Below are 57,671 nucleotides of genomic sequence, written 5' to 3'. Positions count from 1 at the left end.
CCACTGGCAGACGGCCGCCGTACTGCTCGGCGCCTGGTCGGCCGGTCTCGAACTGTCGATCCGCGACTGGGCGGGGGCCGGCCTGTCCCCCGCCGGTGACCCCCTCGACGTGACCTTCGTGGAACACCGCCGGATCGGCAACTGGCTGGACGAGGTTCCCACCGGCCGGCATCAGTTCGTGCTCGGCCTGGCCCCGCACGGCGCCGCGACCGGCGACGTGCCCAAGGGCTACCGCGACTACACCACCGCGCTGCGCCCCTACCTCGGCGCCCATCCGCCGCGCCACGAGATCGACGAGCTGCGCCCGGCGGTCGTCGACGGCACGACCTATCAGGAGTACGCGCGGACGGCGGCCGACGTTGCCGAGCAGCACGGCATCGGTCCGGGCGACCGTGTGCTGGTCGACACGGCCCTCCAGGAGCATCCGTTGATCTGGCTGCTGGCCCCGCTGTCGGCCGGCGCGTCGATCGTCCTCTGCGCCAACCTCGACGCGTCCCGCCTCGAGCAGCGGATCGACAAGGAAGGCGTCACGGTCGTCCTCCGGTGATTCCGCCGGGTCTTCCCGGGCAGCTCCTCCCAGCCAGCTCGTCCCAGGCAGCTCGTCCCAGGCAGCTCGTCCCAGGCAGCTTGGATCCGGCAGCTCGTCCCAGGCAGCTCGTCCCAGGCAGCTTGGATCCGGGCAGCTCGTCCCAGGCAGCTCGTCCCAGGCAGCTTGGATCCGGGCAGGTCTCCGAGCCGGCCGAGCCCGGGGTCGTGCCCGTCGAGCGGATCTCCGGTACCGGCCGATGAGCTTGTCCACTGCGGACGATCACCTCATGGAGATCGATGCATCCTGCCGGTAGCCTGCCGCGCATGGAGGTCTTCGATCAACTCGCCGAGCAGTACCAGGGCGAACACAGTCACAATCCCTTCCAGGCCGCGCTGATCGAACGGATCGCCGCGCTGCTCCCGTCCGGGGCCGGGGTGCTCGACCTCGGCTGCGGCACGGGCGTCCCGACCGCGAAATTGCTGACCGAGTCGGATCACCGGGTGGTCGGCGTCGACATCTCCGAAGGGATGCTGCGGCTGGCCCGTGAGCAGGTGCCGGCGGCCGAGTTCGTGCACGCCGACTTCAAGGAACTGGCCGACGAGTTCGGCCGCTTCGGGGCGGTGACCGCGTTCTTCTCGCTGCTGATGCTGAGCAAGGCCGACATCGAGCGCACCCTCAAGAAGACCTACGGATGGCTGGAGCCGCAGGGCTACCTCGGCATCGGCATGGTCAACTTCGACGGCGACAGCCTGCCGTTCGACTTCATGGGCGTGCCGGTGACCGTTTCCGGCTACCTGGAGGGAGACTTGGCCGCCGTCCTCGAGGCGCACGGCTTCACCGTGGTCAGCATCGAGACGGTCACGTTCACCCCGGCCGACGGACCGGAGGAGAGCCAAATCTTCGCCCTCGCCCAAAAGCCCGCCTGACCCCCGTCCCGGCACCGGCGCGGCTCAGTGCCGGGCGATCCGGTGCCGGCGCGTTCCGGTGCCGAGCGATCCGGTGCCGGCGCGTTCCGGCGCCGGCACGCTGCATTGCCGGCGCGGTTGGTGCCGGCACGCTCCAATGCTGGCGCGCTGCAGCGCCGACGCGGCTGGGTGCCGGTCGCAGTCGTGTCGCCGTGAATGCGGTGGCCCTCGGCTCAGTCGTCGAAGGTGACGGTCACCTTCGACGACGCCGGGGTCGCCTGGCAGGTCAGGACGAACCCGGCCGCCACCTCGGCCGGCTCCAGCGCGAAGTTGCGCCGCATGGTCACCTCGCCCTCGACCACCCGGGCCCGGCACGTGCCGCACACCCCGCCCTTGCACGCGAACGGCAGGTCCGGCCGCGAGCGCTGGGCGCCGTCGAGCACCGTGCTGCCCTCGGCGACGGTCACGGTCGTCGACCGGCCGTCGAGCAGCACCGTCACCTCGCTGCCTTCGGTCAACCCCGTCTCCCGTACGGGCTCGGGCGGCACCTCGTCGACCCAGAACAGCTCACGGTGGATCCGCTCGGGTGCCACCCCCGCCTCGGCGAGCACCTCGGTGGCGTCGACGACCATCCCGTACGGTCCGCACAGCCACCAGTGGTCGACCCCGGTCAGGTCGAGCAGCCGGGGCAGCAACGCGCGCAGTTTCTCGCCGTCGAGCCGGCCGCTCAGCAGGTCGACCTCGCGCGCCTCGCGGGACAGCAGGTGCACCAGCTCGACCCGCGACGGGTGCCTGTCCTTCAGATCGGCGAGCTCCTCGGCGAACATCACGGTGTCGGCCCGCCGGTTGCCGTAGAGAACGGCCACCTCCGCCTTCGGGTTGCGCAGCAGCGACGTCGCGATCGACAGCACAGGCGTGATGCCCGAGCCCGCCGCGATCATCACGTGCCGCCCGCCGGCCTCGAGATCGGGCGTGAACGTGCCCGACGGCGGCGCGACCTCGACCGCGTCGCCCACCCGCAGCTCGTGCACCAGCCAGCCGGAGACCACACCGCCCGGCACCTCGCGCACGCCGATCCGCGGCCGGGCGCCGGCGGGAGCGCAGATCGAATAGGACCGCCGCTCGTCCCGCTCGTCACCCGGGCGTCGAACGGTGAGCGACTGTCCCGGCCGGAAGGCGTAGAACTCGGCCAGGTCCTCCGGCACGTCGAAGGTCACGGCGACCGCGTCGGGGCAGAGCCGCTCGACCTCGGCCACGCGCAACGCGTTGAAGTCCCGCACGTCAGATCTCCTTCACGTGCTCGAAGGGCTCCCGGCAGGCCGGGCACCGCCGCAGCTCCCGGCAGGCGGTCGCCCCGAACGCGGCCAGCCGCTCGGTCGACTCCTCCCCGCAGCGCGGGCAGGCGACCCGCTCATCACGCACGCCGAGCACCAGCGGCACCGGCCCGGCGGCCCGGCGCGGAGCCGGCCCGGGCGGCGCGATGCCGGCCGCGAACAGCTTGGCCTTGCCCGACTCGGTGATCCAGTCGGTGGTCCAGGCCGGGGCCAGCAGCGTCCGCACCCGCGCCCGCGCGTAGCCGGCGGTGCGCAGCGCCCGCACCAGGTCGGCCTGAATTGCCTCCATGGCCGGGCACCCGGAGTAGGTCGGCGTGATCGTCACCTCGACGCCGTCGTCGGTCTCCCGCACGTCACGCAGGATCCCCAGCTCGGCCAGCGTGACCATGGGCAGCTCGGGGTCGGTCACCGTCGCCGCCACCTCGGCCGCGCTCACCACACACCGCCCGGCGTGGCGCGGGCCAGCCCCTGCAGCTCGGCCAGGATCGCGGCCAGCTCATCGCCGTGACGGCCGTCGCGGCCCCCGGTTCCCCCGCCCGCCGACACGGCGCCGCTCGCCGGCGAAGTCGCGCCCACCGGCACGATTCCGCCCGCCTCCGCTGTGTCGGCGGCCGGCATGTCCAGCGTGGCCGCGCGGAGCACCTCGGTCAGGACGGTGTCGAACTCGGGGCGCAGCGAGGCCGGGTCGACGGCCACGCCGGCGGCGGCCAGGCGCACTTCGACGTCGTGCGGCGTGAACAACTCGCCGAGCAACGGCCAGACCGCGTCGACCGCGTCCTGCATGCGCCGGTGCGACAGCTCGGTGCCGTCACCGAGGCGCACCGCCCAGCCGGCCGCGTACTCCCGGTGATAGGCGACCTCCTTGACCCCCTTGGCGCCGATCGCCGCCAGCACCGGGTCGCGGCTGGTCGCCAGCCGGTCGAGCAGCGCCAGCCGCCACGTCGAGAAGACGAGCAACCGCGCGATCAGCTGACCGAAGTCGGTGTCGTCGCGCTCGACGAGCCGCACATGCCGGAAGTCCGCCGGGTCGCGCAGGTAGGCCAGGTCGTCCTCGTCGCGGCCGGTGCCCTCGGCCTCCCCGGCCCGGGTCAGCAGGAGCCGGGCCTGGCCGAGCAGGTCGAGGCCGATGTTCGCGATCGCCATCTCGTCCTCGAGCTCGGGCGCGCGGGTCACCCACTGCTGGAGCCGGTGCGACAGGATCAGCGCGTCGTCCCCGATCATCAGGCAGTACGCCGCCAGGTCGGCGCCGTCGACACCGTCGGGAAGGGCGGTGGGCACCCCGGCGAGCGGGTCGGCGAACCCCGTGCCGTACGCCCAGCGGGCATCGTCGTCGTGATCGGTGAGGGCCTGATAGGCGTCGTCGAAGGACATGGCGGCCTCAGATGTGCGGAACCGAGTCGGGAATGGCGTAGTGCGTCGGGTGCCGGTAGACCTTGTCGCCGCTGGGCGCGAAGAAGGCGTCCTTGTCGTCCGGACCCGAGGCCACGACGTCGTCGGAGCGCACCACCCAGATGCTGACGCCCTCGTTGCGCCGCGTGTAGAGGTCGCGGGCGTGGTGCAGGGCCATCTCGTGGTCCGCCGCCCGCAGCGACCCCACGTGCACGTGGTTGAGACCCCGCTTGGCCCGGACGAACACCTCGAACAGCGGCCACTCGTGCTTGATCTCGCCGCTCACGCGGGCACCCCCTGTCGCTTGGCCGCGTGGGCCGCGGCCGCCTCACGGACCCAGGCGCCGTCCTCGTCGGCCCGGCGCCGGTGCGCGAGGCGCTCCGCGTTCATCGGCCCGTCGCCGGAGATCACCCGCTTGAGCTCGGTCCAGTCGATCTCACCGAAGTCGTGGTGCCCGCGGTCGGCGTTCCAGCGCAGGTCCGGGTCGGGCAGGGTGACGCCGAGGGCCTCGGCCTGGGGCACGCTCATGTCCACGAAACGCTGCCGCAGCTCGTCGTTGGTGTGGCGCTTGATCTTCCAGGCCATCGACTGGGCCGTGTTCGGCGATTCCGCGTCGGGCGGGCCGAACATCATCAGAGACGGCCACCACCAGCGGTCGACCGCGTCCTGCACCATCTCGCGCTGAGCCTCGGTGCCGCGCATCATCGTCATCAGCAGCTCGTAACCCTGCCGCTGGTGGAACGACTCCTCCTTGCAGATGCGGATCATCGCCCGCGCGTACGGCCCGAACGAGCTCCGGCAGAGCGGCACCTGATTGCAGATCGCCGCGCCGTCGACGAGCCACCCGATCACGCCGACGTCGGCGAACGTCAGCGTCGGGTAGTTGAAGATCGAGGAGTACTTCTGGCGGCCCTCGATGAGCCGGCGGGTCAGGTCGCCCCGGTCGGCGCCGAGTGTCTCGGCCGCCGAGTAGAGGTAGAGCCCGTGGCCGGCCTCGTCCTGCACCTTGGCCAGCAGGATCGCCTTGCGCCGGAGCGACGGCGCCCGCGTGATCCAGGCGCCCTCCGGCTGCATGCCGATGATCTCGGAGTGCGCGTGCTGGGCGATCTGCCGGATCATCGTCTTGCGGTAGCCATCGGGCATCCAGTCGCGCGGCTCGACGCGCTGGTCCTTCTCGATCGTCGTGGTGAAGACCCGCTCCGCCTCGGCGGGGATCCGGTCGCTCATGACGCCTCCCAGGTGTAGAAGCCCTGTCCGGCCTTGCGGCCCACCTCGCCGCGGGCCACCTTGTCACGCAGCAGCCGGGGCGGGGCGAACCGCTCCCCCAGCTCGCGGTGCAGATGGTCGGCGATGGCCAGACGCACGTCGAGGCCGACCAGGTCGGTGGAGCGCAGCGGGCCCATCGGATGCCGATAGCCCAGTTCCATGGCGCGGTCGATCGCGGCCGCGTCGGCCACGCCCTCCTCGAGCATGCGGATGGCCTCTAGGCCGAGCAGCACGCCGAGCCGGCTGGTGGCGAACCCGGGCGAGTCCCGGACGAGGACCTCGCTCTTGCCCAGCCCGGCCACCCAGGCCCGGGCGGTCTCGCGAACGGCGTCGCCGGTCTGCGGGCCGGTCACGATCTCGACGAGCTTGCTGGCCGGCACCGGGTTGAAGAAGTGCAGGCCGACGAACCGCTCGGGCCGCCGCAGCCCTTCGGCCAGTCCGGTGATCGACAACGAGCTCGTGTTGCTGGCCAGCACGGCGCCGTCGCCGACGGCCCGCTCGGCCGCGGCCAGCACGCTGACCTTGAGGGTTGCTTCCTCGGGTACGGCCTCGACGACCAGGTCGGTGTCGGCGCTCAGCCCCGCGGCGTCGTCGACGAGCACCAGCCGCTCGAGCACCAGATCGGCCGACTCGGCGAGCGCCCCCTTCTCGGCCGCGCGGAGCAGACCCATCGCCACCCGGTCACGAGCCGCCGCGGCGGCCGCCGGGTCACGCTCGACGAGGCAGACCACCGAGCCAGCGACGGCGAAGACCTGGGCTATGCCGGCCCCCATCCGCCCGCCCCCGATGACCGCGACCAGTTTCGGCACGGCCGGCGTCGGCGCGCTCACGAGCCACCCCCGCCGGCCAGAGCCGAGCCCTGACCGACCACGGCTTGCCGGGCGCTCATGAGCGGCCACCGGCGAGGAAGGCGTCCATGCGTACGCGCTTGTCCTCGGACTCGAACAGGATCGCCTGGGCCAGGTCGTCGGTGAGCGGGTGACCGCCGCCGTCGGTGACCAGCTTGGTCAGGCGCAGGGCGAGCACTCCCGACCGAGCCATCCGGTCGAGCAGCCCATGAGCGCGCTTCAGCACCTCGCCGGCCGGCACGATCTCGGCGACCAGACCGAACCGCAGCGCGTCGTCGGCGTCGAGCCGGCGCCCGGCCAGCAGCACCTGTTTGGCGACGGACGCGCCGACCAGCTCGCGCAGCCGCCAGCAGGCCCCGGCGGCAGCGAGGATGCCGAGTCCGGGCTCCGGGTTGCCGAACACGGCGGCCGGCGTGGCCAGGCGTACGTCGCACGCGTAGGCCAACTCGGCGCCCCCACCCAGGGCGTAACCGTCGACCGCGGCCACGGTGGGCAGCGGCAGCCGGGCGATCCGGTCGAACAGCCGGCTGTTGATGCCCCGCAGCGCCTGCTCTCGGCCGCGCTCACGGAGTTCGCCGATGTCGGCGCCGGCCGCGAACGTGCCGTCCGCACCGGTGATCAGCAACAGCCGGGGTTGCTCCTCGAGCGCGGCGCACACGTCGTGCAGCTCCGCGACCATCGCCGCGTTGATCGCGTTGCGAGCCTCGGGACGGCGCAGCGTGACCACGACGCGGTCGTCGAGCTCCTCGACCGTGAGCGTGTTCACGACCGGCTCGCGTCGGGTCGGATCCGCGCCGAGCGGCCACGCGGGCGCGCCGCCGGGCGCCGGGCGCTCATGGGCGCTCCACCAGCATCGCGACGCCCTGACCGACGCCGACGCAGAGGGTGGCGAGGGCGCGACGGGCGTTCTCCCGCTCCATGCGGCCCAGCAGGGTCACCGTGAGGCGGGCGCCGGAGCAGCCCAGCGGGTGGCCCAGCGCGATCGCGCCGCCGTCGGCGTTGACCCGCTCCTCGTCCAGCTTGAGCCGCCGGATCACGGCCAGCGACTGCACCGCGAACGCCTCGTTCAGCTCGACCGCGTCGAGGTCGCCGGCGCCCCACCCGGCCCGGGCCAGCGCCTTCTCGGTGGCGGGCACCGGGCCGAGCCCCATGATCTGGGGCGGGACACCGGCGCTGGCCGCCGTGACGATGCGGGCGCGCGGGGTCAGCCCGTACCTCTCGACCGCTTCCTTGCTCGCGACGACCAGGGCAGCGGCGCCGTCGCTGAGCGGGGACGAAGAAGCAGCCGTGACCACGCCGCCGGAGCGGAAGACCGGCCGCAGGCCGCCCAGCTTTTCCAGGGTGGACCCGCGGCGCGGGATCTCGTCGGTGGTCACCTCGCCCACCGGCACGATCTCGCCGTCGAAGCGTCCGCCGTCGATCGCCGCGATCGCCCGCTCGTGGCTGCGCAACGCGAACGCGTCGCTCTCGGCCCGGGTGATGCCGTCGAGCGCGGCGATCTCCTCGGCGGTCTCGCCCATGCTGAGCGTGACCCGCCGGTCTTCCGGGCCGGTGCCGGCCGACTTGTCGTGCTCCTTGAACAGGGGATTGGTGAAGCGCCAGCCCAGCGACGTGTCGACGACCTCGCCGGGACGCGCCCACGGGGTGCCGGGTTTCTGCATCACCCAGGGCGCCCGGGTCATCGACTCGACGCCGCCGGCCACGACGAGGTCGGCCTCGCCGGCGCGGATCTGGTTGGCCGCCGACACGATCGCCGTGAGGCCGCTGGCGCACAGCCGGTTGACCGTGTAGCCCGGGACGGTGTCGGGCAGGCCGGAGAGCAGCACGGCCATGCGGGCGACGTTGCGGTTGTCCTCGCCCGCCTGGTTGGCCGCGCCGAGGATCACCTCGTCGATCGCCTCGGCGGGCACGCCGGCCCGGCCGACCGCCTCACGGACGACGAGCCCGGCGAGGTCGTCGGGACGGATGCCGGCGAGCGCCCCGCCGTACTTGCCCTGGGGGGTGCGGACGCCGCCGACGAGGTAGGCCTCGGCCATGGTGAACCTCCGGAGCTCAGACGTGGTGACGGGACTGGAGGGTGAAGAACCGGCCGGTGACGAAGTAGTCGTCGGTCAGCGAGGCGGTCGCGGCCGGGTTGGCGCCGGAGCCGTGCAGATCGCTGAACGCGGCGGTCTGGTTGACGAAGACCCCGCCGGTGAGGTTCTCGGCCAGGTGCACGCCCGCGTCGAGCGCGGCCTCGCGCGCGGCTGCGAGAACCTCGGGGCTCGTCGAGTGGACCAGAGCGGTGAGCGCGCCGTGGGCCCGGACGGTCTCGACCAGGATGCGCAGGCTGTGCTCGGTCGAATCGGTGGCGATGACGAAGGAGACCGGGCCGAACCACTCCCGGGTGTACGCCTTCTCGTCGGCGGCGTCGAGCCGGACGACGACCGGCGTGCGGATCGTGGCGCCCGGATGGTGCTCGTCGGTCACGGCGGTGGTCGGGTGGATGACGCTGGCCGCGTTGTCGGCCTCGGTGAGCCGGGCCAGGACGCTGTCGTTGGCGATCGCGCCGAGCGTGCCGGCGGCACGGGCCGGGTCGCCGAGCAGCTTGTCGAGCGCGGCGGAGAGGTCGGCGCCGAACTCGTCGGCGCTGCGGTGCCCGGCGTCGGTCTCGATGCCGGCCAGCGGGACCAGGATGTTCTGCGGGGTGGTGCACATCTGGCCGCTGTAGAGGGAGAGCGAGAACGCCAGGTTGCGCAGCAGACCCTTGTAGTCGTCCGTGGAGTCGACGACGACCGTGTTGAGACCGGCCTTCTCGGTGTAGACGACGGCCTGGCGCGCGTTCGCCTCCAGCCAGTTGCCGAACTCGCTCGAACCGGTGAAGTCGACGATGCGGACGTCGGGGTGGGTGGCCAGCGTGGCGGCGACACCGTCGCCCGGCTCCTCGGCGGCCAGGGTCACCAGGTCGGGGCCCTGGCCGGCCTCGGCGAGCACCTCGCGGCAGATCTGCACGGTGATGGCCAGCGGCAGGACGGCGCCCGGGTGCGGCTTGACGATCACCGGGTTGCCGGTCACCAGGCTGGCGAACAGACCGGGATAGCTGTTCCAGGTCGGGAACGTGGTGCAGCCGATCACGAGGCCGACGCCGCGGCCCACGACCGTGCTCGTCTTGGCCAGGCGCAGGGCGTCACCGCCCCGCTGCGGCTTGCTCCACTCGGAGGTGGCCGGGATGCGGGTGGTGGCGGCCAGCGCGTAGGCCACGGCCTCGAGCGCGCGGTCCTGAGCGTGCGGCCCACCGGCCTGGAAGGCCATCACGAACGCCTGGCCGGTGGTGTGCTGCACCGCGTGGGCCAGCTCGAAGGAGCGGGCGTTGATGCGCTTGATGATCTCGACGGCGACGCCGGCGCGACCCTGCGGACCGACCGCGCGCCAGGCCGGGGTGGCGGCGCGAGCAGCGGCGACCAGGGCGAGGGGATCAGCCTTGGGATAACTGACGCCCAGCTCGAGACCCCAGGGGGATCGCTCGGTGGAGACGGTGCCGACGGCGCCGGGCACCTCGATCGGGAACGGCCGGCCCAGCAGCGCCTGGAACGCGCGCTCGCCGTCGGGGGCGGCCTGCTCGCCGTAGACCGACTTGCTCGGCGACTCGGGGAAGGCCGACCAGTAGTCGCGGGCGGTCGTCGCCCGGACAGCCTGGTCGAGCAGCTCGGCATGCGTCTCGTAGAACCCGGCGGGGGTGGTCATCCTGCGCTCCCTTGCGCTCGCGTGCCATTATTATCTACCGTCCGGTCGGTCGGTAATCAAGCCCCGGGAGAGACAATGGCACCTCCACAGGAGCGCCGCCCCCGAGAAAGCCGCGCGGGAGAACCCCGCCGGCGCGGGCGTCCCGGGCATGACCAGGATGCCGTGCTGGCCGCCGCCGTGCGGCTGTTCAACGAGCGCGGCTACGACTACACCAGCATGTTCGACATCGCCGTGGCCCTCGGAATCACCAAATCGAGCGTGTACCACCACATCAGCGGCAAGGAACAGCTCCTTCAGATGGCGATGGACCGGGCACTCGACGGCCTCTTCGAGGCGGCCGACGAGGTGCGGGCCCTCGACGTACCGGCCCTGGAAAGGCTCGTGCAGTTGATCCGCCGCAGCGTGATCGTGCTGTCCGACCGGTTCGAGTACGTCACCGTCCTGCTGCGCGTGCGCGGCAACACCGAGGTCGAGCAGCACGCGCTCGACCGGCGGCGCGAGTTCGACATCCTGGTCACCGAGCTGGTCAAGCAGGCCCAGGCGGAGGGCGGCGTACGCCCCGATGTCGATCCGGCCACGGCCGCCCGCCTGCTCCTCGGCATGGTCAACTCGCTCACCGAGTGGTATCGCCCTCGCCCCGGCGGCGCCGAGTCGATCGCCGACGCCGTGACCACGCTGGCCTTCGAGGGTCTGCGGGCCCACCCGCAGGACTGATCACAACATCTCCCCAAGGCGTTCACCAACGGGGCACGCCCGGTTGCGTGTCCGCCCCGATTGGCTAGCGTGATCGCCGATGAAGCGAAGCCTGGCCGCCGTCGCGGTCGCGATCACCCTGGCCGGCTCGGTGAGCTCGTGCACCACCGACGACGCACCCGAGGCGGCCCCCGCGCCCTCCTCCGGCGCGCCCGTTCCCAGCGACGTCCCGTCGGCCGTCCCGCCGTCCGCCGTCCCGTCGGCCGGGCCGTCCTCGGCACCGCCGGCCGACTGCGTCAGCACGACTCTCGAGGGCCTGGACCTGCCCGAGCGGGTCGGTCAGCTGCTCATGATCGGCGCCGCGGTGAACGCGCCCAGCGGTCTCGGCGACACCGTCCGCCGCTATCACCTGGGCGGCGTCTTCCTGCGCGGCCGCAGCACCCACCGCGCCGCCCAGCTCAAGTCGGACGTCGCCGCGCTGCAGAGGAACGCGGCCCTGCCGATGCTGGTGGCCGTCGACCAGGAGGGCGGCAGCGTGCAGACGCTCAAGGGCCCGGACTTCCCGAGGCTGGCGTCGGCCTACCGGCTCGGCGCGGGCCCGGCCGCGACGCTGCGCGACACCACTCGTGACAGCGCCCGTCGCCTCAAAGGCATCGGTGTGAATCTCAACCTCGCGCCGGTGGCCGACACGGTGCCCACGAACATCGGCACCGGCAACCCGCCGATCGGGGCCTTCCGCCGCGAGTTCGGCTCCGACCCGGCCCGTGTCGCCGCGGCCATCCGCACGGTCGTGCCCGCGTCGCAGGACGCCGGGGTCCTCACCACCTTGAAGCACTTCCCGGGCCTGGGCCGTGTCCGGGTCAACACCGACGTCTCCACCGGCGCCACCGACACTGTCGCCACGGTCGACGACCCGTATCTGGCCCCGTTCAAGGCCGGGATCACGTCCGGCTCGGCCGCCGTGATGATCTCGTCGGCCCGCTATCCGAAGATCGATCCCAGCGCGGTCGCCGCCTTCTCCAAGCCGGTGATCACCGGTCTGCTGCGCGAGAGGATCGGGTTCCGCGGCCTGGTGGTCTCCGACGACCTGGGCGCCGCGCGGGCGGTCACCGCCTACCCACCCGCTCAGCGAGCCGTACGCTTCGTCGCCGCCGGCGGCGACCTGGTGCTCACGATCGTGCCTTCCGACGCCGCCCCCATGGCCGGCGCCCTCATCGACAAGGCCGAAACTGATCAGTCGTTCCGCGCCCGCGTCGACGACGCCGCCCGCCACGTCCTGCAGGCCAAGGCCCAAGCGGGCCTGCTCCGCTGCCGCTGACCCCCTCCCAGACGGGTCCCCCCGGTGACCGGCCGGGCGACGACACCCTCGAGAGTCGTCGGGAGCCGCCCGGCCGGCCCGGTGAGTCACTCCGCCTTGCGCAGCCCGAACGTCAGCCCGATCGACTCGTCGGTGAACTCGCGGGCGTCGGGCCACGTCGCCGCGCCGGACTCGTAGGACGTGGCGAGGACCTCGTCGGCGACCAGACCCGCGTGCTCGGTCATCGCCCGCGCCGTCTCGCCCTCGGCCGACCAGCGCAGCTCGATGCGGTCGGACACCTCGAGGCCGCTGGCCTTGCGGGCCTCCTGGATCTGGCGCACGGCGTCGCGCGCGATGCCGGCCCGGCGCAGCTCCGGGGTCAGCGAGAGGTCGAGGGCCACGGTGGCGCCCGCATCGGACGACACCGCCCAGCCGGCCCGCGGGGTCTCGGTGATGACGACCTCGTCGGGGCCGAGAGCGACCGGCTCCCCGTCGACCTCGAGCGACGCCGTCCCGGACGCGCGCAGCGCCTCCTTGAGCTCGGCGGCGTCGGCGGCGGCGATCGCCTGGGCGACGAGCTGCACCTTCTTGCCGAAGCGCCGGCCCAGCGTCCGGAAGTTGGCCTTGGCCGTCGTGTCGACGAACGAGCCGGCCACCGGGCCGACCTCGCCGACGTTGAGCTCGGCGGCGATCTCGGCGAGCAGATCGGCCGGCAGGTCGTCGAAGCCGGCGGCTGAGGCCAGGGCGCGGGACAGCGGCTGGCGCACCTTCTGGCCCGACTCGGCGCGGGCCGCCCGGCCCAGCTCGACGAGCCGGCGGACCAGCGCCATCTGCTTCGACAGGACCGGGTCGACCAGCGACTCGTCGGGCGTGGGGAACGCGGCCAGATGCACGGACTCGGTCGCGTCCGGGTCGACCGCGGCGACCAGGTCGCCCCAGACGCGCTCGGTGACGAACGGCGTGAGCGGCGCCATCAGCAGGGTCACCGTGCGCAGGGCCTCGTGCAGGGTCGCCAGCGCGGCCGGGTCACCGCGCCAGAAGCGGCGGCGGCTGCGGCGCACGTACCAGTTGGACAGGTCGTCGACGAAGCCGGCGAGCAGGCGGCCCGCCTCCTGGGTGTCGAAGGCCGCGAACGCGGCGTCGACCTTGCCGACCAGGAGGTTGAGCTCGGAGAGGACCCAGCGGTCGAGCAGCGGACGGTCGGCCGGGGCCGGATCGGCGGCGGACGGGGCCCAGCCCGCGGCCCGGCCGTAGAGCGCCTGGAAGGCGACCGTGTTCCAGTAGGTCAGCAGGGTCTTGCGCACGACCTCCTGCAGCGTGGTGGGGCCGACCCGGCGGGCCGACCAGGGCGAGCCGACGCAGGCCATGAACCAGCGGACCGCGTCGGCGCCGTGCGTGTCCATCAGCGGGATCGGCTCGAGGATGTTGCCGAGGTGCTTGGACATCTTGCGCCCGTCCTCGGCGAGGATGTGGCCCAGGCAGACGACGGTCTCGTAGGACGAGCGGTCGAACACCAGCGTGCTGACCGCCATCAACGTGTAGAACCAGCCGCGGGTCTGGTCGATCGCCTCGGAGATGAACTGCGCCGGGAAGCGCTTCTCGAAGAGCTCCTTGTTCTTGTACGGGTAGCCGAACTGGGCGAACGGCATGGAACCCGAGTCGTACCAGGCGTCGATGACCTCCGGGACGCGGGTCGCCGTCCGGGCGCACTGCGGGCAGTCGAAGGTGACCTCGTCGATGTAGGGGCGGTGCGGGTCGAGCCCGGACAGGTCGCGGCCGGCCCGTTCACCCAGCTCGGCGAGCGAGCCGATGCAGGTCAGGTGGCCGTCGTCGCACCGCCAGATGGGCAGCGGGGTGCCCCAGTAGCGGTTGCGCGACAGCGCCCAGTCGACGTTGTTGGTCAGCCAGTCGCCGTAGCGGCCGTGCTTGACGGTCTCGGGCTGCCAGGTCGTCTTCTCGTTCTCGCGCAGCATCCGGTCGCGGACGGCCGTGGTCCGCACGTACCACGAGGGCTGGGCGTAGTAGATCAGCGCGGTGTGGCAGCGCCAGCAGTGCGGGTACTGGTGCTCGTACGGGTCGAGACGGAACAACAGGCCGGTGCGCCGCAGCTCCTCGACGAGCGGCTCGTTCGCCGTACGGAAGAAAAGACCGCCGACCAGCGGGAGCTCCGGCTCGAACGTGCCGTCGCGCAACACCGGGTTGACCATGGGCAGCCCGTAGGCCCGGCAGCTGGCCAGGTCGTCCGCGCCGAACGCGGGTGACTGGTGCACCAGGCCGGTGCCGCTTTCGGTGGTGACGTAGCCGGCCAGGATGACGATGTGCGCGTCCGGCACCTCGACCAGGTCGAACGGGGGGCGGTAGGTCCACCGCTCGAGCTGCTTGCCGGTGAACGAGTCGCCGGTCGCGTGCCACTCGTCCCCCAGCGCCTGGCCCATCAGCGGCTCGGCCACGACGAGCCGTTCCTTTCCGTCGGTGGCCACGACGTATGTGACGTCGGGGTTGACCGCGACGGCGGTGTTGGAGACCAGGGTCCACGGCGTGGTCGTCCAGACCAGCAGCGAGGCCTCACCGGCGAGCGGGCCGGAGGTGAGCGGGAAGCGGACGTAGACCGCCGGGTCGACGTCGGTCTCGTAGCCCTGGGCCAGCTCGTGGTCGGAGAGGGTGGTCTGGTCGCGCGGGCACCACGGCGCGACCCGGAAGTCCTCGACGAGCAGACCCTTGTCGAAGATCTGCTTGAGCGACCACCAGACCGACTGGATGTAGTCGGGGTCCATCGTGCGGTAGGCGTCGTCCATGTCGACCCAGTAGCCCATGCGCTCGGTCAGTTCGGCGAACGCGTCGGTGTGCCGGGTGACGGACGCGCGGCAGCGGTCGTTGAAGGCCGCCACCCCGTACGCCTCGATGTCGGGCTTGCCGCTGAAGCCGAGCTCCTTCTCGACGGCGAGCTCGACCGGCAGGCCGTGGCAGTCCCAGCCGGCCTTGCGGGCGACGTGGAAGCCCTTCATCGTGCGGTAGCGCGGAAAGACGTCCTTGAAGACGCGGGCCTCGATGTGGTGGGCGCCGGGCATGCCGTTGGCGGTGGGCGGGCCCTCGTAGAACACCCACTCGGGGCGGCCCGCGGACTGCTCGAGGGTGCGCGCGAAGATGTGCTTCTCCTGCCAGAAACGCAGGACGTCGTGGTCGAGCGCGGGCAGGTCGACCTGCGCGGGCACCTGGCTGTACAAGGAGTTCCTCCGTCGGACGTGTCGTACGTGTACGTCATCAACAGAGGGACGAGGTCACGAAGGCCCCGCGGTACCACCCTCTTTGACCGCGGCGTCATCGGCCACGGTCCACTCGAAGTGGTTGCAGTCGGTTCTACTCAGCCGCTCGCGCGACCTTTCCTCCGACGGCTCCGGGGTGATCTTCCGATCGCGCACGCCCCCGGGCTTCCACCGTCCCCGGGTCGCTCCAGGCTGCGTGCGACCGTACTCGTCCCCATCAGCGCCTCGCGCCGATGATGCTACCGGCCCCCGGCCGGAGCCGGCCATCAGGATTCGACTCTCACCCTGGACCCCCTCTCGTCGGTCACGGCGGACTCTGCTCCAGGGGTACGACATCTTCCGGCGGGGCGGTGCTGCCTCGCACGATCAATCGCGGGACGAGCACGATCTCGCTCGCCATCGTGCGACCGCCGTCGAGGCGGGAGACGGCGGCCAGCACGGCCTCGCGCGCCTGCGCCGGAGCGTCCTGATTGACCGAGGTCAGGTCGATGTGGGCCAGGTGAGCCAGCGTGCTGTCGTCGTAGCCGACCACCGACACCCGGCCCGGGACGTCGATGCCGGCCCGGACGAACGCGTCCATCAGGCCCACCGCGAGGCGATCGTTGGAGGTGACCACGGCGGTGGGCAGCTCGCCCTCGGCGGCGAGCCGGCGCCCTGTCCGTATGCCGCCCTCCTCGGTGTGGTCGCCGGGCAGCACGTGCGCGGGCAGGCCGGCCCGGCGCATCGCCCGCCGATAGCCCTGGCGCCGGGCGGCGGCCACCGCGCCCCGGCCACCGTCGACGAAGGCGATCCGGGAGTGTCCGAGACCGATCAGATGGTCGAGCGCGGCGTCGACACCGACGTCGTCGGCCGGGCGCACCACGTCGACGTCGGCGCCGCGCACCATCCGGCCGACCACCACGCACGGAACCTGCCCGGCGAGCTTGCCCAGCTCGTCGGCCGACGCGTCCGGGCCGAGCAGGAGCAGCGCCTCGCAGCGGAAGTCGAGCAGGGTCTCGATGGCCCGGGGCTCGTCGCGGTCGCGGGTCAGCGTCGACAGCACCACCTCGTAGCCCGCCCGGTCGGCCTGGACGTGGATCTCCTCGGCCAGCTCGGCGTGGAACGGGTTGCGCACGTCGAGCAGCAGGCCGAGCAGGTGCCGCCGGCGCCGGGCGAGCAGGCTGGCCGTGCGGTCGGCCCGATAGCCCAGCTCGGCGGCGGCCGCGAGCACGCGCTCACGGGTCTCGGCGCTGGGGCCGGGAGCGCCGCGCAGCACGAGCGAGACCGACGCCGGTGAGACGCCGACCCGGGCGGCCACGTCGGACAGTCGCGGTCGCTGATCCACCGAATCACTCCTCGTGCACGCCTTGACACCCAGCGAGATCAACATCGATAGTACAGGGGTCTTAAAGCGCTTTAAAGAGCGCATCCCTCACCTGAGGCAGGTCGCTATGACAGTTGGAGTCGCCGTGATCGGCGCCGGCATGGTCGGCCGTGCGCATGCCAACGCCTACCGTCAGGCCGCCACCGTCTTCGGCCTGGATCAGCCCGCCCCGCGCCTGGTCGCCATCGCCGACCTCCATGAGCCGTTCGCCGCCGACGCCGCGGCGCGCTACGGCTACGCCCGGGCCGAGAGCGACTGGCGTGCGGTCATCGAGGCGCCCGACGTCGACGCCGTGAGCGTCGCCGTGGCCAACAGCCTGCACCGCGAGGTCGTCGAGGCCGCGCTGGCCGCCGGCAAGCACGTCCTCTGCGAGAAACCCCTGGCACCGAGCGTCACCGACGGCGAGGCGATGGCCGCCGCGGCCGCCGCGGCTCCCGGCCAGGTCGGCGCGGTCGGCTTCACCTTCCGCCGCTCCCCCGCGCTCAACGCCATGAAGGAGCAGGTCGAGGGCGCTCTCGGCCCCGTGCGCCAGTTCGTCGGCAACTACTGGTGCGACTACGGCTTCGATCCCCGGCGCCCGATGAGCTGGCGCTATCAGGGTGGGCCCGGCTCGGGAGTGCTGGCCGACATCGGCAGCCACCTGACCGATCTGGCGGAGTTCTTCTGCGGCCCGACCAGCGGGGTCCGCGGCACGACGATGGCCACGCTGGTGCGCGAACGACCCCGGGCGCTGGGCGTCGCCGTGGGTCACGCCGGCGGTGTCCAGGTGAGCGACGAGCTCGTCCCGGTCGAGAACGAGGACGTGTGCACCTTCACGACCAGCTACGCGAGTGGAGCCGTCGGCACCTTCTCCCTGTCCCGGGTCGCTTTCGGCCACGCCAACACACTGCGCGTCGACCTGTTCTGCGAGCGGGGCACCGCCTCGTTCGACATGACCCGCCCGGCCGAGTTCAGCATCATCGACGACGGCCCCGAGGTGTCCGTCAACGGCGCCCGCACCGTGTTCATCGGACCGTGGCATCCCTATGTGGCCCGCGGTCTGCCGATGGACTTCCCCACGGTCGGTCACGGCCAGAACGACTTCTTCGTCTACCAGGCCCGCGCGTTCCTCGATCAGATCGCCGGCGCCAAAGGTCTGCCGCCCTGCCCCGACCTGGCCCACGGCCTGCACAACCTGCGCGTCCTGGAAGCCGTCGTGTCGGCCACCGACCAACCGTCCCACCTCTGAGAGGACTGCCATGCGCCTCGGTGCCTACACGGCCTGCCTGCACGACCGCTCCCTCGACGAAACTCTCAAGATCCTCGGCGAGCTCGGTCTGACCAGCGCCGAGATCAACACGGGCGGCTTCATCGCCGCGCCGCACATTCCCATCGACGACCTGCTCGTCAGCGCCGGCGCCCGTGAGGACTACCTGGGCCGCTACGCCCAGGCCGGCATCACCCTCACCGGCCTGAACTGCAACGGCAACCCGCTCAACCCCGACCCCCGCGTCGGCCCCCGGCACGCCGACGATCTGCGGCGCAGCATCGAGCTGGCCGCCCTGCTCGGCGTGAAACGGGTGGTCACCATGTCGGGCCTGCCCGGCAGCGACGCGCGCGCCGCCGTGGCCAACTGGGTGGTGAACCCCTGGGACAGCCAGTTCCTCGACGTCCTGGACTACCAGTGGCAGGAGGTGGCCGTCCCGTTCTGGCGCGACATCCAGGCCCGGGCCGCCGACGCCGACGTCAAGGTGTGCATCGAGATGCACCCGCAGAACCTGGTCTTCAACCCGCCCACGCTGCTGCGTCTGATCGAGCAGACCGACGCCACCCACGTCGGCGCCGAGATGGACCCGAGCCACCTGTTCTGGCAAGGCATCGACCCGGTGGCCGCGATCAGGCATCTGGGCGACCGGGTTTTCCACGCCGCGGCCAAGGACACCCGCATCAACGAGGAGAACAACCGCCTCTTCGGTGTGCTCGACGACCGCTTCACCCGCACCCCGGCCGACCGCAACCCGCTCAGCCTCGGCGGCGACAACACGCTCAATCAGTGGCCCGAGAAGCCCGCCTGGCAGTTCGTGGCCGTCGGCCGCGGCCACGGCGACGACTTCTGGGTGCCGTTCCTGCAGGCGCTGCACGAGATCGACCCCGACATGGCCGTCAACATCGAACACGAGGACACCGAACTCGACCAGATCGAGGGCCTGCGCCTGGCCGCCGAGAACTTGATCGCCGCCGGTCGCAAGGCCGGCATCTGACCGCCTGCGCACTCCTCGAGCCGTGGTGTCCGGGGTTGACGGGGTGGCTCGGTAAGTCGTAGCTTACGGTTCGTGGTCACTTACCGAGAGCCCGACGGGTGGGAGATTCTGGGCGATCCGAGCCGGCGCGCCATCGTGGAATGCCTGGCTGTGCGGCCTCGTGCGGTCGGCGAGCTGGCCGACGAGCTGCCGATCAGCCGGCCGGCGGTGTCGCAGCACCTGCGCGTGCTCAAGGACGCCGGGCTCGTCGACGACGAGGCGGCGGGCACGCGACGGGTCTACCGGCTCAATCCCGCCGGGGTGTCCGCGCTTCGCGACCAGCTCGACATGTTCTGGAAGCGGACCCTGCAGGGCTTTCAAGAGATCGTCGGACAAGAGGACGAGGAGGAGTCGTGACTGAGGCAGCAACCGAGGCGGTTCAGCGGCAGGTTGTCGTGCGGGCGCCGCTGGAGCGGGCGTTCGAGGTGTTCACGCGGCAGTTCGGGGACATCAAGCCCCGCGACCACAACCTGATGAGCTCACCGATCGCCGAGACGGTGCTCGAGCCGCGGGTGGGCGGGCGCATCTACGACCGCGCTGAGGACGGCACCGAGTGTGCCTGGGCGCGCATCCTGGCCTACGAGCCGCCGAACCGCATCGTCTTCAGCTGGGACATCGGCGTGCAGTGGGAGCTCGAGAAGGACCTCGCGAACACCAGCGAGGTCGAGGTCCGGTTCATCGCCGAGGCTCCCGGCGTCACGCGGGTCGAGCTCGAACACCGCCTCCTCGATCGCCACGGTCCCGGGTGGGAGTCGCTCATCGACGAACTCGGCAACGACCAGGGCTGGCCGCTCTACCTCAACCGCTTCGCGGAGCTCCTGCCGGACGGGGAGGAGGGCGGGCGGTTGGCATGATCGTGGTGTGGCCGAGCGCGTCATTCTGATCAACGGGCTGCCGGGTTCGGGGAAGTCGACGCTCGCGAGCGCGTTGGCCGACGCCACCGGGGTGCCGCTGATGTCGAAGGACGCGCTCAAGGAGGCGCTGGCGGTGGTCGCCCCGCGGGTTCCGGCCGCTGCTCTCGGGCGTGCGGCGTCGGAGACCCTGTGGACGCTGGCCGCCGCCGTCGATGGCGCCGTGCTGCTGGAGTCCTGGTGGTTCCGGCCGCGGGATCTTGAATACGCCCGGGCCGGTCTGCTGCGCGCGGGCGCGCGCGAGGTGGTCGAGGTGTGGTGTGACGTGCCGGCTGAGGTTGCTCGGGAACGCTACGTCCGCCGGAATCGGCCCGCCTTCTACGAGGATCAGCGGCACCTGACGGAGTCGTGGCCCACGTGGGCGGCCCGGGCCGAGCCACTGGCGCTGGGCGCCGTCGTGCGGGTGACCACCGACGGGCCGGTCGACGTCGGCGCTCTCGGTCGCCGGCTCGCCCTCACCTGACCGCCGCGCCGCCGGACAACCCGAGCGGGTCGGGCCACAGCGAGCGAGGCTCAGCACAACCCGCGCGGATCGGGCCACAGCGAGCGGGGGCTCAGCACAATCCGCGCGGGTCGGCCACAGCGGGTGCGGCGCGGCCGAGAGTCCCGCAGCACCTCCGACCACGGCGGCCAGGTCCGAGTGGGCCTGGCCGCGGTGGATCGGAGGGCGTCAGGTGGCGATCTTCTCGGTGTATCGGGTGATCTCGGACAGGTTGAAGCGGGCGCTGTCCTCGGCCCGTTCCTCCCAGGCGAAGACGCAGACGGTGGCGATGCCGTCGAACCCGACGTCGGCCAGGGTCGTGAAGAACAGGTCCCAGTCGACTTCGCCCTGACCGATGTCGAGGTGCTGGTGGATGCGGGCGGCCGAGCCGGGCGGGTTGACGATGTAGCGCAGGCCCGACGAGGCGCGGAAGTCGAACGAGTCGGCCAGGTGCAGCTGGGTGAGCAGCGGGCCGGCGTAGCGGATGATCTCGGCCAGGTTGCCGCCCTGGTGGAACGTGTGCGGGCAGCAGTAGAGGAACGAGACCAGGTCGCTGTTGATGCCGCGGATCAGGTTGACCGCCTCGATGCCGTCCTCGATGAAGTCGTCGGGGTGTGGTTCGAGGACCAGGCGGACGCCTTCCCGCTCGAAGACGGGCAGCAACTCTTCCATCGAGCGCCAGAACTGGGCCTCGCTTTCGGCCGCGTGCTCCGGGCGGCCGTTGAATTCCGAGTTCATGACGTCCACACCGAGGTCGACGGTGATCTCGATGGCCCGCTTCCAGTAGCGGACGGCCGCCTGCCGCTCGTCCTCGTCCGGGCCCGACCACCGGTAGAGCGGCAGCACCGACGCCACGGTGACTTCCGCCTCGGTCAGGGCCTTGCGGAACGCCGCCACCCCGGCCTTGTCGACCCGCGGATGGAGGAAGAAGGGCAGGAAGTCGTCGCGCGGCGAGAGTTCGATGTGGTGGTAGCCCAGGCCGGCCACCGTCCGGGGCAACTCGAGCAACGGGACCCGGCGCAGCATGTAGGGGTCGAGGGCGATCTTCATGCGGCGACCTCCGCGGCGTACAGCTTGGGGCGCTCGGTCAGCACCACCGGGATGCGTTCGCCTGTTCGTAACGCCGCGACGCCCGCGTCGGACACCGCGGCGGCCGCGTAGCCGTCCCAGGCCGAGGGGCCGGCGGGCTGCCCGGTGGCGCGCAGCGCGTCGATCCACTCCTGGAACTCGACGTCGTACGCCTGCAGGAAGCGCTCCCGCCAGTCGGCCGGCACCAGATCGGAGGACAGCCCGGCCCGCCGCACGTGCACGGGACTCTGCGAGCCCAGCGACGCCGTCCCCTCCTCCCCCACGATCTCTCCCCGGATGTCGTAGCCGTACCGGATGTTGACCGAGGTCTCGACGTCGACCAGCACCCCGGAGGACAGCTCGAACAGCAGCATCAACGGGTCCTGCAGCTGACCGCCGAGGCTGCTGCGGCGCGGCGTCAGGACGCGCACCGCCGTGATCTCGTCGTCGAACATCCAGCGGACCATGTCGATCTCGTGCACCGCGGTGTCCGTGATCGCCATTTCCTTCTCGTAGAAGCCGGGCACGCTCGCGTTGCGGTGGGCGCAGTGCATCATCAGCGGCGCCCCGATCTGGCCCGTGCCGAGCACCGCCTTGAGAGCCCGGTACGACGCGTCGTAGCGCCGCATGTAGCCGACCTGCACGAGCCGGCCGCCGTGGGCCGCCTCCGCCTCGATGATGCGCAGGCACGCCTCCTGCGTGGTGGCCAGCGGCTTCTCGCAGAAGACCGGCTTGCCCGCGGCAATCGCGGCCAGCACGTACTGCTCGTGGGTCGGCCCCCACGAGCAGACCACGACCGCGTCGACCGAGGGGTCCTCGATGAGCGCCTCGCCCGACTCGAAGGCGGGGGCGCCGACCCGCGCGCCGGCCGAGGCGGCCACGGCCATGTCCACGTCGGACACCGCCGTGACCCGCACCCCGGCCAGCACCGAGGTCATGCGCCGGATGTGGTCCTGCCCGATCATCCCGGTGCCGATGACGCCGACCTGAAGCATCCGCGTCACCGCTTCAGCTCGTGGGACAGCTCGGTGAGCTCGTCGCCACCGGCCATCTGCCGGGTCAGCTCGTCCAGGCTGACCTGCGCACGGGTCTTGTCCAGCGTGGTCGCGCCCAGCTTGAGGATCACGAAGTGGTCGCCGACCAGGTAGGCGTGGTGCGGGTTGTGGGTGATGAAGACGACGCCCAGCCCGGCGTCGCGGGCCGCCGCGACGTACTTGAGCACCACCCCGGACTGCTTGACGCCGAGGGCCGCGGTCGGCTCGTCCAGGATGAGCACGCGCGCGCCGAAATAGACGGCCCGGGCGATCGCCACGCACTGGCGCTGACCACCGGAGAGCGTACCGATGGGCTGGTTGATGTCCTTGACGACGATGCCCATCTTGCGCAGTTCGGCGTCGGCGATCTCCTTCATCTTCTTGACCTTGAGACCGGCCAGCGGGTACTTGCCGGCGGTCAGCTCGGAGCCGAGGAAGAAGTTGCGCCACACCTCCATCAGCGACACCACGGCCAGGTCCTGGTAGACGGTGGCGATGCCGTGGGACAGGGCCTCGCGCGGGGACGAGAACGACACCTCCTTGCCGTCGACGCGCAGGCTGCCGTCGTTGTGCGGGTGCAGGCCCGACATGATCTTGATGAGGGTGGACTTGCCGGCGCCGTTGTCGCCGAGCACGCAGGTCACCTCGCCCGCGTTGACCCGCAGGTTGATGCCGCGCAGGGCCCGGATGGCGCCGTAGGACTTGCCGACGTCGTCCATCTCGATGAGCGGCTCGCCGCGGTTGAGCTCGTGGTCGGCGTGCGAGGCCAGGGTGTCGGTCATCGCCTATCCCACCTTCCGTGCGGTGGACATCTTCTTCACGTACAGGTTGACCAGCACGGCGAGCAGGAGCATCACGCCGAGGAAGGCCTTGAACCAGTTCGGGTCCCAGCCCGCGTAGATGATGCCGAGGCTGGTCATGCCGAAGATGAACGCGCCGATCGCGACGCCGATCGCGTTGCCGAAGCCGCCGGTGAGCAGCGTGCCGCCCACCACCGCGGCGATGATGTAGAGGAACTCGTTGCCGACGCCACCGCCGGCCTGCAGCGTGTTGAACCGGAAGAGCTGGTGCATGCCGACGAACCAGCCCAGGAACGACACGACCATGAAGAGCCCGATCTTCGTACGGACCACGGGCACCCCGACCGCGCGGGCGCTGTCCGGGTTGCCGCCGACCGCGAAGATCCAGTTGCCGATCCGGGTGCGCTGCAGAGTCCAGGCGGCGACCGCGACGAACAGGATCCACCACAGCACCGACGTCCAGACCGTGACCGGCCCGATCTTGAAGCTGGACGAGAAGACCGCGCCGAGCGAGTCGAACCCGGCGATCCGGCTGATGTCGGGCGAGGAGACGGTCTCGGTGACGAGCTTGGTGACGCCGAGGTTCGCGCCCTGCAGGACGAAGAAGGTGCCCAGCGTGATGAGGAAGCTGGGGATGCCGGTCCGCATCACCAGATAGCCGTTGAGGAAGCCGATCAGCAGGCAGAACGCCAGCGACAGCAGCGCGCCGACCCACAGGTTGACGCCGAAATACCAGCAGAACATCGAGGCCGCCAGGCCGGCGGTGTAGACGATGACCCCGGCCGACAGGTCGAACTCGCCGCCGATCATCAGCAGGCCGACCCCGACCGCGACGATGCCGATCACGGAGGACTGGTAGAGGACGGTGAAGAACGACTCGGCCGAGCGGAACGACGGCGCGAGCGCCAGGAAGAAGATGAAGATGATGATCGCCGCGACGAGGGCGCCGATCTCGGGACGGCCCAGCAGGCGGCTGGGCAGGCCCGGGCGCACCTGACCGGACGGCTGGGGCGACGGCGCCGGGGTGGGCGCGGCCTCGATCGTCTGACTCATGACGTCGCCCCCGCTACCGCGTGTTGTTCTTGGTGAACGGAATGATCTTTTCGATGTTCGACGTGTCCACGAAGGACGGGCCGGTGAGCACCGCCTTGCCACCGCCGATGTCGTTGCCGTTCTTCAGGTTCAGGTAGAGCGACGTCACGGCCATGTAGCCCTGGACGTACGGCTGCTGGTCGATCGAGAAGACGATGTTGCCGTCCTTGATCTCCTGCGCGGCCTGCTCGTTGAGGTCGAAGGTGACCAGCTTGGCCTCGCTGCCGGCCTGCTCCTTGGCCTTGATCGCGTCGAGGGCCTGCGGGGCGCCCAGCGTCACGATCGCGTCGATCGACTTGTCCTGCGTCAGCTTGGACTGCAGCGTCGTGGTCACGGCCGCGTCGTCGGCCCCGTTGACCTGGATGTTCTCGGTGCCGGGAACCGCGCTCTTCACGCCGGCGCAGCGGGCCTCGAGGGCCACCGAACCGGTCTGCTGGATCACGCAGAGCGGGTGCTTGGCGCCCTGCTCGGCGAGCCGCTTGCCCGCGGTCGTCCCGGCGAGCGTCTCGTCGGAACCGAAGTACATCAGCGCCCCGAGCTTCTGGTACTGGTCGAGGCCGGAGTTGAAGCCGACCACCGGGATGCCCGCGTCGGTCGCGGCCTTGACCGAGCCGGCCAGCGCGTCCGGGGTGACCAGCGTGGTGGCGATGCCGTTGACCTTGGAGTCGACCGCGTTCTGGATCAGCACGGCCTGCTTGGGCGCCTCGGGGTCGTTGGAGTACTTGAGCGTGACGCCGGTGTCCTTGGCGGCCTGCTGCGCTCCGTTCTTGACCTTGTCCCAGAAGGTGTCGCCGGGGGTCTCATGCGTGATGAAGGCGATCGTGAAACCCGAGCTCCCGGCCGCGTTGCCGCCGCCCGAGTCGGCCTCGTCCGTCTTCTCACGGCCGCCACCGCTGCACGCGGCGGCGCCGAGCAGCACCGCCGCGCCTGCGGCGAGCATCCGGAAGGTTCGTGTCCGAGCGGTCATATCGTCTCTCCTAGGGCTGGACGGGGACTGTCGGCGGCGGCCCGGGAGTGGAGGCCGACGGAGTTCAGATAGGTGCGGGTGCGCTGGGCGATGGGCAGCGGCACGTCGAAGTCGACGGGATACATGTCCTGTTCGACGACGACGAACAGTTCGGCGTCGAGCTCGCTCAGGGCGTCCAGCACGGCCGGCACGTCCGGCTCGCCCGCCGGCGGCTCGACGCTCGCGCCCTGGGCGACGGCCTTGCCGAAGGCCAGGTCCTCCTTGACGGCGCGTTCGGCGATCACGGGGTCCATCTGCTTGATGTGCACATAGCCGATGCGATCAGGGTAGGCCCGGATGATGCCCGGCACGTCGGCCTTGCGGTAGGCCAGATGCCCGGTGTCGAGGCAGAGCGAGACGTAGCGGGGGTCGGTGTCCTGCAGGAAACGCTCGGTCTGCGCCTGCGTCTCCACCTGGTAGTCCGCGTGCGGGTGGAAGCGCATGTGGACCCCGTACTCCTCGAGCAGGACCCGGCCCAGCGTGTTGCTGTTGCGGACCAGGGCCTGCCAGGCGTCGGCGTCGAGCTCGGCGGCCTCGAGGTAGGCGTTGGTCACGTCGTCGCGATAGCCCGGCACGGGGACGAAGACGACGTTCTTGCCGCCGACCGCGGCCGTCAGTTCCGCGACCTTGCGCGTCTCGGCCAGCACCGCGTCGAAGTTCTTGTGCGGACCGCCCGCGCCGGCCACCGTGCCGCCGGCGACGCTGAGGTTCCGCGCGGCCAGCTCGTCGCCGAGTTGCGCGGCGTCGGTGGGCAGATAGCCGTACGGCCCGAGCTCCAGCCAGGAGTAGCCGGACGCGACCATCTCGTCCAGGAAACGGTTCCACGGGGTCTGCCGGGGGTCGTCGGCGAACCAGACGCCCCACGAGTCCGGGCAGCTTCCGAGTTGCAGGTGACGAATGTCCATGTGCGGGCTCCAGAGATCAGCTGGCCGTCGGGAAGTGCAGAGAGGCGTCGTACGCGTGGGAGACGTGCGGCCATCGCGCGGTGACCACCTTGGCGCGGGTGTAGAACGAGACGCCCTCGGGTCCGTGCACGTGCTTGTCGCCGAACAGCGAGTCCTTCCAGCCACCGAAGGAGTAGTAGGCCATCGGGACCGGGATGGGCACGTTGATGCCGATCATGCCGACCTTGACACCGCGCTGGAACCGCCGGGCCGCCTCGCCGCTGCTGGTGAAGATGGCCGTGCCGTTCCCGTACGGGTTGCTGTTGATCAGCTCGATGGCCGCGTCGACCGTGTCGGCCCGGACGACCGAGAGCACCGGCCCGAAGATCTCCTCGCGGTAGACCTCCATCGACGGGTCGACCTGATCGAGCACGGTGGGTCCGACGAAGAAGCCGTCCTCGTAACCCGGCACCCGCAGGCCGCGCCCGTCGACCGTCACCTTGGCGCCCGACGCCTCGCCGCTGTCGATCAGACTTTCGATGCGCTGCTTGGCCGCCGCCGTCACGACCGGTCCCATCTCGCTGCGCGGGTCGCGGCCGCCGCCGACCACGACGTCGCCGGCCTTGCGGTTGACCAGGTCGACCAGCGCGTCGCCGGCCCCGCCGACAGCCACCGCGGCCGAGATGGCCATGCACCGCTCGCCGGCCGAGCCGAACGCCGCCGCGGTCAGGTGATCGGCCGCGTACTCGAGGTCGGCGTCGGGCAGGATGATCGCGTGGTTCTTGGCCCCGCCCAGCGCCTGCACCCGTTTGCCGTGCGCGTTGCCCTGCTCGAAGATGTAGCGCGCGATCGGCGTCGACCCCACGAACGACACCGCGGCCACGTCCGGGTGGCGCAGCAGCGCGTCGACGGCCGTCTTGTCGCCGTGCACGACGTTGAAGACGCCGTCCGGCAGCCCGGCCTCCTGGAACAGCCCGGCGATGTAGTTGGACGCCGACGGGTCCCGCTCGCTCGGCTTGAGCACGAAGGTGTTGCCGCACGCGATCGCCACCGGGTACATCCACATCGGCACCATGGCCGGGAAGTTGAACGGCGTGATGCCGGCGCACACCCCCAGCGGCTCACGGAAGCTGAACATGTCCACGCCGGTCGACGCCTGGTCGCTGTACTCGCCCTTGAGCAGTTGCGGGATGCCGCAGGCGAACTCGATCACCTCGAGGCCGCGCTGCACCTCGCCGGCCGCGTCGGAGAGGACCTTGCCGTGCTCGTCCGAGACGAGCTCGGCGATCTCCTTGACCCGGGCGTTGACCAGCTCGCGGAAGTTGAACATGATCTTGGTGCGCTTGCTCAGCGAGGCCTGGCTCCAGGACTCGAAGGCGATCCGGGCCGCGGTCACCGCCGTGTCGACGTCGGCCTCGGTGGCCAGCACGACCTCGTGCTGCTCGCGGCCGGTGGCCGGGTTGAAGACGGGGCCTCTGCGCTGAGACCGGCCCGGGGTGAACTCCCCGCCGATCCAGTGCTCGATGGTTGCCATGAAAATTCCTTAGAGATAGAGGCGTTGACCGCGCTTGGCGGCCTCGTAGGCGGTGCGGGCCTCGCGGGTGCTCTCCAGCGCGGAGGTCTCCGGCACCGGCACGTCCCACCACGACTCGGGGGACGGCACCGGGGCGAGCGGATCGGTCTCGATGTGCACGACGGTCAGGCGGTCGGCCTCCCGCGCGCGTTTGAGGCCGTCGGCCAGATCGGCGATCGTGCGGCAGCGGATCACGTGGGCGCCGAGGCTCTCCGCGTTCGCCGCCAGGTCGACCGGCAGGTGGCCGCCGTTGTAGTCGCCGTTCGCCCCGCGGTAGCGGTAGCTGGTGCCGAATCGCTGGGATCCCAGCGACTCCGACAGCGCGCCGATCGACGCGAAGCCGTGGTTCTGCACCAGGACGACGATGAGCTTGATGCCCTCGGCCACGGCGGTGACGATCTCCTGCGCCATCATCAGGTAGGAGCCGTCGCCGACCATCGCGAAGACCTCGCGCCCGGGGTCGGCCAGCTTGATGCCGAGCGCGCCGGCGATCTCGAAACCCATGCACGAGAAGCCGTACTCGACGTGGTACTGCTTCGGATCCCCCGCGCGCCACAGCATCTGCAGGTCGCCGGGCAGGCTTCCGGCCGCCTGCACGACGACGTCGCGTGCTCCGCACGCTTCGTTCACCGCCCCGATCACCTCGGTCTGGGCGGGCAGGGGTCCGTGTCCCAGGTGGTACGCGTGGTCGACCGTGGCCTGCCACCGGCCGACCTCGGCCTCGTAGCCGGTCTCGTAGCGCTGCCCGTCCAGCGCCGCCAGCAGCGCCGTCAGGCCGGCCCGGGCGTCGGCCACGATCGGGAACGCCGACTCCTTGACGGCGTCGAACGCGGCCACGTTGATGTTCACGAACTTCACGTCCGGGTTCTGGAACGCCGTCCGGGAGGCAGTGGTGAAGTCGCTGTAGCGGGTGCCGACGCCGATGATCACGTCGGCCTCGCGAGCCAGCCGGTTGGCCACCGGGGTGCCGGTCGAGCCGACGCCGCCCACCGCGTTCGGGTGGTCCCAGCTCAGCGCGCCCTTGCCGGCCTGGGTGTCGGCCACCGGGATGCCGGTCTCGCGGGCGAACCGGTCGAGCTCCCCGGACGCCTCGCCGTAGACGGCGCCGCCGCCCGCGATGAGCAAGGGGCGCCGCGCGGCCTTGAGCACCCGGGCGGCCCGCTCCACGAAGGCCGGTTCGGCCGGCGGGCGCGCCACGTGCCAGACCCGCTTGGCGAACAACGCGTCGGGGAACTCGTACGCCTCGGCCTGCAGATCCTGGGGAAGGCAGATGGTGACCGCGCCGGTCTCGACCGGGTCGGTCAGCACCCGCATCGCGCCGAGCAGGGCCGACGGCAGCTGCTCGGGACGCCACACCCGGTCGAAGAAGCGCGACAGCGGGCGGAACGCGTCGTTGACCGACACGTCGTAGCCGCCCGGGTCCTCCAGCTCCTGCAGCACCGGCGACGCGGCCCGGGTGGCGAAGATGTCGGACGGCAGCAGCAGCACGGGCAGCCGGTTCACCGTCGCCAGCGCGGCGCCGGTGAGCATGTTCGTCGAGCCGGGGCCGATCGACGCGGTGCAGGCGTACGTCGACAGCCGGTTGCTCATCCGCGCGAACCCGGCCGCGGTGTGCACCATGGCCTGTTCGTTGCGGGCCAGCCGGTACGGCAGATCGGCCTCGCCGGTGCGCTGGGCCTGCAGCAGGGCCTGGCCGAGGCCGGCGACGTTGCCGTGCCCGAAGATGCCCAGGCAGCCCGCGACCGCCCGGCGCTCGACGCCGTCCCGTTCGGTCCACTGGCTGGCCAGGAACCGCACCACGGCCTGACCGACGGTGAGTCTCACGATCGCGTCCTCTCGTTGCGGGTCGTCAGCGGCAGGCGCGGGTCGACGGGCACGCCGTCCCAGGAGGCGCGCACCCACCCGTGCGCCGGGTCGTCGCGGACGAGCCACTCGCGCTCGCCCGGGCCGGCCATCACGTTGAGGTAGTAGAGGTCGTAGCCGGGCGCGGCCATCGACGGGCCGTGCCAGCCGTACGGGATGAGCACGACGTCGCCGGTGCGGACCTCGGCGCACACCTCGATCGGCCGGTCGGGGTGCCCGTACACCCGCTGGTAGGCGCTGCCCGCGGTGCCCGCCGGCGAAGCCTCGACCTCGTAGTAGTAGATCTCCTCGAGGGAGGACTCCCCCTCGGCCTGCTCGTCGTGCTTGTGCGGCGGGTAGGACGACCAGTTGCCGCCCGGGGTCAGCACCTCACAGGCGATCAGCCGGTCGGCCTCGAAGCGCTCCGGCGTGCAGAAGTTGTTGACCTGCCGGCTGGCCTGCCCGGCGCCGCGCAACTCGACCGCCACATCGTCGGCCGAGCCGTAGCGGAACGGCAGCCGCCGGCTCGCGCGGGCCGCCGGCAGCGCGAAGCGCCCGCCGTTGGGCGCCCGCACGGTGACCGTGGAATCGCGGGGCACATAGGCGAAGTCGGTCACCCGGGTGAAGACCGAGCGCCGGCCGGTCAGCGTCAGGCGCTCGTCGTCGCAGGTGACGTCGCAGCCACCGGACAGCGGCAGCACCAGCATCTCGTCGTCGCCGGTCGCGAACGTGACCCGGGCGCCCACCGGCAGGTCGAGCACGCGCAGCCCGCTGTAGTTCCAGCCGGCGTTCTCGGGCGTCACCACCACGTCGAACGGCTTCTCGGCGGTGCTGCCGCAGGGCATGATCGGGTTGACTCGGGTGCTCACAGCAGGCTCACCGCCCGGTCCACCGCGTCGGCCACCGAGCCGCTCGCCGGATAGAGCAGCGAGCGGCCGATGACCAGTCCCTGCACGGTGGGCAGGTCAAGGGCCTTGCGCCATTCGCCGTACGCGGCCTCGCCCTCGCCGCCGAGGATGAGCGCGGGCAGAGTGGTCGCGGCCATGACCTTCTCCATGTCGTGGACGACCGGCACCTTGAGCCAGGTGTACGCGGAGGTCGTGCCCAGCCCGGCCGCGACCGTCATCGCGCGGATCATCGCCTCGGTGGTCAGCTCGTTGCGGACCCGGCCGTCGACCCGGTGCGAGATGAACGGCTCGACCATCGCCATCCGGCGGCGCGCGGCCAGCTCGCTCACGGCGACGCCGCAGGACTGCAGGGTCGCCACCGTGGCCGCGTCGTCGGGGTCGATCCGCAGCAGCATCTTGCCGCCCTCGAAGCCGGCCGTCGTTATGCTCTCCGCGTCGTACGCGGTGAACCGGTCGTCCATCTCGAACGACGTGCCGGCCAGACCGCCGCGGTTCATCGAGCCGATCACGACCTTGTCGTCGAGCGCGCCCAGCAGCAGCAGGTCTTCCAGGATGTCGGGCGTGCCGAGCACGCCGTTGACGCCGGGGCGGCCCAGGGCCGTCCGGATGCGGTCGAGCAGGTCGGCCCGGTTGCCCATCGCGAGGGGGTCGTCGCCGGCCCGCAGGGCGCCGCGGGCCGGGTGATCGGCCGCGATGATCATCAGTTTGCCGTGCGGGCCGAAGAGGCTCGCCGGCCGGCGCCGCGCGGTGGCGGCCGCCGCGATCGCCGCCGGGCGACGGGTGCGGATGTCGAGGAGGTCGTCGAGATCAGGCATGCTGGGCCTCTCCGAGCAGGGCGCGGACTTCGCTTTCGCTGGGCATGGCGTCGGCGCAGGACAGTCGCGAGGCGACGATGGCTCCGGCGGCGTTGGCGAAGCGCATCGTCGTCTCGAGCTCCCAGCCGGCCAGCAGCCCGTGGCAGAGCGCCCCGCCGAAGGCGTCCCCGGCTCCCAGCCCGTTGACCACCTCGACCGGGACCGGCGGCACCTCGACCTGGATGCCGCCGCGGGAGGCGAGCACGCCGGCCGGGCCCTGCTTGACCACGGCCAGGTCGATGCCGGCGTCGTGCAGGGCGGCGGCCGCCTCGGCCGGTTTGCGCTGGTTGACGGCGGTGTCCGCCTCGTCGAGGTTGCCCACCGCCACCGTCGCGTACGGAAGCGCCTCGGCATACCACCGGCGGGCCTCCTCACGGGACGACCAGAACATCGGCCGGTAGTCGAGGTCGAAGACGGTGATCCCCGACTTGCCGCGGTGCTTCAGCGCGTCGAGAGTGGCCGTACGGGACGGCTCCTGGGACAGCCCCGTGCCGGTGACCCAGAAGATGTCGGCGTCACGGATCGCGTCGTGGTCCAGCTCGGACGGGTAGATCTCGAGATCCGGCGCCTTGGGGAACCGGTAGAAGTACAGCGGGAAGTCGTCGGGCGGAAATATCTCGCAGAACGTCACCGGCGTCGGCAGGCCCGCGACCGGCGTGACGAACCGGTCGTCGACCCCGAAGCCGCGCAGCGCGTCGTGCAGGAACGCGCCGAACGGGTCGTCCCCGGTGCGCGTGATCACCGCCGACCGCCGGCCGTAGCGGGCCGCGGCGACGGCCACATTGGTCGCGCTGCCGCCGAGGAACTTGGCAAAGGTGCGGACCTCCCGCAGCGACACCCCGACCTGTTGCGGATACAGGTCGACGCCTATGCGTCCCATTGTCAGTACTTCGTCGGCGGGCATGCCTCAGCCTCCGGCCTTCGGTGCCAGGTGGGGGGATGGGGGCGCGCGGCGGCGCACCGGATGCCGTGCTCGTTACGGCGCGGTGAAAAGAGGGTGTAGCCGTCGGTAGCGGGCCGGCGACCCTAGGTTTGCTGCCTTCGATGTAATAACTTGGAGCGGCGTACGTCAATACTTTGTCATGACAAACTCCAGGAGCGAGGTTCACGGTGACGTCCGAGCTGTCCACCCCGCAGGGTCTGCTCCGTCCGGTCGAAGTGGACCGGACCAGCCCCGTACCCCTGTATTTCCAGGTCGCCACGCGACTGCAGGAGCTGATCGAGAAGGGCGAGATCGGCGTCGGCGCCCGCATCGAGAACGAGGTCGACCTGGCCGAACGTCTGGGCGTCTCGCGCCCCACCACCCGCCGCGCCATCCAGTACCTGGTCGAACGGGGCATGCTGGTGCGCAAGCGCGGCGTCGGCACGCAGGTGGTGCACCCCAAGGTCCGCCGCCCGGTCGAGCTGTCCAGCCTCTACGACGACCTGGTGGCCGGCGACCGCGCCCCGCGCACCGAGGTCCTGCGCCTGGAGGTGATGCCCGCCCCCGACGCGATCGCCACCGCGCTGGAGGTGGCCCCCGGCACCGCGGTCACCTGGATCGAACGGCTGCGCTACGCCGGCGGCGAGCCCTTGGCGCTGATGCACAACGCGATCCCCGTGGACGTCCTGCCGCTCACCCGCGAGACCCTCGCCGCGCACGGCCTCTACGAGCTGCTCCGCCGCAACGGCCTGACCCCGCGCATAGCCACCCAGGTGATCGGCGCCCGCTCAGCCACCGCAGCCGAGGCCAAGACCCTCGACGAGAAGCGCGGCGCCTCCCTGCTCACCATGACCCGCACCGCCTGGGACGCCGGCGGCCGAGCCCTGGAGTACGGCAGCCACGTCTACCGAGCCAGCCGCTACAGCTTCGAACTGAACCTCAGCGCCGGCTGACCCCGACCACCGCCACCCGTACGGTCGCTCAGTAATACGTCGGCTGCGGCTCGTCCGGGTCCGCACGCACGACGTCGAGGTTCCTGTCCGCGACAAGGCGGTCGACAACCCCCCGGTCAGCTCCGATGCCCGCCCAATGAGGGTCGACGTCACTGGCGAAGCACCACGCATGATCCGCCGGCCAGACGAAGGCCGGCGCCGAGCAGACCGCGGAGTCGAACAGGTCGCCCCACCCCGCCAAGTCGTCCAGAGTGCCGGTGAACAAGACGTATCGCCGGTGCCCCAGGTCCACCATGGCTCCGCGGGTCAAAGCGGCACTCCGGAACGCCGCCCCGCCCTCCCACACGCAGACATGGCAATCGCGCGTGGAGGAGCTGTACCCGGCGAGCGCCTCCAACGCCGCCCGGGCCATGTCGATCTCGGTGGTCCAGCGAGCCGGCAGCCGCACCTCCGACTCGCGCATGCCCGGACGCACCGGATCAGGCAGGTACCGAAGACGCGCGTACGCAGAGAACGAAGCCGGCCCGAACGTGACCACCCGCATCCACCCGACCTCAGCCACAGAAAGCCACGCCGCAGCAGAAAGCTCCTCAGCAACCTCCAGCGCCACCCTCCACCTCCCCCTCCCCGCCCCCCTCGCCGTCCACCTCGCCGGCAAGCCGCACCCGAACCTTCCCCGCACAAGCCTCCAACGCCCCCCGAGGATCGATCCCCAGGCTGGCGATCGCCACCATCGCCGTGAACGCCACATCAGCCAGCTCGGCCGCCACCTCCTCCCGGCTGTGCGTAACTCCCTTACGGGGGTTCTGCCCCAACAGCCCGATCCAGGCCTGAGCCGCCTCCCCCGCCTCCTCCGTGACCTTCAAGATCCGGCAAGTCACCTCCAACGGCGCCGTCCCATTGACACCGTCCAACCACCGCCGAGCCTCCAAAACCCCATCCCAGACCGACTCAGCCCCCACGCCACTCCCCCACAAAGCTCGCCATGCCACCAGCACCCACTCTTCTCCCCGCCCACCCACCAGCGCGACCTGATCACCAAGCCCCGCCACCCAGCAAGAGCCGTCCCCCACCACCCAGCCGCGAGTTGCTGACCGCAACCGGCACGGTCCGGCCCCCTTGACCCCCCACCCAGGCCCGCCCGCCCGAGCCGACTCCCGGTCCGTCGACCACAACGCGGCAGCCAGACCCCTCACCCGCCAGGTGACCGCTCAGCCCCCTCAGGCACCCACCGGCCGGCGACCAAGATCAAGCCCGGAACCGGCTCGCCCCCAAGGCTGGGGCCGAGGGTGACCAAGCTCAGACATAGATGCCTTACCGTCCGAGCTTGGTCACCCTCGGCCCCAGCCGTCCACCGCAAGAAAGTCCAACCCACCAAGCAGAACCGAAGAACCGGTAAGAAACGAACGAACCACGCGCGAGGGAGGTAACGCCGAAAACCGAGGACTAGCCGTCCATGACAGAAACGGCATCACACCATTGCCCTTATCGGGATCGATCCGGACGATCAGCGTCGCGATCCGGTTACCCACGGTTCCGATAGGAAGGTTTCGACGAAGCGTGCAGTCATACCCCTCCCTGACCGGCAGCCTCCCCGCCGAAGCTGCCACCGCCGACCTGAGCGGCCGCTGTGTCGGCAATTCGTACGTCCTGGTCTGCCCCGTGGGCCACGGCGCCACCGGCACCGTCTGGCGCGGCATCGATCGCTCCACCGGCGCCGACGTCGCCGTCAAACTGTTGCACGAGGGCCTGCTCCGTCAGCCGAAGCTCGTCATCCGCTTCGTCCAGGAGCGCACGATCCTGATGATGATGCGCCACGAGAACATCGTCGGCGTGCGTGACCTGTTCAGCGTCGGCGGCTCGCTCGCCCTCGTGATGGATTATGTCGCCGGCGGCAGCCTGCGCGGCCATCTGCACGCCGAGGGCACCCTCCCCCCGTCGGACGCCGCCGACCTGCTCGCCCAGGTCGCCGCCGCCCTGGCCCAGGCCCATGAGCTCGGCGTGGTCCACCGCGACGTCAAGCCCGACAACATCCTGTTGCAGGACAACGGCGGCCGCCTGGAGGTGCGCCTGACCGACTTCGGCATCGCCCGGGTGCTCGACACCGCCGGCCTGACCACTCCGCAGGCCATCGTCGGCACGCCGCACTACATGGCTCCGGAGGCGATCCAGGGCGAGGCCGTTCCGGCGTCCGATGTGTATTCCGCCGGCATCGTGCTCTACGAGTTGCTGACCGGCCGCCCCCCGTACGCCGGGGAACCTCTCGCCGTGCTGCGCGGGCACCTCGACGAGACCCCGCAACGCCCCGACGGCATGCCGCAGGCGGTTTGGGACCTGGTGGTCTGGTGTCTCGCCAAGGATCCGGCTCAGCGCCCGTCCACCGCCGAGCTGGGGGCCGCTCTGCGGGAGTTGTCGCGCCGGACCGCCGGGGTGCCCGCCCTGGTCGCGCCCGGTGACGTCACCGTCGTGACCGGTGGCACCGCCGAGGTCGGCCTGCGCGCCGTCTCTCATCCGTCCGGCCGCCCGGCGTCCTCCCGCAAGCGTCCGCGGAACGGCCCGCGGTCGTGGATGTGGCGCCGCCCGTGGGCGATGGTCGCGTTGCTGGCCGGCACCGTGGCCCTGTCCGGGGTGGGCGGCTTCAACGCGTGGCAGCTGCTCGACGCCGGCGACGAGCCGGCCGCCGCCGCCCCGCAGGCTCTGGCGTCGCCGGGCGGGCCCGGTGGACTGAACCCCAGCGACGGGGCCCCGGCGGCCGGCTTACCGGCCGCCGGGGTGCCACCGCCCAGTGGTGCGAACGGCGGTTCGAGCGGCGGTGCGATCGGCGGTTCGGCCGCGCACCTGCCGGTCGGGTCGAGCGCCCGGCTACCCGGTCCCGGGGCCCGGCCGAGTGTCGCGCCGACCGGCCGCGCTGCCACGCCGGGCGCGATCCGGCCGACGTCCGGGACAGCACCGGTGGGGGCGGGCGCTTCGCCCGGTCCGGGCGGCCCTCAGGAAGAGGCGTTCGGCCCGTGGCAGTGCGGCGACGCGTACGACTGGCAGATCGGCCATCCCGTGCTGACTCGCCCGTGCCACTCGCTCGGCGAGAACGTGCGGGTGATGGGCGAGATGGAGGCCATGCCGGGCGTGCAGGCCGACATCGTGCTGACGCTGCGGGACGCCGACAGCGACGACGTGGTCGCCGGCCCGTACAGCTGCAAGGGTGTGATGTTCACGGATTTCGCCCTGAAGCAGAGCTGCGGGCCGGTCGACCTGCGTCCGCCGCACGGCCGCGAGCTCGTGCTGGTGCAGACGTGGGAGTACACGCAACGACCGCTGCTGCCCGGTGGCAAGGCCCGCGGCCCGGTGTTCACGTGGTGAGGGGGAGGCGCGGCCGGACGGTGGCCGCGCCCCCTCGCGAGCGCCGGTCCGACCGAAACGGTGGAACCGGCGCTCGACCCGCCGGGAACCTCAGGCGCGCCACATCCGGAAGAAGGGCGTGCCGTCGGGGAGCAGCATCTCGAACGGGTCCATGTCGACATATCCCGCGCGGCGGTAGAGGCGCACGTTGTTCTCGTTCGTCGCCTCCAGGTACGCCGGGACGCCGGTCGCGTCGAGCTCGGCGTGGGTGTGGCTCATGAGCTTGCCGCCCAGACCGTGGTGCTGGTGGTCGGGGTGCACGGCCAGGAACGCCAGGTGCCAGTGCGCGTCGTGCGGGTGGTGCTTCTCGAAGAGCTGGTCGAGCGCGACGAACCGCTCGTGGTAGTCGCCGGCCAGCGACCGCAGCCGCTCGTCGTACGCCTCCGGGTCGGGCGCCTCCTTGGTGTAGTCGAACCACACGGCGGTAGCGACCAGGCCGCTCCCGTCGGGCAGATCGATGGCGTCGACCCGGCCGTACTTCTGCGCGTGCTCGGTCAGCAGCGTGAAGAAGTCGGCCATCACCGTGAGACGGTCCTCGAGCGGCGGCACCAGGTAGGCGTTCGCGTCGAGGTGGAAGAACGAGTGGCTGATCAGGTGCCCGATCGCGGGGATCTCCTCGTCACGGGCGGAACGGATCTCGGGGAACGTCACGCTTTGTCCTTCTCGTCGAGGGAGGAGAGGGCGGCGGAGAATCCACCCACGGAGGAGGCGCTGCGCGCGCCCAGGCCGATGCCGGCGTAGACGTGCGGGCGGCTGCTGCGCAGGATCAGCGCCCAGGCGATGCCGGCGACGAGCAGGACGCCGAAGGCGAGCGGCACCACCCAGGTCGGCTTGCTGCCGGGCTCGACGCCGAACAGCGTGGCGATGTTGCTGATCGCCAGGTACGACATCACGAGCAGCAGGACCGAGCCGAGCACGGGGGCGCCGAGGCGGTGCCAGAAGTCCTCGCCCTCGGGGTGCCGCACGAAGTAGCGGATGACCGCGAACGAGGTCAGGGTGATCAGCAGCAGGACGCCGATGCCACCGCCGCTGCCGCCCCAGAAGAACAGGTTGACCAGCGGGTCCCAGCCGGCGATGGCGTAGACGATGATGACCAGCAGGCCGAGGGCGCTCTGCACGAGCGAGCCGTTCTTGGGGGCGCCGGTGCCGGGCACCGTGCGGCCGAACGCGCGGGGCAGCACGCCTTCGCGGCCGAGCGAGAACATGTACCGGGCGATGATGTTGTGGAACGAGATCATCGCGGCGATCAGCGAGGTCAGGAACAGCGCGTACCCGAGGTCGACAGCGCGGCCGCCGAGCTGGTCGGAGGCGACGTTGAAGAACAGGTCGGGGCCTTCCGTGCCGGCCCGGCCGACGACGTCGGGCCCGGCGCCCGAGATCATCGCCCAGGCGGCGAAGCCGTAGAGCACGGCGATCAGCGAGATGGCGATGTAGGTGGCCCGGGGCACGGTCCGGCGCGGGTCGCGGGACTCCTCGCTGAACACCACGGACTGCTCGAAGCCCACGAAGCCGGTGATGGCCATGGCCAGCAGCGCGCCCGAGCCGGCGCCGGCCAGGCTGGTCACGTCGACCGGGGCGGACGACGCGGTGAAGTTCGGCGAGAACAGGTCGGCGATGCTGAACGCGAAGACCACGACGATCTCGGCGACCAGGAGGGTGGCCAGCACCTTGCCGTTGACCGCCACGTCGCGGACGCCGAGGACCGCGGTCAGGGCCCAGACCACCAGGGCCAGGACCCACCAGCTGATGTCGAGCCCGAACCACTTGTCGAACAGCGGTGACGCGATGGCCCCGAAGCCGCCGTACGCGGCGATCTGGAACATGTTGTAGGCCAGCAGCGCCACCCAGGAGGCGCCGACCCCGAAGGGCCGGCCGATCCCCTGCGCGATGTACGCGTAGAAGGCGCCCGCGTTGGCGATGTGCCGGGCCATGGCGACGTACCCGACCGCGAAGATCGCGAGGACGACGGCAACCGCCACGAACGCGATCGAGATGCTGGTCAGCTCGGTGACGGCGATACCGGTGGGCACGACACCGGCGACGACGGTGAGGGGCGCGGCGGCGGACATGACGAAGAAGACCACCGCGGCCACGCCGAGACGGTCGCGGGCCAGCGCGGTCGACAGCTGGCTCTGCGGGGGTTTTGTTGCGGTCGAGGACACGCGTTTCTCCATGAGGGGGTTGGGAAGGGGGTGTGTGGTGAGAGGTGCGGGGTCAGGCGCGCCGGGCCATGACGGCGTCGCCCACCGCCGCCTCGGCCTGACCCACCAGCTCCAGCAGCATGGCCGGGAGCCGACGCTTGAGCTGGTCGAACAGCTGCCCGCGGCCGCGGGCCTCGAGGGTCACGAAGACGTGCTGGTCGAGGCCGGTGGCGAGGATCAGGCCGGCGAGGACCAGGTCGGGGATGTCGAGCAGTTCGCCGCGGCCGATGAACGTACGGATCCGGGTGGCCGGCCAGCCGGCGATCATCGAGTCGGACGGCACGAAGGAGACCTTGGCGCCGAACAGGCCGCGCTTCTCCTGCCGTTGCACGAGGGCGGACCGGGCCAGGCGACGCTCGACCAGGTCGGTGGCGACGCCGGTGGCCAGGAACGAGATCCAGTCCCGGACGGCGCGGTGGTGTCCCTCGCGCAGCAACTGGTCGAGCACGGCGGTGGCGGCGGGGTCGCCGGTCGGGCGGTCGTCGATGATCTGAATCTTGCCGTCCACGATGTCGACGCGGCGCCAGAGCACCAGTTCGCCGATGAGCGCGGACGCCATGCCGAGCCCCAGCGTCGCCGGGGAGAGCAGGCACTTGCCCTTGACGGTGTCATGGGCGGTGAGAAACAAGTCATCGGCGAGGGGTAGTTGTGCCGATGCGGTCACGGCACGTCTCCTCTCCACTTCGGTGTCACGCGGGGTAACTTCGGCTCTCCCCGCCCGGTGATTACCGAAAGTAACGGTCGCTGCGTGTAGCAAACGTTACGGTGTGCGCCCCCCAGAACGACATCGCGTAGCATGCCAGCGTGGTCAACTCAGCGCAATGTCCTCATGGGACGAGTTTTCCGTCCGATGTGGGGTGAGCGACGATGCATCCTGCAGTAACGCGCAGAGCTGCAGAAACTCCGACGCACCGACCTGCCCGTAAAGCAGAGTTAACGTTTTAATACACGTCTATCTATGCATTTGGCGTACCCCGATCGAGAACCGCCGATGACCTTCCGCTCGCATGACGCAGAGTGCCCACCCGCTCGCTTCTCTACGGAAAGTAACGATGGAAAGAGAGGGCCGCGAAGCAGCCTCGGGTTCCCTCGACGCCGGTAAAGTCGCTGGTAGGCGGGCCGTCGTTCAGCAAGCTCCCAGGCGAACCGGGGACCATTGATCGGTAACCGCCCCGCTTACTGCCCGGAGGTTTCTTTCCCATGCTTGAGGTCACCGCGCTCGGCTGGACGCTGACCATCGGGGTCATCGTCGCCCTGCTCGCCCTCGACCTGTCCGTCGGCGTGTTCCGGCCGCACGCCGTCGGTTTCCGCGAAGCGGCGGTCTGGTCGGTCTTCTACATCGCCGTCGCGGTCGCGTTCGGTGTCGTCTTCGGTCAGGTCGCCGGCTGGGATTTCGGCGCGCAGTACTTCGCCGGCTACATCGTCGAGAAGAGCCTGTCGGTCGACAACCTCTTCGTCTTCGTGATCATCATGAGCACGTTCGCGGTGCCCGAGAAATACCAGCAGGAGGTCCTGACCTTCGGCATCATCATCGCGCTGATCATGCGGGTCATCTTCATCGCGCTCGGCGCGACGCTGCTCAACCTCTTCTCGTTCATGTTCCTGATCTTCGGGCTGCTGCTGATCTTCACGGCGGTGCAGCTGTTCCGGCACCGCGACGAGGATCCCGACGTCGAGGACAACGCTCTGGTCAAGGCGACCAAGCGGCTGCTGCCGGTGACGGACGACTACATCGGCGGCAAGATGATCACCAAGGTGGACGGCCGCCGGGTGGTCACCCCGATGTTCGTCGTGCTGATCGCCATCGGCAGCTCCGACCTGCTCTTCGCGCTCGACTCCATCCCGGCGGTCTTCGGTGTCACCGACGAGGCCTTCATCGTCTTCGCGGCCAACGCCTTCGCGCTGCTGGGGCTACGCGCCCTGTTCTTCCTGGTGAAGGGGCTGCTCGACCGTCTGGTCTACCTCTCCGCGGGCCTGGCCGTCATCCTGGCCTTCATCGGCGTCAAGCTGGTGCTGCACTGGCTGCACGTCGACATCAACACCTCGGTGCCCGAGATCCCGACACCGCTCTCGCTGGTCGTCATCATCGGGGTCCTGGCCATCACGACCGTCGCCAGCCTGATGAAGTCGAAGAAGGACCCGGACTCCAAGGCCCACGCCGGCAGCCTGCGGGCCCGATCCAAGACGGGCGACCAGGAGCACCGGGGCCGCTGATCCTCGGCTGCGGACACGAAAAAGCCGGCCGGGTCATCCCGGCCGGCTTTCAGCTGCTCGAAGGTCAGCCCACGAACCCGCCCATACCGGCGGTCTGGCGGCCGCTGGTCTGCAGGCGCACCGTGTCCTGACGGTAGAGGATCTCGCGGATGACCTCGGTCTCCTCGTTGCTGTGACGAGAGAGAAGCTGGTCGAGCTCGGCACGCTCGGCGGTGGTGCGGAACGACGCGAGCTCGCCGGCGAGCTTGCGGTGGGCGACGCGCATGGTGCGGCGGTTCGCCAGCGCCGTGCGCACGTCGCGAAGCTTGGTCGTGATCTGCATGGCCGTCTCCTTAACGGATAGTGATGGCGATAGGCCTCGTCGCCTTCCTGTACAACCATCCGGGCCGCGCGCTTCATACCCAAATCAAGCAGGTAAAAGATGGAAGATAAAGGTGACGGCGACCACTGGAATCCTGTAGCCGGGATCACTCTCCGTGGCGAAGTGGCTGGTCAGGCACTCCTCGTGACTTCGGACACCACAGTGGTCAGCCGCGACGACAACTGGGTGCGTGACCGCACCCCGAGTTTGCGGTAGATCCGGGTCAGCGTCGCCTCCACCGTCTTGACGCTCAGATAGAGCCGGCCAGCGATCTCGCGGTTGCTGGCGCCGTCGCGCACCAGGGCCGCGATGCGCAGCTCGGTCGAGGTCAGGGGAAGGTCGAACGGGGTCGTGCCGGCCGCCGTCGTGCCGGCCAGCGCCCGTTCGGTCTGCTCGGCCCACGGCTTGGCGTCGGCGGCCAGGAAGATCGCGAGCGCGGCGCCGATCGCCAGCCGGGCGGCCGCGTACCGCCGGCGGCGCCGCTCGGCACCGCCCTGCACCAGCAGCGCGTGGGCCTGCTCGATCGGCTGGTGCAGTTGCTCGAAGTGCTGCGCCGCCGAGGCCGAAAGCCGTACGGCCGAGTCGGCCTGGCCGCTCTCGGAGAGCACCACCGCCGCCGCCCGATCCAGATAGCCGAGCAGGCCCGGGTTGTCGCCGAGCCGCCCGGCCGCGGCCCGGGCGGTGGCGAGCGTCGCGGTGGCCTCGGCGTGCTCCCCCAGCGCGGCCAGGCCCCCGGCCAGGTCGCCGTGCCAGCGCACGATCATCGGGTCGCCCCCGCCCGAACCGGCCTCCAGGTCGCGCAGCCGGCGCAACGCCGCCACGCCGTCGCGGGTGCGGCCCGCCCGCAGCTCCGCCTGGCCCAGCGCGTGCAGGTTGCGCCGCAGGTAGAGAGTGTCGCCCTCCTGTTCGGAGGCGCGCACGCCCCGGCGGGCGAACCCCGCGGCCGAGGCCAGGCTGCCCCCGGCCAGCTCGGCCATCGCCGCCGTGTACGAGGTGGGCCCGGGGCTCAGCCCGGCCCGTTGCGCGGCCCGGGCGGCCTCGTGGGCGTAGCTCAGCGCCTCGCGGCAGCGGCCGGCCCGGGTGGCCACCTCGGACAGGCTGCGCAGCACCCCCACCCGGGCCTCCCCGATCCGGTCCTGCCCGGCCACGGCCAGCAGGCTCAGCAGCGCGGCCCGGGCCTCGTCGAGGCGGTCGTCCATCATGGCGAAGCGCGCCGCGACATAGCGCGGGCCGTAGTGCAGCCAGTCGGGTGCGGGCGCGGCCGGCAGGACCAGCGCCTCGGTCAGGGTGTCGGACCAGCCGGGGTCGCCGCGCAGCCGCTCGATCTGGGCCAGCACGCTCAGCGCCATCGCCTCGGTGGTCGGGTCGCCGGCCCGGCGGGCGGCCAGCGCGGTGCGCGCCGCCTCGTCCGCCGCCCGGTCCGGTTCGCCGATCAGCAACGACGCCCAGGTGACCCGCAACAGCACCGGGGCGCGCAGGGCCGGGTCGTCGCCGGCCTCCTCGAGCGCGGCGGCGACCATCTCCCCCATCTCGGCGAGCCCCTGCCCGGCCAGGTCGATCAGCACCAGCCGGGCGCGCACCCGGTGCCCGGCGGGTGCGCCGGCCGCGAGCACCGCCTCGGCCGCGCGGCCGGCCAGCGCGGCCGCCCCGGCGCTGAGCCCGCTGCGCGCCGCGGCCACCAGCCAGTCGAGGCGGTGGGCGGTGCAGGTGGGTGGGCAGCGGTCGGCGGCCAGCAGGAACAGCTCGGCGGCGGCGCGGCCGGCTCCCCGCGCCGCGCAGCTCTGCGCGGCGGCGGCCAGCGACCGCGCGACCGCGGCGTCCGGCACCGAGCTGCGCAGGGCCCGGTGCCGCAGCGCCTCGATCTCGTCGACGGCCCCGGCGGCCAGAGCGGTGTGCGCCTCGGTGCGGTCGCGGGCCGGCGCGTCCTCGGCGATCACGGTGGCGAGCGGGGGCGGGGTGAACCGGATCCGGTCGCCGTCGACCGTCACGGCGCCGGCCGCGGCGGCGCGGCGCAGATCCCGTACGGCGTCCTCGCGCCCGGCCCGCAGCAGCGCCGTGATCGTGGGCTCGGCCGCCAGCGCGGCCACCAGCAGGGTGCCGACGGTCTCGGCGGGCAGGCCGGCGAGCCGATCACGCAGCAGTTCACGGGCCGTCTCGGGCAGCGGCGCGGGACGCCATGCCGGACCCGGCGGCAGGGCGGCGCCGAGCGCGAGAGCCAGGAACGGGTTGCCGGCGCTGGCTTCGTGCATGCGGCCGGCCAGACGGCACGGCAGGCCGCGGGACTCGAGCAGTTCGGTCAGGTCGTCGGCCGTCAGCGCCGGCACCTCGAGCTCGAGCGCGGGGGCCGGGCACAGCCGGGTGGCGCGGCGACGGCCGGCCGGGCCGGGAGGCCGTTGCGCGGCCAGCACGCGGACCCGGGGGCCGGGTCGCCGCCGCATGGCGAAGGCGATCAGCTCGGCCGATTCGGCGTCCAGCCACTGGCAGTCGTCCAGCACGATCAGCACAGGACGCGCGCGGGCGCAGTGCGTCAGCATCAGCGGCAGCACGAGGCGGCGGGCGAGCGCGGCGGCCCCGGCCCGCGGGACCTGACCCTGCCGCAGGGCGGCGAGAGCGGCCCGCTGGGCCGGCGGCAGCGCCGATCGGGCCGCCGGCGGGAGCTGCGCCACCAGGTCGGCCAGGCCCGCGTACGGGATCAGGCGCTCGCTGCGCGCCGGGCGCGACCACACCACGAGCTCGCCGCGCGCGCCCGCAGCCGAGGCCGCCGCGTCGAGCAGCGCCGTCTTGCCGATGCCGGCCGGACCGTACAGGGCGACGCCACCCCCGGTGACCAGGCGGCTCTCGATCGTCGCCAGCACTTCGTCGCGCCCGTGCATGCTGCCACCCCTAGGTCTGAATCGGTCTCAGCCTAGGAAGCGGCAGTCACATACATCAATAGGTTCGCATATGCCAACAGGTACCTATCACCGCGGGGATGCCCCCGCGCTAATCGTCGTCGTCGCCACCGTCATCGTCATCGTCATCGTCGTCGCCGCCGCCGCCGCCACCCGGGCAGCCCGACAGGGTCAGCACGGTGGCCGCCCCGCCCGCCAGCAGCAGGGCCCGGCCGAAGAACGCGCGCCGGTTGATCCCCGGCTCACCAGTTACGGAGTCGTCTCGTTCTCGAGTCGCTTCGTCCATGCCCCGCATTGTGTCAGCGGGACGGCGTCGGTGGGGAGAGCGCGCGGCCCCTCGCTTCTCGGGCGAACGGCGCGTACAGCACCGAAGGCGGCTCGGCCAGCTGAGATTTCACCTGCCGGGTGTCCTCGTCGGTGATGTTCCACTCAAAGCCCGGTCGCCGGGAGCACCACGCGGAAGGTGGCTCCCCCGCCCGGCGGCGACTCGAGCTCGACCCGGCCGCCGTGGCCGTGCACGAACGCGGCGGCGATCGACAGGCCCAGTCCCGAGCCGCCGCCCTTGCCGCGGAAGCGGCTCGCGTCGGCACGGTAGAGCCGTTCGAAGACCCGTGGGGCGTGCTCCGCGGCTATCCCCGGCCCGTCGTCGGCCACCTCGAGGACGGCGACGTCACCGGCGGGCGACACGGGCTCGGACACCACGCTGCCGGGCGCCGGCGGGCGGGCCGGCCGTACCCCGACCCGCACGGTGACCTCGGCCCCGGCCGGGGTGTGCTGGAGCGCGTTGGCGACGAGGTTGGCGGCGACCTGGCGCAGCGCGTGCTCGTCGCCGAGCACGGTGGCCGGCTCGAAGGTCCCGTCGTCGTCGCGCAGCCCGGCCAGCCGCACCACCCGCCCCTGGGCGCGGGCGTGCGCGTCGCGGACCGTGTCGGCGGCGACCGCGAGCAGGTCGACCGGGCGGCGGGCGAGCGGGCGTTGCTGGTCGAGCCGGGCCAGCACCAGCATGTCCTCGACCAGCACGCTCATCCGCCCGGCCTCCGACTCGATGCGTTCGAGCGCCGGGCCCGGCTGGACGCCGCCCCGCCGGTACAGCTCGGCGAAGCCGCGGATGGAGGTGAGCGGGGTGCGCAGCTCGTGCGAGGCGTCCGCGAGGAACTGCCGCATCCGGCCCTCGGAGGCGGTACGCGCGCCGACCTCGGCCTCGATGCGGCCGAGCATGGAGTTGAGCGCCCGCCCGAGCCGGCCCGGCTCGGTGTGCGGATCGGTGTCGGCCACCCGGCCGCTCAGGTTGCCGGCGGAGATGGCGGTGGCCAGGCGTTCCATGTCGGTCAAGGGCCGCAACCCCAGCCGTACGACAAAGGCGGCTCCCAGCCCCAGCAGGGCGAGCACGAGCAGGCTCACGGCGAAGTCGATGATCAGCAGACGCTCGGTGGTCTGATCCACCTCGGACAGGGACAGGCCGATCACGGCGGTCGCCCCGGTGACCTTGTTGCGCACCGCGATCATCCGCCAGTCGGCGCTGCCGTCGCCGGCCCGGACCGTGTACGGCTCCCCGACCCCGTAGGGCAGCTCGATCTCGGTCAGCGACGGGACCGCCGGACGGGCGACGTCGACCTCGGAGCTCTGCGACGCAACGAAGGTCCCGTCCGGGGTGTAGACGAAGCCGACGTGGTCGGGGCCGAGACGGGCGACCAGTTTTCGCGGGCTCACCCCCGTGTCGTAGTGCTGACCGGACACCGGGACCCGGCCCGGCATCGCGAGGCCGGCCGGCCGGGAATGGGCGAACGGGCCGGCCATCCCGCGCAGCTGGTCGTCGCTGCGGTCGATCAGGTAGCTGCGGATGAGCAGCAGCCCGGCGACGTTGGCGAGCACGAGCGCCACCGCGGTCAGCACCGCGACCACCAGCACGAGGCGGGAACGCAGCGTCCAGTGCCGCCAGCGCCGGAACGGCATCTCAGTCATCGCCGCGGGGCACCCGGAGCGCGTAGCCGACGCCGCGGACGGTGTGGATGAGCGGCGGCCCGACGTTGTCGATCTTGCGGCGCAGGTGGTACACGCCCGACTCGACGATGCGGTCGTCCAGGCCATGGCGGGCCGACAGGAAGAGCACCGGCACCCGCGAGCCGGCGGCGCGCAGCCGCCGGGCCACGTCGAAGCCGTTCAGGTCGGGCAGCATCACGTCGAGCAGGACCAGGTCGGGCTCGAACTCCTCGACCGCGAGCAACGCGCGGTGACCGGTGTCGGCCACCCGCACGTCGAACTCGACGAGGCGCAGGGTCGCGCTGAGCAGCGTGGAGATGGCGGGCTCGTCATCGACGACCAGCACTCGGGCGGTGCCGGTCGCGGGGCGGGTCTCAGTCAGCACGTCGAAGGACTATCAACGCCGCCTAGGAATTGCCTATGAACTTGTGAGGAGTCAGCTGTACCGGGCCACGGCCTTCGCCGCAAATCACCAGGAACGGACGATCCCCTGGATGGCCTCCATCGCCTGGCGTTATGCGACTGTTATCGGCGTCGATCCGTCGTGGACCGTCACGTGACCGGACCGGCGGATGGCCGGGGCCGACGAGCGCGGTCGCTGTCCGGCAGCAGCAGCGGGGTGAACAGCAGGAGCACGCCGGCGATCCCGATGGCGGTCCGCGGGCTGGTCAGGGCGGCCAGCACGCCCCACAGCGCGGTCACCACCGCGATCGCTCCCGTGGTGGTCACCGTCCAGGCGGTCAGCACCCGTCCGATCCGGTCGTCCGGCACCCGCTGCAGGCGCTCGGTGGCGAGCAGCGGGTTGAACAAGCCCATGCCCGTGATCACGACGAACTCCACCACGACCACCAGCCCGAAGCCGATCGGGCCAGGCGTGGCGAGCACGAGACCCAGGGGGCTGACGACTCGCAGCACCCCGGCCACGGCCAGCACGCGGGCCCGCCCGTGACGCGCCTCGAGCCGGGTGGCCAGCCGCGCCCCGAGGAGGCCGCCGACGCAGGGCACGCTGAAGGCCAGTCCGTACTGCCAGGCCGGCCAGCCGAGGTCGCGGAGCAGCAGGACGGCCAGCAGCGGTTCGGTCGCCATGATCAGGGCGTTGACGACGACCGTGTTCCGGAACAGGTCTCGCAACCGGCGATCGGCGTTGATGAACCGCCAGCCGTCGGCCAGGGCGGCCGCGCGCAGCCGCTCGACGGGCCTCGTCCGTACGGGTGTCTCCCGCACCCGGATCGCCGCGAGCGCCAGCCCGGAAAGCAGGAATCCGGCGGCATTGGCGTAGATGGTCACCACCGGCCCGAGCAGGCTGACGGCCGCACCGCCCAGTGCGGGACCGAGCGCGATGGCCGTCCAGGCGGTGGATTCGAAGCGCGCGTTGGCCGGCAGCAGCTGGTCCGGCGCGACGACGCTCTTCAGATATGCCCCGCTCGCCGCGGTGAAAGCGATGTTCGCCGCCGCCCCGATCACCGACACGACCACCAGGTGGGTGTAGCTGAGCAGGCCGAGGCCGTAGCCGACCGGGATGCTGAGCAGGGCCCCGAACCGCACGATGTCCGTTGCGATCATGACCGGCCGTCTGCGGTGCCGCTCGGCCCACGGGCCCAGCGGCAGGGCGAGCAGCGCCCCCGCGGCCAGCCCCGTGGCGGCGAGGGCGGAGACGGCGGCCGGGCCGGCCCCCAGCACCTGAATGGCGATGAGCGGAAAGGCCCCGAAGCCCAGCCACGTCCCCACGGTGGAAGCCACGAAGGCAGCCCACAACCCATTGAATGCCTGACCCATGTCCAGGGATTCGATCAGGGGCGCCCACCAGCGGTCCAACAACGAATTGATCGTCCTGGTACAACCGTTGGTTGTGGACCTCGAGACTGTACGAACGTTCCTCGCCGTCGCGGACACCGGGCAGTTCCAGGAGGCGGCCGTCGAGCTGCACCTGACCCAGCAAGCGGTCTCCAAACGGATCGCCAAGCTGGAGCACGGCCTCGGCGCCACGCTGTTCACCCGTACGGCTCGAGGCGCCCATCTCACCCTGGACGGCCGGGCGTTCCTGCCGCACGCCCGGGAAGTGCTGCGCGCCGTCGACCGGGCCACCGCTTCGGTACGGCCCGGCGAGCGGGCTCTGCGCGTCGATGTGCTGCATCTGCGCATCGCCCCGGCCCAGGCGCTGCGCGCGTTCTATCGCGCTGCCCCGGGCATCGACCTGGACGTGGTGACGCTGCCCGGCGCGACCGTGACGACGGCGGCCGGCGCCCTGCTGGCCGGGGAGATCGACGCGACCTTCCGCGCGGTGCCGGGGCCGCTGCCCCCAGGCGTCACCGCCGTACCGGCTCTGCACGATCCTCTCCAGCTGCTCGCCGGCCCCGGCCACCCGCTCGCCGCCGCGCCCGCGCTGCGCCCGGCCGAGCTCGCCGGGCATCGCATCTGGATCCCCGGCATCAGTCCGGGCAGTGAATGGGCCGCCTTCTATCAGGAGCTGACCGCCGACTTCGCCCTGAGCATCGACCGGATCGGCCCCAACTTCGGCACCGAGGCGCTGATGGACGCCATCGCGGAGTCCGCCGAGCTGGCCACCCTGATCGGCGCCGGTGACCGGTACGCCTGGCCGGCCGGCCACGATCTGCGGCGCATCCCGCTCCGAACCCCGACGCCGGTCTATCCGCACTCCCTGCTATACCGATCGGACAACCGGCATCCCAGCCTGACCGCGTTGCGCCGGTATCTGGGCGAGGCCCGGACTCCCGCCCCGGACGATGCCTGGACCCCTGGCGGGTGGCCCGGCTGAGCACCGGCGAACCGTCGCCCGACCGCTCGCGCACTGCTCCCCGGAGAGCGGGCCGCACGCTTCGCGGGCGGCCCGGGGTCAGAAGCGCCTGTCCTGCTCGTTGAGCCGGGCCCAGCGGCCGGCCCGGTCGCGGCGGCGGCAGGCGACCAGGTGGCCGGCCAGGATCTCGGGCTGAGCGCCCCGCACGCAGGCGTCGGCCCCGGCGGTGAGCACCCCGGCGACCCGCTCGGCCGGCGCCTCCTCGTCGACCAGGGCGACGATCAGCGTGGCCGGCGGCAGGGTGCGGCGGGCCCGGGCGACGTCGCCGGGGGTGGCCGCGGTGATCAGCACGAGCTCGTCGGGCCGCAGGTCGTCGAGGCCGGTCGCGCGCCGCAGCGACCAGCCGGGCGGCAGGTGCTGCGGCAGGCCGGCGACACGGCCGGGATGACCCAGGTAGGCCACCGCGGGCAGCGGGCCGGGGGCGGCGGGCAGGCTCGCCGGGTTGATCGGGAGGTCGGTCGCGGTGGCGGTGAAGTCGCGATGACCACGGTTGCTGTTCAGCGAAACGAGCATGGCGCTCATCCCCCTTCGGCGGGCTGTCCTCACCCCCTCACCCTTCGCCAGCCGGCTGAGCCGCCCATGTGCCTCGCCTGTGCGTTTGTTGTCAGCTTCATCGACGCCGGCTGATCATGCCGACTCGCGGGGCACCACCCGGACGATGTCGGCGGCCGGCAGCGTGGGGGCGGCCCGGCCCTGCATCGCGGCCACGACCGTGGCCGCCAGGTGCGCGCCGACCACGGCCTGATCGGTGGTCACCGTGGTGAGCGGCGGGCCGGCCAGGCGGGCCGCCGGGATGTCGTCGACCCCGATCACCGCCAGGTCGTCCGGCGCCGACCGGTTGTCGCGGCGCAGGCCGGCCAGCACGGCCAGCGCCACCTCGTCGTTGTAGGCGCAGACGCCGGTGACCCCGGTCGCCTGCCACCGCCGTACGGCATCGGCCGCGGCCGCCGGGTCGAGCGGGACCGTCAGGCCGACCGGGGTGGGGAGCCGGCGGGCGGCGCACACGGCCCGGACGCCGGCCAGCCGCGGCTCGGCGAAGAACCGCACGCGCGGGTCGTCGGGGTAGGCGTACCCGAGCCGGGTGTGCCCGGCCTGCGCGAGGTGCTCGGCCTGGCGGCGCCCGACGAGCTCCTGCGGGACGGCCAGCTCGTGCCCCCGGTCGCGGCGCGACAGGGCGATCAGGGCGACCCCGGCCGAGCGCATCGCGGCGATCTCGGGGTCGGTGAAGGCGGTGTACGCGATGACGGCCGCCGGGGTGATCGCCTTCCACAACTCGGCGATCGGGCGGTCGGCGTGGTTGCCGGGGTGCACGACGAGCGTCAGGCCGTGCCGGGCCAGCGCGGCGGACAGGTGGCCGAGGTTGGAGCCGACCTCGGTGCCGATCGGCCAGTCGGGCAGCAGGCAGAGCACCACGTCGGAGCGGCCGGTGCGCAGGGTGCGGGCGGCGGCCGAGGGCGAGTAGCCGAGCCGGGCGGCCGCCTCGCGGACCCGGTCGCGGGTGCCGGCCGAGATGGTCTGGCGCGGCGTGTCGTTGAGGACGTAGCTGACCGTCGCGCGGGACACCCCGGCCAGGCGGGCGACGTCGGCGCTGGTGACTCGTCTGGTCGTGGAGTCGGCCATGACAACCCAACTTACACGTGTAACTATGGGGCCATGACGTCCGATCTCGCCGCCCTCGTCAAGTCGCTCGATCTCCCGGCCAAGGTTCGCCTGCTCACCGGCGCGACCGCATTCACCCTCGCGGACGAACCGTCGATCGGGTTGCGCGAGATGCGCTTCTCCGACGGGCCCACGGGCGTACGCGGTCTGAAGTTCACCGGGGGCCGGGTGGTCACCCTGTTCCCGAACGCCACCCTGCTCGCCGCCGCGTGGGACGAGCGGACGGCGTACGAGGTCGGGCAGCTCCTCGCCGAGGAGGCGATGGCGCAGCAGATCCACGTCGTGCTCGGCCCCACGATCAACCTGCACCGCTCGGCGCTGGGCGGGCGCCTGTTCGAGGCGTACTCGGAGGATCCGCTGCTCACCGGCCGGCTGGCCGCCGCCTATGTGCGCGGCCTGCAGGACAACGGCGTGGGCGCGTGCCTCAAACACCTGGTGGCCAACGAGAGCGAGACCGAGCGCAACACGATGAGCTCGGTGGTCGACGAGAAGACGCTGCACGAGCTCTACCTGCTGCCGTTCGAGATCGCGGTCGACGAGGCCGACGCGTGGTCGATCATGGCGGCCTACAACGACGTCAACGGCGTGCCGGCGACCGAGCAGCAGTACGTGAACAACGAGGTCGTCAAGGGAGCCTGGGGCTACTCGGGGCTGATCATGTCGGACTGGTTCGCCACGAAGACGGCCGGACCGGCGGCCGCCGGCGGACTCGACCTGGTGATGCCGGGACCGGACGGGCCGTGGGGTGACGCGCTGGTCGCCGCGGTGCGGGCGGGCGAGGTCGACGAGACGGCCATCGACGACCACGTCACGCGGCTGCTGCGCCTGGCCCAGCGGGTCGGCGCCCTGGGCGTGCCGCGGGACTACCCGGCCGACCTTCCCGAGCCGACCTCCCCCGTACGCCGGGAGCAGTTGACCCGGCTGGCGGCGAGCGGAATCACCGTGCTCAAGAACGACAGCGACCTGCTGCCGCTGAACCGCTCGACCGGCGTGGCGCTGATCGGGCGGCACGCCCTCGAGACGATCGACATGGGCGGCGGCTCGGCCGCGGTGAACCCGCCGTACCAGGTCAGCGTGGCCGAGGGGCTGAGCGCGCTGCTCGGCGACCGGGTGACGGTGGTCGACGGGGTGGACGTGCGCACCCGTCCCGTGCCCGCGCGTGGCGGCTTCCTGACCGCGCCCTCGAACGGGCAGCCGGGCATCGACGTCATCCTGTACGACGCGGCCGGCTCGGAACTCGAGCGCCGCTTCTGCCCCCAGGCCAAGACGATGATCGGGATGGACGACCCCTTCACCGGCACCGTCGCCACCGCCCGGTTCGTGGCCGACGTGCACGCCGACGGGCCGGCCGAGCTGGGTGTTCTCGGCGTGGGCGCCTGGCAGCTCGTCGCCGGGGAGCAGTCGTCGTCGTTCGAGCTGCGGACCTCGGGTTCCGGCATGGGCGAGGAAGTGCTCACGCCGCCCACCAGGGTGATCACCGCCGAGGGGCTGGGCACCTTCGAGGCGTCCGTGTCCATCGACGGCATGGGGCTCTACGGGCTGATCGGCAACGGGGCCTCCCGCGAGACGGTCGACGTGATCGACGACGCCGTCCGCGCGGCGGCCGGCGCGGACGTGGCCGTGGTGGTCGTCGGCCTCACCGAGGAGCAGGAGACGGAGGCGGTCGACAAGACCACGCTGCGGCTGCCCGGCGCCCAGGACGCGCTGGTCGAGGCGGTGGCGGGCGCGGCCCGGCGGACGGTCGTGGTCGTCAACGCGGGCACGCCGGTGCTCATGCCCTGGCTGCCCCGGGTCGACGCGGTGCTCTGGGCCGGCCTGCCCGGGCAGGAGGGCGGGCACGCCGTGGCGGCCGCCCTGCTGGGCGACATCGAGCCGGCCGGACGGCTGGTCACCACGTTCCCGGCGGCCGACGGGGCCGCGCCCGCGTGGTCGGTGACACCGGTCGACGGCCGGCTGGAATACAGCGAGGGCACGTTCATCGGCTACCGCGGGCACTTCGCGGGCCACGCGCCGGAGCCGGCGTTCTGGCTGGGGCACGGGCTCGGGTACGGCGAGTGGGAGTACTCCGACGTGCGGCTGGTGACCGGCGACGCGCCGTCGATCACGGTGACCGTGCGCAACGTCGGCCGGCACGAGAGCCGCGAGGTCGTGCAGGTCTACCTGCGCCCGGTCGAGCGTGACGAACCCGTACGCCTGGTCGGGTGGACCTCCGTGACGGTCGAGCCGGGCAAGTCGGCGCGGGTCACCGTGCACGCCGACCGCCGGCTGTGGCGCCGCTGGGACGCCGAGTCGCACACCTGGACGCACCGGCTCGCCGACGGCGGGAAGTTCCTGGTGGCACGGGGTCTGGGCGACATCCGCGCGACAGTGTCCTGATCGCGGCGGCCCTCGCCTGGCATACTCGTCAGCTGAGCTTGCCTGGCATGCCGCCGAAGGCCTCCGGGCGCCGCGCCGACTCCGGCGCGGCGTGTCATGCCGCCGTGCCGTACGACCCGTCTGGATGACGCCGTGACCGCTGCGCCCGAACGCCTGGGGCTCGAGAGGCTCGAGCCCTCCGGTGCGGTGCGCCCGGCGGACATCCTGGACGCCATGCGGCGCGAGGCCGAGCGGCACAAGGCGCTGCTGGCCGGCGGCCGGACTCTGGTGCCCAACCACTACACGGTCGGGCTCTCCGCCTACGACCACCGGCGCTGGGCCCCGCACGCGGCCCGGCTGGCGCAGGAGCTGGCCACCCTGCAGGCGTCGCTGATCGCCGAGCAGGCCTGGATCGTCTACGGCGACGTCTCCGTCCAGGTGTTCCAGGGCGACGACCTCGACACCGGCACCTTCCGGGTGGCCGCCCTGCTCGAGCCCGACCCTCCTCCCCCGCGTCCGGCGCCGCCCCCGGACGACGCCCGCGCGACGCTGGTCAGCGCCGAGGGCCAGGCGTGGGGGCTGCCCCCGGGCCTGACCGTGCTGGGCCGTGACCGGGAGGCCGGGGTACGCCTGCGCGACCCCGGCGTGTCCCGCCGCCACCTGATCATCGAGGTCCACGACGACCGCATCACCCTGACCGACCTCGGCTCGCACAACGGCACCCGGGTCAACGGCCACCCGATCGCCACCGTCGATCTGCGCCCCGGCGACCTCATCGAGATCGGCGGCACGGCGCTGACGCTGCGCCTGCGCTGAGCGCCCGATCAATCCCCGACGTGCTCGACCGTGCCGGTCGCCGTAGGGCAGTCAGGCCCCCGACGACAGACCCTCGTTCTGCCGAGCGACCAGGGAGCGAACTCGTCGTAGGGAAGGTGGAGCCGGTCGACGACGAAGTTCTTCAGCTCGCGCCACAGCGGAGATCGGCCGTGGCCCATGAACACGTGGGTGCCCGCCGCCGGGGCCGAGGGCCGGCGGTCGAGGTGGTCGGCGGCTCGGGTAGGTCGGCGGGCCCGGACCCGCAACTGCCCGGCGGGGTGGGACCGGGCGTCATGGGCACATCGGGCCGTCCGGGGGTCAGGACTTCGCGCGGCCGACGATGAGGTTTCCGGCCGTCGCGGGCAGGCGGAAGGCCTCGACGGCGGGGACCACCAGCAGGACGGCGAGGGCGAGGAAGGCGACGCGGAAGCGGGGCTCGGCACCCTCGGTGAACGAGGCGCCCAGTCGTACGAGGAGGGCGCCGCAAGCCACGCCCAGGCCCGCGCCGAGTTCCTGGACCGTCGACATCAGGGTGTTGGCGCCGGTCAGGCGCTCGGGTGGGACATCGGCGAAGGCCAGCGTGTTGTACGTGGTGAAGCCGATCGAGCGGAAGGTGCCGCTGAGGGCCAGCACGAGCAGGATGAGCGGCAGCGGCGTGGAGCCGGTCAGCGAGGACAGGGCGATCAGGCAGGCGGCCGAGGCCAGCACGGCGCCGGCCATGACCGGGCGCATGCCGAAGCGGCGCATCAGCGGGGTGGTGACCGGCTTGATGCCGATGTTGCCGGCGAACAGGGCGATCACGACCAGGCCGGCCTGCGCGGCTGTCCAGCCGAAGCCGAGCTGGAAGAGCAGGGGCAGCAGGAACGGGATCGCGTTCATGACGGCGCGGAAGACCGAACCGCCGAGGGCGGTCACGCGGTAGGTGCGGACACGCAGGATGCGCAGGTCGACCAGGGGGTTCGCGGCGCGCAGCAGGTGAACGACGGTCAGGATCAGCGCCGTGGCCGCCCCGAACAGCAGGGCGACCGCGAGCGGCCAGCGGGGGTTCTGATCGGCGATTCCCTCCAGGCCGGCCACCAGGGCCGCCGTGCCGGTGGCGACCAGCAGGAAGCCGCGCCGGTCGAGGCGGCGCGGTGTGTCGGCGCGCACGTCGGGGATCAGGCGGCGGGCCAGCGGCAGCGCGAGCAGGCCGAGCGGCACGTTGACCAGGAAGATCAGGCGCCAGGACGCGTACGTGCTGAGGAGCCCGCCGAGCGCCGGGGCGATCAGCGGAGCGGCGAGCGCGGGCCAGGTCAGGTACGCGATGGCCCGTACCAGATCGGTCTTGGCCGTCGTGCGGATGACCACCAGCCGGCCCACCGGCACCATGAGGGCCCCGCCGACGCCCTGCAGCACCCGGGTGCCGACGAGCATCGGCAGGTTGACCGCGGCGGCGCAGCCGGCCGAGGCCAGCGTGAACACGATGATCGCGACGGTGAAGACCCGGCGGGCGCCGAACCGCTCGGTCAGCCAGCCGCTGATCGGGATGAAGACGGCCAGCGTGAGCAGGTAGGCGGTGATCGCCACGTTCACGGTGACCGGCGGCACCCCGAGGTCGCCGGCGATGTGCGGCGCCGCCGGGGCGATCACCGTCGCGTCGAGGATCTCCATGAAGAAGGCGCCCGCGACCAGCAGCGCGAGACCCCGGGCCCTCCTGTCCATCCCCCGATCATGGGCGCTGGGCAAGGATCAGCGGTAGTGGCCCCCCGGGAGGAACTGGGCCGGGCGCAGCGCCCGCCCGGTGATCCGCACGTCGCCGATCCAGCCGTAGAAGCCCTGGCCGTACTTCAGGTCGAACGACGTCGCGCCGAGCACGAAGGGACGGCCCAGCGTGGCGATGCCCTGCGCGGGCTGGGTCGGGTTCCGGGCGATCTTGGAACCGTTGACGTAGACGATCGAGCGTTTGCCGTCGTTGACGACCGCGAGGTGCTGCCACACGCCGGTCGGCAGGGCGTGGCTCCACGACGTCGGGTTGTGGTCGCCGATCTCGGAGTAGAGCACGTACTGCAGGAACCGCTCGCCCGAGATGTTCAGGCTGCAGGTGGGCTCAAGGTCGGACCAGCCGCTGTGCTTGCCCGCGTCGCCGGCCCGGCCCTCCCAGCTGAGGATGCCCATCCAGGCGTGGTCGCCCTCGAACGGCTCGGGCAGCTTGACGAACGCCTCGATGGTGTAGCCGCCGAGGAACTTCTCACCGTTGATCGGGGCGTCGGCCGCGGTGTGCAGGATCGCGCCGCGGTCGGGGCCCTTGCCGCCGTCGAAACGCAGGCTGGCGTGGGCCGGGGCGCCGACGTGGTGCTCCGCCGAAACGGTGAGCGTCTGGTCGGTGCTGTTGGCGAGACGCCGTACGGTGAGGTGGTTGCCCTTGCCGGAGAGGTCCCGGACGGTAGCGCCGTCGGCCACCGACTGGCCGTTGCCGTCGAACCGCCAGTAGGCGGCGGTGTGCCGGTCGACCACCTGGGCGGCCGGTCGGGGAGCCGGCGCGGCGAGCGGGAAGCGCCGCCCGAAGTCGAAGTCGAGGCTGAAGCGGTCGACATCGCTGGTCAGCTCGATCGTCTCGGCCTCGAGCGGGGTGCGCTTGCTCGGATCACGCGCCAGGAACCAGGGCGCGAACGTCTCGACGTCGATGCGGTTGCGCACCAGGTCGAAGCGGTAGAGCCGGATCATGCCGGCGCCGCCGTAGTAGCGGTCCTGGTAGTTGGTGATGTGCACGTGGACGTCGTGGCCGGCGTCGTTGGTCAGGACCGCGCGGCCGGGCGGCCAGTAGTGCCCGTTCAACGTCAGGAAGATCTGGTCGTTGCCCTTGACCAGCTGGTCCCAGAGCCGCTGCCCGTTGCCCGAGAGGTACGCCTTCCCGGCGTCGTCGGCGTAGGCGAGGTCGTGCGTCGTGACGATCGCGGGGACCGGGTGGTTCTTGAGCGTCTCGCGGGCCCAGGCCAGCCCGCCGTCCGAGATGCGCCAGTCGAGCGCGAGGATCAGCCACTGGCGACCGGCCGCCTCGATCAGGTGCGCGCTGTTGTAGCCGTCCTTGGAGGCGCCCAGGAACGTCCGCGACTTGCGCTGACGCTGCGGGCCGAAGGTCGACAGGTACGCGCTGGGGCCGCGCTGGTCGTCGGTCGAGCCGTTGACGTCGTGGTTGCCCGCGAGCACGCTGTACGGCAGCTTGCCGTCGATCTTGGTGAACGTCTGACCGGCCAGCACGATCTCCTGCTCGGTGCCGTGCTCGGTGACGTCGCCCAGATGCGTCAGGAAGGCGATGTTGTCCTCGGCCCGCTGCTCCAGCAGATAGCCGAAGGTCTCCCGCAGGGGCGCGGGGTCGGCGCTGTCGGCGTCGAACAGATATTGGGTGTCGGGCAGCACCGCGATCGCGAAGCGGGGGCTGTCGGCGTCGAAACGGCCGGCCGCGGCCTGAGCGGGTGCGGCGCCGGCGGCGGTCGTGACAAGGGTCGCGGCGGGGGCGGCGACGGCCGCCCGGAGAAGATTCCTTCGTTCCACGCGGGTCAATATGTCGGGCGCACCGCAACACCAGGCGGCGTCCGCACGAAAACCGGACCAACACCGTCGAACCCCGCGTGATCTTCCGGGGTGCCACCGCCTCCCCCACCCACAGAGAGGATGGTGATGAGCACCTCCCGCCGGGGTTTGACCCACCCTCCCACTGACTTCGGGTCTTGCCTGGGATCTGTCGACTCCGGCCGGGAGGTGCTCGTGCACTCACCGGACGTGGCGT

Annotated in this window: 52 protein-coding genes (1 of these 52 running past the window's edge); 15 read left to right on the top strand and 37 right to left on the bottom strand. The window is 71.8% G+C overall.

The genetic code is table 11. The features are described from left to right. A protein-coding gene (locus tag HJC40_RS38560) for a TIGR03089 family protein (RefSeq protein WP_250008512.1) crosses the window boundary here: on the top strand, positions 1-547 show its 3' portion. Its footprint begins 161 nt before the window's first position; 547 of the gene's 708 nt are visible here — the last part of the coding sequence; its start codon lies beyond the left edge, outside the window; its stop codon occupies positions 545-547. A 305-nt stretch (positions 548-852) separates the two neighbouring features. Then, positions 853-1,455: a class I SAM-dependent methyltransferase gene (locus tag HJC40_RS38555; protein WP_250008511.1), complete on the top strand. Its 603-nt coding sequence runs from the start codon at positions 853-855 to the stop codon at positions 1,453-1,455. A gap of 212 nt (positions 1,456-1,667) precedes the next feature. Here HJC40_RS38555 and paaE read toward each other — a convergent pair whose 3' ends face one another. From paaE to paaN, 9 genes are all read right to left on the bottom strand, one after another. Continuing rightward, a complete protein-coding gene (gene paaE, locus HJC40_RS38550; protein WP_250008509.1) occupies positions 1,668-2,714 on the bottom strand; it encodes a 1,2-phenylacetyl-CoA epoxidase subunit PaaE in 1,047 nt (348 codons plus the stop codon). Position 2,715: 1 nt separating this feature from the next. Beyond that, positions 2,716-3,207 (bottom strand): 1,2-phenylacetyl-CoA epoxidase subunit PaaD, encoded by a 492-nt coding sequence (gene paaD, locus HJC40_RS38545; protein ID WP_374273649.1) that lies wholly within the window; start codon positions 3,205-3,207, stop codon positions 2,716-2,718. Next, a complete protein-coding gene (paaC, locus tag HJC40_RS38540; protein WP_250008508.1) occupies positions 3,201-4,139 on the bottom strand; it encodes a 1,2-phenylacetyl-CoA epoxidase subunit PaaC in 939 nt (312 codons plus the stop codon). Before paaC ends, paaD begins: the two co-directional genes overlap by 7 nt. A gap of 7 nt (positions 4,140-4,146) precedes the next feature. Further along, positions 4,147-4,431, bottom strand: a complete 285-nt coding sequence (gene paaB / locus HJC40_RS38535) for a 1,2-phenylacetyl-CoA epoxidase subunit PaaB (RefSeq protein WP_374273650.1) — start codon at positions 4,429-4,431, stop codon at positions 4,147-4,149. 8 nt (positions 4,432-4,439) lie between these two features. Continuing rightward, positions 4,440-5,384: a 1,2-phenylacetyl-CoA epoxidase subunit PaaA gene (gene paaA, locus HJC40_RS38530; RefSeq protein WP_250008506.1), complete on the bottom strand. Its 945-nt coding sequence runs from the start codon at positions 5,382-5,384 to the stop codon at positions 4,440-4,442. Continuing rightward, positions 5,381-6,253 (bottom strand): 3-hydroxyacyl-CoA dehydrogenase family protein, encoded by an 873-nt coding sequence (locus HJC40_RS38525; RefSeq protein ID WP_308200991.1) that lies wholly within the window; start codon positions 6,251-6,253, stop codon positions 5,381-5,383. The genes paaA and HJC40_RS38525 overlap by 4 nt, the downstream gene beginning before the upstream one ends. Before the next feature lie 55 nt (positions 6,254-6,308). Beyond that, positions 6,309-7,037 carry an enoyl-CoA hydratase/isomerase family protein gene (locus HJC40_RS38520; RefSeq protein ID WP_250008505.1) on the bottom strand — a complete coding sequence of 243 codons (729 nt, stop codon included), beginning with the start codon at positions 7,035-7,037 and terminating at the stop codon, positions 6,309-6,311. Between the two features lie 67 nt (positions 7,038-7,104). Next, positions 7,105-8,307, bottom strand: coding sequence for a thiolase family protein (locus tag HJC40_RS38515; RefSeq protein ID WP_250008504.1), 1,203 nt, complete (start codon positions 8,305-8,307; stop codon positions 7,105-7,107). Positions 8,308-8,323: 16 nt separating this feature from the next. Further along, positions 8,324-9,994 (bottom strand): phenylacetic acid degradation protein PaaN, encoded by a 1,671-nt coding sequence (paaN, locus tag HJC40_RS38510; protein ID WP_250008503.1) that lies wholly within the window; start codon positions 9,992-9,994, stop codon positions 8,324-8,326. A gap of 75 nt (positions 9,995-10,069) precedes the next feature. Between paaN and HJC40_RS38505 the strand changes: the two genes are divergently transcribed. Together HJC40_RS38505 and HJC40_RS38500 are read left to right on the top strand one after the other, a co-directional pair. Then, on the top strand, positions 10,070-10,708 hold the full coding sequence (locus HJC40_RS38505) for a TetR/AcrR family transcriptional regulator (protein WP_250008502.1): 639 nt from the start codon (positions 10,070-10,072) through the stop codon (positions 10,706-10,708). 79 nt (positions 10,709-10,787) lie between these two features. After that, entirely contained in the window at positions 10,788-12,005 is a 1,218-nt protein-coding gene (locus HJC40_RS38500) for a glycoside hydrolase family 3 N-terminal domain-containing protein (protein WP_250008501.1), read from the top strand. 86 nt (positions 12,006-12,091) lie between these two features. On the opposite strand, the gene ileS is transcribed toward HJC40_RS38500, so the two are convergent. Then, on the bottom strand, positions 12,092-15,208 hold the full coding sequence (ileS, locus tag HJC40_RS38495; RefSeq protein WP_250008500.1) for an isoleucine--tRNA ligase: 3,117 nt from the start codon (positions 15,206-15,208) through the stop codon (positions 12,092-12,094). A gap of 343 nt (positions 15,209-15,551) precedes the next feature. Beyond that, entirely contained in the window at positions 15,552-16,571 is a 1,020-nt protein-coding gene (locus HJC40_RS38490; protein ID WP_250008499.1) for a LacI family DNA-binding transcriptional regulator, read from the bottom strand. A gap of 106 nt (positions 16,572-16,677) precedes the next feature. Between HJC40_RS38490 and HJC40_RS38485 the strand changes: the two genes are divergently transcribed. The 5 genes from HJC40_RS38485 to HJC40_RS38465 all read left to right on the top strand — a co-directional run bounded on the left by HJC40_RS38485 (position 16,678) and on the right by HJC40_RS38465 (position 20,263). Continuing rightward, positions 16,678-17,838, top strand: a complete 1,161-nt coding sequence (locus HJC40_RS38485; RefSeq protein ID WP_250008498.1) for a Gfo/Idh/MocA family protein — start codon at positions 16,678-16,680, stop codon at positions 17,836-17,838. A 10-nt stretch (positions 17,839-17,848) separates the two neighbouring features. Then, positions 17,849-18,850, top strand: a complete 1,002-nt coding sequence (locus HJC40_RS38480) for a sugar phosphate isomerase/epimerase (protein ID WP_250008497.1) — start codon at positions 17,849-17,851, stop codon at positions 18,848-18,850. A gap of 72 nt (positions 18,851-18,922) precedes the next feature. Then, positions 18,923-19,246: a metalloregulator ArsR/SmtB family transcription factor gene (locus HJC40_RS38475; RefSeq protein WP_250008496.1), complete on the top strand. Its 324-nt coding sequence runs from the start codon at positions 18,923-18,925 to the stop codon at positions 19,244-19,246. Further along, positions 19,243-19,743, top strand: coding sequence for an SRPBCC family protein (locus tag HJC40_RS38470; protein WP_250008495.1), 501 nt, complete (start codon positions 19,243-19,245; stop codon positions 19,741-19,743). The genes HJC40_RS38475 and HJC40_RS38470 overlap by 4 nt, the downstream gene beginning before the upstream one ends. A gap of 7 nt (positions 19,744-19,750) precedes the next feature. Then, positions 19,751-20,263, top strand: a complete 513-nt coding sequence (locus HJC40_RS38465) for an AAA family ATPase (protein ID WP_250008494.1) — start codon at positions 19,751-19,753, stop codon at positions 20,261-20,263. A 207-nt stretch (positions 20,264-20,470) separates the two neighbouring features. Here the strand turns inward: HJC40_RS38465 and HJC40_RS38460 are convergent, their stop codons facing one another. The 11 genes from HJC40_RS38460 to iolC are packed head-to-tail and all read right to left on the bottom strand — an operon-like array spanning position 20,471 to position 32,246. Further along, on the bottom strand, positions 20,471-21,331 hold the full coding sequence (locus HJC40_RS38460) for a sugar phosphate isomerase/epimerase (protein WP_250008492.1): 861 nt from the start codon (positions 21,329-21,331) through the stop codon (positions 20,471-20,473). After that, entirely contained in the window at positions 21,328-22,344 is a 1,017-nt protein-coding gene (locus tag HJC40_RS38455) for a Gfo/Idh/MocA family protein (protein ID WP_250008589.1), read from the bottom strand. Before HJC40_RS38455 ends, HJC40_RS38460 begins: the two co-directional genes overlap by 4 nt. 5 nt (positions 22,345-22,349) lie before the next feature. Beyond that, the gene (locus HJC40_RS38450) at positions 22,350-23,165 is read right to left on the bottom strand and encodes an ATP-binding cassette domain-containing protein (protein ID WP_250008491.1); all 816 of its coding nucleotides are present in this window, start codon (positions 23,163-23,165) and stop codon (positions 22,350-22,352) included. Positions 23,166-23,168: 3 nt separating this feature from the next. After that, positions 23,169-24,236: an ABC transporter permease gene (locus HJC40_RS38445; protein ID WP_250008490.1), complete on the bottom strand. Its 1,068-nt coding sequence runs from the start codon at positions 24,234-24,236 to the stop codon at positions 23,169-23,171. 13 nt (positions 24,237-24,249) lie between these two features. Further along, positions 24,250-25,242 carry a sugar ABC transporter substrate-binding protein gene (locus tag HJC40_RS38440; protein ID WP_250008489.1) on the bottom strand — a complete coding sequence of 331 codons (993 nt, stop codon included), beginning with the start codon at positions 25,240-25,242 and terminating at the stop codon, positions 24,250-24,252. Continuing rightward, entirely contained in the window at positions 25,239-26,186 is a 948-nt protein-coding gene (locus HJC40_RS38435; RefSeq protein WP_250008488.1) for a TIM barrel protein, read from the bottom strand. Before HJC40_RS38435 ends, HJC40_RS38440 begins: the two co-directional genes overlap by 4 nt. A gap of 16 nt (positions 26,187-26,202) precedes the next feature. Continuing rightward, a complete protein-coding gene (locus tag HJC40_RS38430; RefSeq protein ID WP_250008486.1) occupies positions 26,203-27,699 on the bottom strand; it encodes a CoA-acylating methylmalonate-semialdehyde dehydrogenase in 1,497 nt (498 codons plus the stop codon). A 9-nt stretch (positions 27,700-27,708) separates the two neighbouring features. Beyond that, a complete protein-coding gene (gene iolD, locus HJC40_RS38425; RefSeq protein ID WP_250008485.1) occupies positions 27,709-29,562 on the bottom strand; it encodes a 3D-(3,5/4)-trihydroxycyclohexane-1,2-dione acylhydrolase (decyclizing) in 1,854 nt (617 codons plus the stop codon). Further along, positions 29,559-30,449: a 5-deoxy-glucuronate isomerase gene (gene iolB / locus HJC40_RS38420; RefSeq protein WP_250008484.1), complete on the bottom strand. Its 891-nt coding sequence runs from the start codon at positions 30,447-30,449 to the stop codon at positions 29,559-29,561. Before iolB ends, iolD begins: the two co-directional genes overlap by 4 nt. Then, the gene (locus tag HJC40_RS38415; protein ID WP_250008483.1) at positions 30,446-31,303 is read right to left on the bottom strand and encodes an aldolase; all 858 of its coding nucleotides are present in this window, start codon (positions 31,301-31,303) and stop codon (positions 30,446-30,448) included. The genes iolB and HJC40_RS38415 overlap by 4 nt, the downstream gene beginning before the upstream one ends. Beyond that, the gene (gene iolC / locus HJC40_RS38410) at positions 31,296-32,246 is read right to left on the bottom strand and encodes a 5-dehydro-2-deoxygluconokinase (RefSeq protein WP_250008482.1); all 951 of its coding nucleotides are present in this window, start codon (positions 32,244-32,246) and stop codon (positions 31,296-31,298) included. Before iolC ends, HJC40_RS38415 begins: the two co-directional genes overlap by 8 nt. A 206-nt stretch (positions 32,247-32,452) precedes the next feature. Here iolC and HJC40_RS38405 point away from each other — a divergent pair, with 206 nt between their 5' ends. Then, on the top strand, positions 32,453-33,217 hold the full coding sequence (locus tag HJC40_RS38405) for a GntR family transcriptional regulator (protein WP_250008481.1): 765 nt from the start codon (positions 32,453-32,455) through the stop codon (positions 33,215-33,217). 28 nt (positions 33,218-33,245) lie between these two features. Here the strand turns inward: HJC40_RS38405 and HJC40_RS38400 are convergent, their stop codons facing one another. Beyond that, positions 33,246-33,827: a hypothetical protein gene (locus tag HJC40_RS38400; RefSeq protein WP_250008479.1), complete on the bottom strand. Its 582-nt coding sequence runs from the start codon at positions 33,825-33,827 to the stop codon at positions 33,246-33,248. After that, the gene (locus HJC40_RS38395; RefSeq protein ID WP_250008478.1) at positions 33,808-34,179 is read right to left on the bottom strand and encodes a MazG-like family protein; all 372 of its coding nucleotides are present in this window, start codon (positions 34,177-34,179) and stop codon (positions 33,808-33,810) included. The genes HJC40_RS38400 and HJC40_RS38395 overlap by 20 nt, the downstream gene beginning before the upstream one ends. A gap of 598 nt (positions 34,180-34,777) precedes the next feature. On the opposite strand from HJC40_RS38395, the gene HJC40_RS38390 reads away from it, so the two are divergent. Beyond that, a complete protein-coding gene (locus tag HJC40_RS38390; RefSeq protein ID WP_250008477.1) occupies positions 34,778-36,574 on the top strand; it encodes a serine/threonine-protein kinase in 1,797 nt (598 codons plus the stop codon). Between the two features lie 90 nt (positions 36,575-36,664). Here the strand turns inward: HJC40_RS38390 and HJC40_RS38385 are convergent, their stop codons facing one another. The 3 genes from HJC40_RS38385 to HJC40_RS38375 are packed head-to-tail and all read right to left on the bottom strand — an operon-like array spanning position 36,665 to position 39,478. Further along, positions 36,665-37,264 carry a GNAT family N-acetyltransferase gene (locus HJC40_RS38385; RefSeq protein ID WP_250008476.1) on the bottom strand — a complete coding sequence of 200 codons (600 nt, stop codon included), beginning with the start codon at positions 37,262-37,264 and terminating at the stop codon, positions 36,665-36,667. Next, positions 37,261-38,775 (bottom strand): APC family permease, encoded by a 1,515-nt coding sequence (locus HJC40_RS38380; protein WP_250008475.1) that lies wholly within the window; start codon positions 38,773-38,775, stop codon positions 37,261-37,263. Before HJC40_RS38380 ends, HJC40_RS38385 begins: the two co-directional genes overlap by 4 nt. 52 nt (positions 38,776-38,827) lie before the next feature. Next, complete coding sequence (locus tag HJC40_RS38375) at positions 38,828-39,478, bottom strand: GPP34 family phosphoprotein (RefSeq protein ID WP_250008474.1); 651 nt, start codon at positions 39,476-39,478, stop codon at positions 38,828-38,830. Between the two features lie 536 nt (positions 39,479-40,014). On the opposite strand from HJC40_RS38375, the gene HJC40_RS38370 reads away from it, so the two are divergent. Beyond that, a complete protein-coding gene (locus HJC40_RS38370; protein WP_250008473.1) occupies positions 40,015-41,028 on the top strand; it encodes a TerC family protein in 1,014 nt (337 codons plus the stop codon). Between the two features lie 64 nt (positions 41,029-41,092). Here HJC40_RS38370 and HJC40_RS38365 read toward each other — a convergent pair whose 3' ends face one another. The 6 genes from HJC40_RS38365 to HJC40_RS38335 all read right to left on the bottom strand — a co-directional run bounded on the left by HJC40_RS38365 (position 41,093) and on the right by HJC40_RS38335 (position 48,036). Further along, a complete protein-coding gene (locus HJC40_RS38365) occupies positions 41,093-41,350 on the bottom strand; it encodes a hypothetical protein (RefSeq protein ID WP_250008471.1) in 258 nt (85 codons plus the stop codon). Between the two features lie 170 nt (positions 41,351-41,520). Further along, a complete protein-coding gene (locus HJC40_RS45835) occupies positions 41,521-44,262 on the bottom strand; it encodes a LuxR family transcriptional regulator (protein ID WP_284044331.1) in 2,742 nt (913 codons plus the stop codon). Between the two features lie 109 nt (positions 44,263-44,371). Next, positions 44,372-44,566, bottom strand: a complete 195-nt coding sequence (locus HJC40_RS38350; RefSeq protein ID WP_250008470.1) for a hypothetical protein — start codon at positions 44,564-44,566, stop codon at positions 44,372-44,374. Positions 44,567-44,709: 143 nt separating this feature from the next. Continuing rightward, positions 44,710-46,242, bottom strand: coding sequence for a cell wall metabolism sensor histidine kinase WalK (locus tag HJC40_RS38345; protein WP_250008469.1), 1,533 nt, complete (start codon positions 46,240-46,242; stop codon positions 44,710-44,712). Next, the gene (locus HJC40_RS38340) at positions 46,235-46,642 is read right to left on the bottom strand and encodes a response regulator (RefSeq protein ID WP_284044340.1); all 408 of its coding nucleotides are present in this window, start codon (positions 46,640-46,642) and stop codon (positions 46,235-46,237) included. The genes HJC40_RS38345 and HJC40_RS38340 overlap by 8 nt, the downstream gene beginning before the upstream one ends. Positions 46,643-46,812: 170 nt before the next feature. After that, complete coding sequence (locus HJC40_RS38335; RefSeq protein ID WP_284044330.1) at positions 46,813-48,036, bottom strand: MFS transporter; 1,224 nt, start codon at positions 48,034-48,036, stop codon at positions 46,813-46,815. Positions 48,037-48,109: 73 nt separating this feature from the next. On the opposite strand from HJC40_RS38335, the gene HJC40_RS38330 reads away from it, so the two are divergent. After that, the gene (locus HJC40_RS38330) at positions 48,110-49,036 is read left to right on the top strand and encodes a LysR family transcriptional regulator (RefSeq protein ID WP_250008466.1); all 927 of its coding nucleotides are present in this window, start codon (positions 48,110-48,112) and stop codon (positions 49,034-49,036) included. A gap of 78 nt (positions 49,037-49,114) precedes the next feature. Here HJC40_RS38330 and HJC40_RS38325 read toward each other — a convergent pair whose 3' ends face one another. Beyond that, on the bottom strand, positions 49,115-49,588 hold the full coding sequence (locus HJC40_RS38325; protein ID WP_250008464.1) for a hypothetical protein: 474 nt from the start codon (positions 49,586-49,588) through the stop codon (positions 49,115-49,117). 114 nt (positions 49,589-49,702) lie between these two features. Then, positions 49,703-50,695: a LacI family DNA-binding transcriptional regulator gene (locus HJC40_RS38320; protein WP_250008463.1), complete on the bottom strand. Its 993-nt coding sequence runs from the start codon at positions 50,693-50,695 to the stop codon at positions 49,703-49,705. A gap of 33 nt (positions 50,696-50,728) precedes the next feature. Between HJC40_RS38320 and HJC40_RS38315 the strand changes: the two genes are divergently transcribed. Further along, positions 50,729-53,110 (top strand): beta-glucosidase, encoded by a 2,382-nt coding sequence (locus HJC40_RS38315; RefSeq protein ID WP_250008462.1) that lies wholly within the window; start codon positions 50,729-50,731, stop codon positions 53,108-53,110. A gap of 132 nt (positions 53,111-53,242) precedes the next feature. Next, positions 53,243-53,905, top strand: a complete 663-nt coding sequence (locus HJC40_RS38310) for a DUF3662 and FHA domain-containing protein (RefSeq protein ID WP_250008461.1) — start codon at positions 53,243-53,245, stop codon at positions 53,903-53,905. Positions 53,906-54,223: 318 nt separating this feature from the next. Here HJC40_RS38310 and HJC40_RS38305 read toward each other — a convergent pair whose 3' ends face one another. Both HJC40_RS38305 and HJC40_RS38300 read right to left on the bottom strand, forming a co-directional pair. After that, positions 54,224-55,606 (bottom strand): MFS transporter, encoded by a 1,383-nt coding sequence (locus tag HJC40_RS38305; RefSeq protein WP_250008460.1) that lies wholly within the window; start codon positions 55,604-55,606, stop codon positions 54,224-54,226. A gap of 27 nt (positions 55,607-55,633) precedes the next feature. Next, entirely contained in the window at positions 55,634-57,436 is a 1,803-nt protein-coding gene (locus HJC40_RS38300) for a LamG-like jellyroll fold domain-containing protein (protein ID WP_250008459.1), read from the bottom strand. Positions 57,437-57,671: the final 235 nt, after the last annotated feature.

Source organism: Actinoplanes sp. M2I2, assembly GCF_023544445.1.
Classification (GTDB): Bacteria; Actinomycetota; Actinomycetes; order Mycobacteriales; family Micromonosporaceae; genus Actinoplanes.
This window is presented reverse-complemented; position numbering and strand designations above follow the sequence as displayed.

Coding starts and splice junctions, on each gene's coding strand:
- HJC40_RS38555 (WP_250008511.1), top strand. CDS start 853: ATGGAGGTCTTCGATCAACTCGCCGAGCAGTACCAGGGCGAACACAGT.
- paaC (WP_250008508.1), bottom strand. CDS start 4,139: ATGTCCTTCGACGACGCCTATCAGGCCCTCACCGATCACGACGACGAT.
- paaA (WP_250008506.1), bottom strand. CDS start 5,384: ATGAGCGACCGGATCCCCGCCGAGGCGGAGCGGGTCTTCACCACGACG.
- HJC40_RS38515 (WP_250008504.1), bottom strand. CDS start 8,307: ATGGCCGAGGCCTACCTCGTCGGCGGCGTCCGCACCCCCCAGGGCAAG.
- paaN (WP_250008503.1), bottom strand. CDS start 9,994: ATGACCACCCCCGCCGGGTTCTACGAGACGCATGCCGAGCTGCTCGAC.
- HJC40_RS38505 (WP_250008502.1), top strand. CDS start 10,070: ATGGCACCTCCACAGGAGCGCCGCCCCCGAGAAAGCCGCGCGGGAGAA.
- HJC40_RS38500 (WP_250008501.1), top strand. CDS start 10,788: ATGAAGCGAAGCCTGGCCGCCGTCGCGGTCGCGATCACCCTGGCCGGC.
- HJC40_RS38485 (WP_250008498.1), top strand. CDS start 16,678: ATGACAGTTGGAGTCGCCGTGATCGGCGCCGGCATGGTCGGCCGTGCG.
- HJC40_RS38480 (WP_250008497.1), top strand. CDS start 17,849: ATGCGCCTCGGTGCCTACACGGCCTGCCTGCACGACCGCTCCCTCGAC.
- HJC40_RS38460 (WP_250008492.1), bottom strand. CDS start 21,331: ATGAAGATCGCCCTCGACCCCTACATGCTGCGCCGGGTCCCGTTGCTC.
- HJC40_RS38455 (WP_250008589.1), bottom strand. CDS start 22,344: ATGCTTCAGGTCGGCGTCATCGGCACCGGGATGATCGGGCAGGACCAC.
- HJC40_RS38450 (WP_250008491.1), bottom strand. CDS start 23,165: ATGACCGACACCCTGGCCTCGCACGCCGACCACGAGCTCAACCGCGGC.
- HJC40_RS38445 (WP_250008490.1), bottom strand. CDS start 24,236: ATGAGTCAGACGATCGAGGCCGCGCCCACCCCGGCGCCGTCGCCCCAG.
- HJC40_RS38440 (WP_250008489.1), bottom strand. CDS start 25,242: ATGACCGCTCGGACACGAACCTTCCGGATGCTCGCCGCAGGCGCGGCG.
- HJC40_RS38435 (WP_250008488.1), bottom strand. CDS start 26,186: ATGGACATTCGTCACCTGCAACTCGGAAGCTGCCCGGACTCGTGGGGC.
- HJC40_RS38430 (WP_250008486.1), bottom strand. CDS start 27,699: ATGGCAACCATCGAGCACTGGATCGGCGGGGAGTTCACCCCGGGCCGG.
- HJC40_RS38415 (WP_250008483.1), bottom strand. CDS start 31,303: ATGCCTGATCTCGACGACCTCCTCGACATCCGCACCCGTCGCCCGGCG.
- iolC (WP_250008482.1), bottom strand. CDS start 32,246: ATGCCCGCCGACGAAGTACTGACAATGGGACGCATAGGCGTCGACCTG.
- HJC40_RS38370 (WP_250008473.1), top strand. CDS start 40,015: ATGCTTGAGGTCACCGCGCTCGGCTGGACGCTGACCATCGGGGTCATC.
- HJC40_RS38365 (WP_250008471.1), bottom strand. CDS start 41,350: ATGCAGATCACGACCAAGCTTCGCGACGTGCGCACGGCGCTGGCGAAC.
- HJC40_RS45835 (WP_284044331.1), bottom strand. CDS start 44,262: ATGCACGGGCGCGACGAAGTGCTGGCGACGATCGAGAGCCGCCTGGTC.
- HJC40_RS38350 (WP_250008470.1), bottom strand. CDS start 44,566: ATGGACGAAGCGACTCGAGAACGAGACGACTCCGTAACTGGTGAGCCG.
- HJC40_RS38345 (WP_250008469.1), bottom strand. CDS start 46,242: ATGACTGAGATGCCGTTCCGGCGCTGGCGGCACTGGACGCTGCGTTCC.
- HJC40_RS38335 (WP_284044330.1), bottom strand. CDS start 48,036: ATGGGTCAGGCATTCAATGGGTTGTGGGCTGCCTTCGTGGCTTCCACC.
- HJC40_RS38325 (WP_250008464.1), bottom strand. CDS start 49,588: ATGCTCGTTTCGCTGAACAGCAACCGTGGTCATCGCGACTTCACCGCC.
- HJC40_RS38320 (WP_250008463.1), bottom strand. CDS start 50,695: ATGGCCGACTCCACGACCAGACGAGTCACCAGCGCCGACGTCGCCCGC.
- HJC40_RS38315 (WP_250008462.1), top strand. CDS start 50,729: ATGACGTCCGATCTCGCCGCCCTCGTCAAGTCGCTCGATCTCCCGGCC.
- HJC40_RS38305 (WP_250008460.1), bottom strand. CDS start 55,606: ATGGACAGGAGGGCCCGGGGTCTCGCGCTGCTGGTCGCGGGCGCCTTC.